At 58.8% G+C, this 41,206-nt stretch carries 40 protein-coding genes (1 of these 40 running past the window's edge); 22 read left to right on the top strand and 18 right to left on the bottom strand.

The window, feature by feature from the left end; genetic code table 11:
• From ACQR1Y_RS32770 to ACQR1Y_RS32740, 7 genes are all read left to right on the top strand, one after another.
• Positions 1-521 (top strand): hypothetical protein (locus ACQR1Y_RS32770; protein ID WP_434879706.1); only part of this gene is annotated, 521 nt, incomplete at its 5' end.
• Positions 522-596: 75 nt separating this feature from the next.
• The gene (locus ACQR1Y_RS32765) at positions 597-1,046 is read left to right on the top strand and encodes an FkbM family methyltransferase (protein ID WP_434879705.1); all 450 of its coding nucleotides are present in this window, start codon (positions 597-599) and stop codon (positions 1,044-1,046) included.
• Positions 955-1,341, top strand: a complete 387-nt coding sequence (locus ACQR1Y_RS32760) for an FkbM family methyltransferase (protein WP_434879713.1) — start codon at positions 955-957, stop codon at positions 1,339-1,341. The genes ACQR1Y_RS32765 and ACQR1Y_RS32760 overlap by 92 nt, the downstream gene beginning before the upstream one ends.
• Before the next feature lie 400 nt (positions 1,342-1,741).
• Complete coding sequence (locus ACQR1Y_RS32755) at positions 1,742-1,981, top strand: hypothetical protein (RefSeq protein ID WP_434879704.1); 240 nt, start codon at positions 1,742-1,744, stop codon at positions 1,979-1,981.
• 67 nt (positions 1,982-2,048) lie between these two features.
• On the top strand, positions 2,049-2,960 hold the full coding sequence (locus tag ACQR1Y_RS32750; protein ID WP_434879703.1) for an acyltransferase family protein: 912 nt from the start codon (positions 2,049-2,051) through the stop codon (positions 2,958-2,960).
• A 118-nt stretch (positions 2,961-3,078) separates the two neighbouring features.
• The gene (locus ACQR1Y_RS32745) at positions 3,079-4,197 is read left to right on the top strand and encodes an acyltransferase family protein (RefSeq protein ID WP_434879702.1); all 1,119 of its coding nucleotides are present in this window, start codon (positions 3,079-3,081) and stop codon (positions 4,195-4,197) included.
• A gap of 392 nt (positions 4,198-4,589) precedes the next feature.
• On the top strand, positions 4,590-5,012 hold the full coding sequence (locus ACQR1Y_RS32740; protein WP_434879712.1) for a BA14K family protein: 423 nt from the start codon (positions 4,590-4,592) through the stop codon (positions 5,010-5,012).
• A gap of 43 nt (positions 5,013-5,055) precedes the next feature.
• Here the strand turns inward: ACQR1Y_RS32740 and ACQR1Y_RS32735 are convergent, their stop codons facing one another.
• Positions 5,056-5,340 (bottom strand): hypothetical protein, encoded by a 285-nt coding sequence (locus ACQR1Y_RS32735; protein WP_434879701.1) that lies wholly within the window; start codon positions 5,338-5,340, stop codon positions 5,056-5,058.
• 183 nt (positions 5,341-5,523) lie between these two features.
• On the bottom strand, positions 5,524-6,600 hold the full coding sequence (locus ACQR1Y_RS32730) for a glycosyltransferase 61 family protein (protein ID WP_434879700.1): 1,077 nt from the start codon (positions 6,598-6,600) through the stop codon (positions 5,524-5,526).
• A gap of 308 nt (positions 6,601-6,908) precedes the next feature.
• Here ACQR1Y_RS32730 and ACQR1Y_RS32725 point away from each other — a divergent pair, with 308 nt between their 5' ends.
• The 3 genes from ACQR1Y_RS32725 to ACQR1Y_RS32715 all read left to right on the top strand — a co-directional run bounded on the left by ACQR1Y_RS32725 (position 6,909) and on the right by ACQR1Y_RS32715 (position 11,893).
• Positions 6,909-7,148, top strand: coding sequence for a hypothetical protein (locus ACQR1Y_RS32725; protein ID WP_434879699.1), 240 nt, complete (start codon positions 6,909-6,911; stop codon positions 7,146-7,148).
• An 85-nt stretch (positions 7,149-7,233) separates the two neighbouring features.
• Positions 7,234-8,742, top strand: a complete 1,509-nt coding sequence (locus ACQR1Y_RS32720; protein WP_434879698.1) for a hypothetical protein — start codon at positions 7,234-7,236, stop codon at positions 8,740-8,742.
• 55 nt (positions 8,743-8,797) lie between these two features.
• Positions 8,798-11,893, top strand: a complete 3,096-nt coding sequence (locus ACQR1Y_RS32715; RefSeq protein WP_434879697.1) for a hypothetical protein — start codon at positions 8,798-8,800, stop codon at positions 11,891-11,893.
• Positions 11,894-11,935: 42 nt separating this feature from the next.
• Here the strand turns inward: ACQR1Y_RS32715 and ACQR1Y_RS32710 are convergent, their stop codons facing one another.
• Positions 11,936-12,466, bottom strand: coding sequence for a class I SAM-dependent methyltransferase (locus tag ACQR1Y_RS32710; RefSeq protein WP_434879696.1), 531 nt, complete (start codon positions 12,464-12,466; stop codon positions 11,936-11,938).
• A 463-nt stretch (positions 12,467-12,929) separates the two neighbouring features.
• On the opposite strand from ACQR1Y_RS32710, the gene ACQR1Y_RS32705 reads away from it, so the two are divergent.
• Together ACQR1Y_RS32705 and ACQR1Y_RS32700 are read left to right on the top strand one after the other, a co-directional pair.
• Entirely contained in the window at positions 12,930-14,306 is a 1,377-nt protein-coding gene (locus ACQR1Y_RS32705; protein WP_434879695.1) for an oligosaccharide flippase family protein, read from the top strand.
• Between the two features lie 29 nt (positions 14,307-14,335).
• Positions 14,336-15,358, top strand: a complete 1,023-nt coding sequence (locus ACQR1Y_RS32700; protein ID WP_434879694.1) for a glycosyltransferase family 4 protein — start codon at positions 14,336-14,338, stop codon at positions 15,356-15,358.
• A 25-nt stretch (positions 15,359-15,383) separates the two neighbouring features.
• Here ACQR1Y_RS32700 and ACQR1Y_RS32695 read toward each other — a convergent pair whose 3' ends face one another.
• On the bottom strand, positions 15,384-16,100 hold the full coding sequence (locus ACQR1Y_RS32695; RefSeq protein ID WP_434879693.1) for a glycosyltransferase: 717 nt from the start codon (positions 16,098-16,100) through the stop codon (positions 15,384-15,386).
• Positions 16,101-16,814: 714 nt separating this feature from the next.
• Between ACQR1Y_RS32695 and ACQR1Y_RS32690 the strand changes: the two genes are divergently transcribed.
• Together ACQR1Y_RS32690 and ACQR1Y_RS32685 are read left to right on the top strand one after the other, a co-directional pair.
• Positions 16,815-17,684 carry a glycosyltransferase 61 family protein gene (locus ACQR1Y_RS32690; RefSeq protein WP_434879711.1) on the top strand — a complete coding sequence of 290 codons (870 nt, stop codon included), beginning with the start codon at positions 16,815-16,817 and terminating at the stop codon, positions 17,682-17,684.
• A 133-nt stretch (positions 17,685-17,817) separates the two neighbouring features.
• On the top strand, positions 17,818-18,756 hold the full coding sequence (locus ACQR1Y_RS32685; RefSeq protein WP_434879692.1) for a hypothetical protein: 939 nt from the start codon (positions 17,818-17,820) through the stop codon (positions 18,754-18,756).
• On the opposite strand, the gene ACQR1Y_RS32680 is transcribed toward ACQR1Y_RS32685, so the two are convergent.
• From ACQR1Y_RS32680 to ACQR1Y_RS32645, 8 genes are all read right to left on the bottom strand, one after another.
• The gene (locus ACQR1Y_RS32680; protein ID WP_434879691.1) at positions 18,746-19,618 is read right to left on the bottom strand and encodes a beta-1,6-N-acetylglucosaminyltransferase; all 873 of its coding nucleotides are present in this window, start codon (positions 19,616-19,618) and stop codon (positions 18,746-18,748) included. The two genes, ACQR1Y_RS32685 and ACQR1Y_RS32680, sit on opposite strands and share 11 nt — an antisense overlap.
• A gap of 132 nt (positions 19,619-19,750) precedes the next feature.
• A complete protein-coding gene (locus ACQR1Y_RS32675; protein ID WP_434879690.1) occupies positions 19,751-20,830 on the bottom strand; it encodes a glycosyltransferase 61 family protein in 1,080 nt (359 codons plus the stop codon).
• A 60-nt stretch (positions 20,831-20,890) separates the two neighbouring features.
• A complete protein-coding gene (locus tag ACQR1Y_RS32670) occupies positions 20,891-22,090 on the bottom strand; it encodes a glycosyltransferase (protein ID WP_434879689.1) in 1,200 nt (399 codons plus the stop codon).
• Between the two features lie 108 nt (positions 22,091-22,198).
• Positions 22,199-23,425, bottom strand: coding sequence for a glycosyltransferase (locus ACQR1Y_RS32665; protein WP_434879688.1), 1,227 nt, complete (start codon positions 23,423-23,425; stop codon positions 22,199-22,201).
• Position 23,426: 1 nt separating this feature from the next.
• Positions 23,427-24,413 (bottom strand): glycosyltransferase, encoded by a 987-nt coding sequence (locus ACQR1Y_RS32660; RefSeq protein ID WP_434879687.1) that lies wholly within the window; start codon positions 24,411-24,413, stop codon positions 23,427-23,429.
• Positions 24,406-24,927, bottom strand: a complete 522-nt coding sequence (locus ACQR1Y_RS32655; protein WP_434879686.1) for a serine O-acetyltransferase — start codon at positions 24,925-24,927, stop codon at positions 24,406-24,408. The genes ACQR1Y_RS32660 and ACQR1Y_RS32655 overlap by 8 nt, the downstream gene beginning before the upstream one ends.
• Before the next feature lie 20 nt (positions 24,928-24,947).
• On the bottom strand, positions 24,948-25,898 hold the full coding sequence (locus ACQR1Y_RS32650; RefSeq protein ID WP_434879710.1) for a glycosyltransferase family 2 protein: 951 nt from the start codon (positions 25,896-25,898) through the stop codon (positions 24,948-24,950).
• 56 nt (positions 25,899-25,954) lie between these two features.
• Complete coding sequence (locus ACQR1Y_RS32645) at positions 25,955-26,515, bottom strand: serine acetyltransferase (protein WP_434879685.1); 561 nt, start codon at positions 26,513-26,515, stop codon at positions 25,955-25,957.
• A gap of 211 nt (positions 26,516-26,726) precedes the next feature.
• Here ACQR1Y_RS32645 and ACQR1Y_RS32640 point away from each other — a divergent pair, with 211 nt between their 5' ends.
• The 3 genes from ACQR1Y_RS32640 (at position 26,727) to ACQR1Y_RS32630 (ending at position 31,699) form a co-directional block, all read left to right on the top strand.
• The gene (locus ACQR1Y_RS32640; protein WP_434879684.1) at positions 26,727-27,920 is read left to right on the top strand and encodes a glycosyltransferase family 2 protein; all 1,194 of its coding nucleotides are present in this window, start codon (positions 26,727-26,729) and stop codon (positions 27,918-27,920) included.
• A 136-nt stretch (positions 27,921-28,056) separates the two neighbouring features.
• The gene (locus ACQR1Y_RS32635) at positions 28,057-29,289 is read left to right on the top strand and encodes a WecB/TagA/CpsF family glycosyltransferase (RefSeq protein ID WP_434879683.1); all 1,233 of its coding nucleotides are present in this window, start codon (positions 28,057-28,059) and stop codon (positions 29,287-29,289) included.
• Positions 29,290-29,320: 31 nt separating this feature from the next.
• Positions 29,321-31,699 carry a tetratricopeptide repeat protein gene (locus ACQR1Y_RS32630; RefSeq protein WP_434879682.1) on the top strand — a complete coding sequence of 793 codons (2,379 nt, stop codon included), beginning with the start codon at positions 29,321-29,323 and terminating at the stop codon, positions 31,697-31,699.
• Between the two features lie 7 nt (positions 31,700-31,706).
• Here the strand turns inward: ACQR1Y_RS32630 and ACQR1Y_RS32625 are convergent, their stop codons facing one another.
• The 3 genes from ACQR1Y_RS32625 to ACQR1Y_RS32615 all read right to left on the bottom strand — a co-directional run bounded on the left by ACQR1Y_RS32625 (position 31,707) and on the right by ACQR1Y_RS32615 (position 34,571).
• Positions 31,707-32,861 (bottom strand): hypothetical protein, encoded by a 1,155-nt coding sequence (locus tag ACQR1Y_RS32625; RefSeq protein ID WP_434879681.1) that lies wholly within the window; start codon positions 32,859-32,861, stop codon positions 31,707-31,709.
• A 107-nt stretch (positions 32,862-32,968) separates the two neighbouring features.
• Positions 32,969-33,580, bottom strand: coding sequence for a polysaccharide biosynthesis/export family protein (locus ACQR1Y_RS32620; protein ID WP_434879680.1), 612 nt, complete (start codon positions 33,578-33,580; stop codon positions 32,969-32,971).
• 145 nt (positions 33,581-33,725) lie between these two features.
• Complete coding sequence (locus ACQR1Y_RS32615; protein ID WP_434879679.1) at positions 33,726-34,571, bottom strand: ExeA family protein; 846 nt, start codon at positions 34,569-34,571, stop codon at positions 33,726-33,728.
• A 195-nt stretch (positions 34,572-34,766) separates the two neighbouring features.
• Here ACQR1Y_RS32615 and ACQR1Y_RS32610 point away from each other — a divergent pair, with 195 nt between their 5' ends.
• Positions 34,767-36,077: a sugar transporter gene (locus ACQR1Y_RS32610; RefSeq protein ID WP_434879678.1), complete on the top strand. Its 1,311-nt coding sequence runs from the start codon at positions 34,767-34,769 to the stop codon at positions 36,075-36,077.
• Positions 36,078-36,090: 13 nt separating this feature from the next.
• The gene (locus ACQR1Y_RS32605; RefSeq protein ID WP_434879677.1) at positions 36,091-36,915 is read left to right on the top strand and encodes a CpsD/CapB family tyrosine-protein kinase; all 825 of its coding nucleotides are present in this window, start codon (positions 36,091-36,093) and stop codon (positions 36,913-36,915) included.
• Between the two features lie 12 nt (positions 36,916-36,927).
• Here ACQR1Y_RS32605 and ACQR1Y_RS32600 read toward each other — a convergent pair whose 3' ends face one another.
• Both ACQR1Y_RS32600 and epsI read right to left on the bottom strand, forming a co-directional pair.
• Positions 36,928-37,623 carry a S1 family peptidase gene (locus tag ACQR1Y_RS32600; protein WP_434879676.1) on the bottom strand — a complete coding sequence of 232 codons (696 nt, stop codon included), beginning with the start codon at positions 37,621-37,623 and terminating at the stop codon, positions 36,928-36,930.
• Between the two features lie 8 nt (positions 37,624-37,631).
• Complete coding sequence (gene epsI / locus ACQR1Y_RS32595) at positions 37,632-38,324, bottom strand: exosortase-associated protein EpsI, V-type (RefSeq protein WP_434879675.1); 693 nt, start codon at positions 38,322-38,324, stop codon at positions 37,632-37,634.
• A gap of 234 nt (positions 38,325-38,558) precedes the next feature.
• Between epsI and ACQR1Y_RS32590 the strand changes: the two genes are divergently transcribed.
• The 3 genes from ACQR1Y_RS32590 to xrt all read left to right on the top strand — a co-directional run bounded on the left by ACQR1Y_RS32590 (position 38,559) and on the right by xrt (position 40,713).
• On the top strand, positions 38,559-39,437 hold the full coding sequence (locus tag ACQR1Y_RS32590; RefSeq protein WP_434879674.1) for a hypothetical protein: 879 nt from the start codon (positions 38,559-38,561) through the stop codon (positions 39,435-39,437).
• Between the two features lie 61 nt (positions 39,438-39,498).
• Positions 39,499-39,723, top strand: a complete 225-nt coding sequence (locus tag ACQR1Y_RS32585) for an XrtV sorting system accessory protein (protein WP_434879673.1) — start codon at positions 39,499-39,501, stop codon at positions 39,721-39,723.
• Positions 39,724-39,828: 105 nt separating this feature from the next.
• A complete protein-coding gene (gene xrt / locus ACQR1Y_RS32580; protein WP_434879672.1) occupies positions 39,829-40,713 on the top strand; it encodes an exosortase in 885 nt (294 codons plus the stop codon).
• Between the two features lie 42 nt (positions 40,714-40,755).
• Here the strand turns inward: xrt and ACQR1Y_RS32575 are convergent, their stop codons facing one another.
• Positions 40,756-41,206: the end of a glycosyltransferase family 4 protein gene (locus ACQR1Y_RS32575; protein ID WP_434879671.1), read on the bottom strand. It continues 791 nt past the right edge of the window; 451 of the gene's 1,242 nt are visible here — the last part of the coding sequence; its start codon lies beyond the right edge, outside the window; it ends in the stop codon at positions 40,756-40,758.

Genomic DNA, 41,206 nt, shown 5'->3' with positions numbered 1-41,206 from the left:
GCTTCCGCTTCATCTGTCCGTCCTTCGTCAGGCCGGACTCTAAATCCTTCTGGAGGAAATTCTTAGGGGCAGATCAGACCCGCCCGGGCTTGCTTGGCGGGCCGCCATTCGCTGCACCAAAAAAGGGAGCCTCCTCTCTGATGAAAGAAGGGGAGCTGCGACAAATTCAGGACGAGGGATGGGTACGGGCCGATGCGACCTATCAACAAGTGGACAAGCTGCCGCCAGAAGCGGCTCAGAATAGTAATATGCTCATCGATGGCGACCAACCGCTCGTCGTCGAAGACCTCTCCAACCTTTCGTCAGATGGAAGGGTCTCCCTGATCTCGATCAAGACGAACGTTTGCCGGGGTCGTTGGGTATTAATATACCGGAGAGCGTCATTGAGATGGTGGTTCATTGCTACTCTGGTTGTGTGCGCCGTCTCAAGAAACTCGCGATTTTATCGCCGTCTCTTAGCTGCAGGACAATCCAACGATCAAGCTTCGGTAGGGTGTTGTCTGGTTGTCGTTTCCAAGTAGGTTAGGTGGTGGTGCCACCGTTGGTCTGAGTGCGATCGTAGGATAGCCTGCCCTCTATTCAGATGGTGATATAACATGGCGCGGTTTGACTCATACAAGTCTGCAGTCAGAAACCTCGGAATGCTTTCAGCCGTAAACTGGTTTGTTCAAAAGAAGCTCAGTTCTGAAGTCCTGAAACTTACTTCTAAGTGTTCTAGCCATCCGCTTTTTGCTCGTCGTGGTACGAGCGATCTTTGGGTTTTTAATCAGATCTTCGTTCAGCGCGAATATAGATGTTTGGACAATCTAACTAATCCGTCACTGATAGTCGATCTGGGTGCAAACGTTGGTTATTCATCTGCCTATTTTCTGTCCCATTTTCCTAAATCCTATGTCATAGCAGTTGAACCTGATCCGGCTAACTTCGAGATTCTTCGGCGTAACCTTCGGCCATATAGCGGTCGGTATAAGGCCGTCCAAGCGGCCGTATGGCCACGCAAAGAGGGGGGTGGCTTTCGAGGGCAGTTCAATGCGGCGAGGATCTGAGTGGGCTAGAAGGATAGCGCGCAGCGAACAGTCTGAAAGTGTCGAAGTTGTCACTCTTCTGGAGATTCTAGGGCATAGTGGCCACGATCGCATCTCCCTTCTTAAGGTCGACATCGAAGGGTCGGAGATCGAATTGTTTGGCTCAGGTTCCGAAGATTGGATAGATCGTGTGGACAATCTCGTGATCGAGCTCCATGGAGATGTTGCTAAAGACGTGTTCTATTCCGCAATCGAGGGGAGAGGATATTTTATCACTCATTGTGATGAGCTGACTGTTTGTCGGTCTCCTCGATAATTTGTACGTCTTGTTCTGTTTCGTGCGCCCGACGAAGGCGTTCTGGGGGGCAGCTCGACCGGAGCAGTGAAGCGCCAGCCGATCGCGCTGTCGTTGCGACAAGCCGGCATCGCGTTGCTGGTGAGTTCGATTCCTGTCCGCGACGATAGAGTCCTGTTGCCTCACTGCAGCTTCAGCTGACTCAAAGTTGCGCGCCCCGCGCCGTCCTGAAGTCAAGCTGCCGGCCATCGCGCCCAGACACTCCCGCGCGAAGCGGTCAACGACGTTCGGGGTGCGGCGGCATCACCGGCATGCGAACTGATCGGACACCAGCTCGAGCAACTAAGGCGCATGCGGCCTCGCTTGCTCTGGATCGGCACCCAGGACCGCGGTAGCGCAGATCGTCCGATCCGCCCGACGATTGAGCGAGCTGGCCGTTCCGACAGCCCAGCTTGGCTTCCAGATGCGCCGCCGCGTTGAGCATCTGTTCAGCCAGGAGCCTCCCCGGCCTGGCATTCTCGTCCTCTGCTGCCTTGAGCTGTTTGGCTTCGGGACGTCAAGGCTGGAGAGCTGGAACGTTGTTACCAAAAGTCATGCGCTGCTAAATCTCCTCGACGAGGAGAAGCCGGGGGCAATGAAAAGCCCAAAGATCTGCCAGTGATGGAAATCAATTTGTCAAGCGCTTTTTGGGCTGGAGGCCCAGCTGGTCGGAGGTGTAGCCTTCTGACGTGGGCGGGAAACTAAAGCTATTGGAGTTTGGGCGCGGTATTGCGGCGTTTGCCGTCGTGATTTGTCATGTCCACTGGTACTTGATCGAAACGCCGGACTATATCCATTTTCTTTGGCCCTGGGGCTCTTGGGCGGTGGACTTCTTCTTTGTCCTAAGTTGGTTCATCATCTACCACGTCAATGGACACGAACTCGGATCCGGCAAGCCGCTCGTCTTCTTGAGGCGTCGCTTCTATCGGATTGTTCCCACTTATTGGCTGATCCTCACCGGTGCGCTGCTGATCCGGCAGTTCCTCGGGAACCCATCACATGTCTTGCATCTCACACCAATGTACCTGCTGACAAACTATCTTTTGCTACCAAGTTCAAATCTACTGATCAATCCAGCTTGGTCCTTACGGCACGAACTGCTATTTTATGCCGTTTTCTCGATCGCGATATACAGCTTGCGGATCGGGATTCTTCTCGCCGTTGTCTGGCTTGCGGCAATCATATCATCCCGGCTTCTTTCCTACGGAGGTGAACTGCCGCTCGATGTGATCACGAATTCAAGAAATCTGTATTTTGGAATGGGCATGTGCATCGCAATTCTTGTAAGTCGTCTCAACTTGGCGAGCTTGTTGAAGGGCGGGCCACCACTATCGATATGGCTGGGTCAGATCTCCTATTCACTTTATCTCTGCCACATCCCTTCATTTCTCATTGTCCATGGCATCCTCAAGCGTACCGCTCCGCAGCTGGAATGGTATTGGGTTGCAACGCTCGGGATTGCATTCAGCGTCATCGTCGCAGTTCTGATATCGTCCATGTTCGAATCGAAATTCCTTCGATGGGCCAATGGACGGGCCCGTCGCCGGCCTCTCGTGGCTTCATCGTCTCCGACGCGAGGTGCGGGGGCGGATTCGTTCTGAAGCGGCTCGCGCGACGAGTCCGCCCCGATTGCGCCGATGCCCTGGAGCGTGCTGCGGATGGAGCTTGGCGCGCACGGTTAGGGAAACTCCCTGCTATTGTTTTTGATCGATCGTTTTCTTGAGCCTGTCTTCATTTCAGAATGGCGAGGGTATGAGGGTGGAGCGCAGGAGAATCGAGTATCTTGACGGGTTGCGAGGCATAGCGATTCTGGCGGTCGTGGTGTTTCACGGCTACGTGGCCTTCCCGGATGCCTTGCCGTTCGGGGCCAGGTATGAAGTCATTCCAATCCGATTAGGCTGGCAGGGCGTCCAGCTGTTTTTCTTGATCTCTGGCTTCGTCATCTTGATGAGCCTAGAGACGTGCAAGGATCTCATTTCGTTTCTAGTGCGGCGCTGGCTGCGGCTATTTCCTGCGATGTTGATCGGCTCATTGCTGATCTTGGGATTTGAGAGTTTCGTTGGTGCTGGGCCGAACACCCCAAAAACGTGGATCAACCTTGTTCCGGGCCTGACGTTCCTCAACCCGGCTCTCATCCACGCGCTGACGGGCCTCAGTATTGATGGGATGGAAGGATCGTTCTGGTCATTGTACGTTGAGGTCGTATTCTACGTTATCTTCGCCATGGCGTACTTCGCTGGGGGGCGAGCGATCGCTTTATTTTTCATCTTTTCGATATTCGTCTGCTCGCTGGCCCTGCGATTAGTGTTTGGTCTGGATCTTAACTCTCTTCCCAGTCGAGTTGCGGCCGCTGCCGATTGGATCGGCTTCATCCATTTCGGTTGGTTTACAGCCGGTGCGCTGTTCTACATCTTCTACAGAGACAGGCGGCGAATTGTACTTGTTCTCGCATTGGGCGTAGGAATGATCTCCGCAGTAACGGTGCGATTTGCGGTTGCAGAGAGAGTGGGTCTCTGCTTGGTCGTCCTATTGTTCGCGGCGGCGGTCTGCATACCGATCTGGCAGAGAGTTCTGTCGTCACGGTTACTACTGTTCTTTGGCTTCATTAGCTATCCGTGGTACCTGATCCATTATCCGTTCATCCGAGCTCTGCTTCCATCCTTGGCGTTTCACGCTCCGTTTCTGCCTTCGGTTCTTTTGCCAGTCGTGCCGATTGCTTGTGGTGCGCTGGCGTCCTGGTTGATCGCGAAATACGGAGAGCCCATGATGCGGCGGGCGATACGGTGCGTGGGCGGCCCGGAAGGTGGCCAAAAAGCCGCCGGAGCGATGCAGCCCTGACCACGCCTTCGCAGACCAAGGGACATCGGCGTCATGCGCCACGCTGCAAGAGTCCGCGAAGCAGTCGCAGACGAAAATGAGCTTGCAGGAAACGCAATAGCCGTGAAAAAAAGCTTCTACGCCGCTTATGCCCGGCAGCTTTCAAAATCGGCCTGCCGCGATAGTTTCGCCACAAATACCGTGTTTTCGATGCTGTCGATTTGGTCGACTTCCGGCTCAAAAGTATCGTGTGGGGCACTGACTTGTCTTTCAACAGGCAGATTTTCGTCGGATTATCATGTCAGCTGCTCCTGCTGGTCTCGGGCGCTGCGGCGGCTCAGACGACCGGCGTGATCAAATCAACGGCTGGTGCAGTGGAGACCGCGCCCGACCAGCCGCCGCCGGGAGGGTGTATGCCAATCGGGATCACCGCGGCGGGCGATGTCGTCTTTCCCTTCGCCTGTAAGGATCTCATCGACCTTCATCGCGGAAAGAAAGAGCAGACATCCGCCGCAACTGAGGCGGGGAGGGCTCCCGCTGCCCACGACGGGTCTGCCGAAGGCGCGGCGGATGCAGTAAAGACAACGGGGACTGTGGCCGCCCAAGCGCGGCCGCAGGCCTCCGGAGGAGGCGAAAGCAGGACGAATGACGGCGCTTCAGGACAGCCCCAGCCGCTTGCGCAGGAGAAAGATCCATCCGGCGAGAAGCGCACCGAGCCAAAAGTTTCGCGTTCCAGTCCCGGCGATCCCGTGGGCTGCACATCGTTCCGAAGCTATGACCCGAAGACCGAGAGTTACCGGGATTTCGGTGGCCGCCGGCGGCCGTGCCGATCATAGGTTGGACCAGACGGGCCTAGGCCGTCAGGTCGGCGCATGACGTTCAATAGCGAACGGAAATGATGGTCTGTGCCACCGGCACCACGGGGGCCTCCGACCAGACGCAGGTCGGCGTCGGACCGAACCTGTAATAGTGCTTGTGGAAGAAAGGCCGCCAGTCTGGCGCGGGATAGATAAAGGGCAGTGGCCTCGGAGCCACGTTGCAGACGCCCGGCTCATGGGCAATTGCGATTATCCGCCGATGCCGCGCATCCGCCGGACCTGCTGTGACGAAAAGCGCCACAGCCGCGGCCGAAAGCACCAAAGACTCTGTGAAGCGAAACCCCATCTGCGTCTCCTGTGCAATCTTTTCGTCGCCACGGCCGGAATAGCCGTCCCATTCCGGTCTGACCTGCCCGTCCGGTTGACGCGGCAGCGCTGCCCGAGCGTTTGGTTGACGAATATCCTGCGAAACCGCCGTTTCGACAAGAGACCTCGGACTTCCGATATTAACACGGTTTTGCCCGGGTCGTTACGGGACGCGGGTTTCAATGCGACCAAGCATGAGATCGAGCGTCCGCATGATATCCGAGGGTGAAAACAGATACCCGCCCTCCGCCGTTTTTCCCACGACGAAACCAAACCAGACGCCTGCGGCTTCGGTCCAGCCGCGGTGAAAGGCCAGGAAGCGGTCGGGGGGCTGCAGCAGCAACAGGCCGCTGTCTTCGGGCATCGAGAAGATGCCGTGACTGACGTGACTTCCCTCGATCGAAACCACGATCTTTGCCCGTGACAGAGCCGCATGGATCTGCGGGAGGCTCATCATCTCCAGGTCGATCACGACAAAGCCGTTCTGCGTCAATCTTGCGACGATCTCGTCCTCATTGTGGATCAGACGGCGTCTGCCGGTTTTGCCGCGCTTGAGGTAGATCAAGAGATCTCGTTTGGAGGGTGTGTTGTTCCGTGCCCGCTGCCTCAGCGAGCGTGTCAGTGATCGCCGAAGGCTATTCTGATGAATCCCCCAGTAGAAATCCTGATAGAGCGTGAGGTCTTTCACCACGGCGCGGCTGGTGAGCGAATAGGCTTGGCGCAGATGCGCCGCGTAGAAATCGCGGTGCTCCGAATAGATGGGCAGCGGAAAGCAGAGCGGCTCGCCGAGCTCCTGGGCGAGCTCGTATTGGAGACTATCGTCGGCCAACCAATGGCCGAAATACCGCCCGGCAAGATGAGACGAAGCGAGGCCAGCTCGTGCCACTCGCCGAACCTCGCGGTCGTGGAAATGCGGGCGTGCCGCGATGAAGGCCTTGAAGCTCCCGCGATAGACGGAGCCATCGACGAGGACGGTGTCCGCGATGCGATACGCGATGGTGGGGCTCGTCTTAAGACTGTCCGCAACGGCGGCGGCGAGCTCAAGGGCGACTGTCGTGCCGTCGGAGGTGCCTGTGACGGCATCGGCCTGTCCCGGGAGCACGATGGCGGGTCTCGCCCGAATTGTCTCTCCCGAGCACAGGACGTCCCGGCGATGGGCAGCTTGATCCAGCCTGATGCCGCCGAAAAGGCTGCGCTGGAGGTAGTTGACATAGGGAACGAAACGGACCGGAACGACCAAAAGACACCGCAGTCTGAATGAAGCAAGGCGACAACTGCTATATGAAAGCGCTCCGGATCGGAATAGCCGCATTCAACAAGAATAACCTGCAACAAACGCGGTCGGAACTCCTGCGTCGCATTGGTTTTTACCGCTGAAAGTCGTTTTTGCGGATTTTCTCCATTTCGGGTGGTGCTGATGTGGCGTTCCACTGAGGCTCGGCAGCCTCAGTTCGCGCGCGGAGCATGGGATGTGGAGCTCTCGCAGAACGGGTAGCCAGCCCCGCCCAAGATGCGGTATTGAGTGGCTTGGTTCGGTCGGAGGATGACATGAGGTTGAGAGCAATCGGTCTCGCAGCGGCGCTGGTTGCAGCCGTGGTGACGACCGCAGCCGGCGCGGCTGTGAAGAGTCCCTGGCGCTTGGCCGAGAGCGGGAATGCCTGTCTCATCAATTGCGCCAGCCAGACCGATGCCTGCAAGCGTGTTTGCCCGACCTCCTATAGCGGCCCCTGCCTCAGCGCTTGCGACAACCAGGCTCAGTTCTGCCAGCAGTCCTGCCAGCGCAAATAGGTCCGGCGATCCGGGCCTGCCGTCGGAGCTGACGTCATAAGTACCGCCGGATCTTCGTTATCCTTGGGGCCAGGCGAACGTCGCGATGCCGAATTCATTCGCCTATGTCACGCTGCTGATCTGGCCGGTCGTCGCCATCGTGCTCTATGCCACGCGGCCGCCGGTGCAGGCGACGTTGTGGACGATGCTGGGAGCGGAGCTTCTGCTTCCAGTCGGGACCTTCTTCAAGATCCCGATGCTCCCGCAATTCGACAAGTTCTCGATTCCGAGCCTATGCGCGCTCGCCGGCTGCATGTTGGCCACGAACCGCGCCGTCAGGCTGTGGCGGAGCTTCGGCCTGGTTGAGGTCTTGATGCTTGTCTTCTTGTTCAGCCCGGTGGTGACGTCGCTGCTGAACAACGATCCGATCTATGTCGGCCGCTCGGTCATTCCCGGCGTCGGCCTGTATGACGGCTTCTCCGCCGCCTTGGCTCAGTTCATCGCCCTGATCCCATTCCTGATCGGGCGGGAGTTCCTGCGGCGAATGGAGGATGTGCAGGCGGTGTTTGTGGCGCTGGTCATTGCGGGCCTCGGCTATTCGCTGCTGCTGCTGTTCGAGATCCGCATGAGCCCGCAGCTCCATTTCTGGTTTTACGGCTACTATCCGAGCGACTTCATCCAGCAGATACGCGACGGCGGCAGCTTCCGGCCGATGGTGTTCATGGGCCACGGCCTGATCGCTGGCTTCTTCGCGATGTCAGTGACGGTCGCGGCGGCCGTGCTGTGGCGGGCCAAGGTGGTGGTGGTGCGCTCCGCGCCGGCGGGCGCCATCACCTTCTATCTCGGCTTCGTCCTGGTGCTTTGCAAATCCGGCGCCGCCCTTGTGTATGGCGCCGTGCTGGTTCCCCTGGTGCGATGGACACAGCCGCGCCTGCAGGCCAAGGTCGCCGTCATCCTGGTCGCGCTGGCCCTGACCTATCCGGCGATGCGGATTGCGGGCGTGTTCCCGACCAATATGCTGTTCGACGTAGCGTCAAGCATCAATCAGGATCGCGCCTTTTCGCTGAAATTCCGGTTCGACCAGGAAGAGCAGTTGCTCCAGCATGCAGCGGATCGACTTGTCTTCGGGTGGGGACGGTTCGGGCGAAACCGAATCCACCTCGAGACGTGGGAAGGACTCGCAGGTGACGCCAGCGTCACCGATGGCCGCTGGATCATCACGCTGGGGCAGTTTGGTCTGATCGGCTTCATCGCCGAGTTCGGGCTGCTCGGCGCGCCGGTCTTCTTTGCCTTGCGTGCGCTGCGCAGGGCCGACTCATTTCGAGATGCAGTGCTGCTGGCCGGTCTGGCTCTGCTGACCGCGGTCAACGTCGTCGAACTGCTGCCGAACTCGACGCTCAGTCCTTGGTCTTGGCTAATAATTGGAACGTTGCTCGGAGCCTCGGAGGCCTGTGCGGCCAAGGTGCAACAGCGGAAGCCGCAAGCGGCGCCGCCTGTTGAGTTGCCTGTGATGGCAGAGGTGAGTGGACAGGTCGTCTTTCCTGACGTGCCAAATCGCAATCGTGATCGGGTCCGCCACATGCCCGCACGGCCCCGCAACCGTCCCGTCGGTTGACGAGGTTAGCAAATCAGATTGGGTGTGATCGATTTTTGATAAAGGATTAATAGCGATGCTTGACCGTCGTCAGTTGCTGTCGGGGGCTGGTGCCCTCGCATTGACCGAATTCCTTCCGTCCGCGGCATCAGCCGCGAATGCGGACTCTGGACGGATCGTCATCAATGCTGTCGCCGGCTACGCGAACCTAGCCAAAGGATTCAGCTTCTCTCCTGATCCGGGGAACCAGGACGCGAATGGCTACCCATTGCGAACGCCCGCACGCAGCCTGGCAGCCAACCCTTCGATGCCCGAGGGGTATTTCGGCGATTTCGTCTGGAAATTTCGTGGACGCGGTTCGATGCAGTTTTCGCCTGGCGCACTGATCCGCAGTGGCGGCCAGAACATCGTTGGTGTTAGCGGTAATACGGGCGAGACGAACTACAACACGACGATCCTTGACAAGACCAATCCAAGGGTCGTCCTGACCTTCGGAGCGAACATTCTCAACATGTCGCCGTCGCCGGTCGAGAACGGCGCCGGCGGCCGGCGCGTGCGCCTGACGTTCAAGCCCGGCTTTGCAAATTCGGCGAGCCCCGTGATCAAGGTCCAGGCGCTGGCTGGGCGCGGCCAAGCCGCCGCCGCCGGCATCTGGAAATGCGTGCGGATCGAGCCAAATAGCTTGGATCTAGTCGCCAATGCGCTCACGGGGGAGCCGGCGGCCTGGGATCCGAACGATCCCTATCGCGGACCGGGCGGTGAAGCGATCTGGCAGGCGACCAACATCGCCGTCTACGTCCTGGCCCAGGGCACGTTTTCGGGATTCAGCAATCTCGTGTTCTGCAAGGCCGAGAACGAGACCCTGGTCGATTCCGGGGCGCTTGTGGATCCGGTCCTGGTACAGCAGATGCGTCATCTCCGGCCATCCTGGCTGCGGTTCATGGACCTCATGGGGGTACAAGCCAGCTACGAGAACGAGTTCGCGCAACGCGTCCCGGCTACGAGCTTGTTCTATCCTGGGTCTGTAGGGAGGTTCGTACCTGAATATTGGGTCGGCAGCATCAAGCGGGGGACCGATGATGCCTACATGTGTGGCAGCCGGACGGGACCATCTGCTGGACGATACCGTGATAACGAGGTCGTTCAAGGGACTCTCGACTTGCCCAACACAGGGATCAATCCGACGTTGAATGTCGACGGCCGAGGCCCGAAGTACATTTATGCGTTCGGCGCGCAGTGCCGGATATTGCGGTTTTCCGGTGCCGTTCCTTCGTCTGGTAGCAAGCTAGTCTTTCGCTTCTCCGCTCCCTGGCTCAATGGCGGAACTCCATATGATGCTGCGTATGTCGTCGGATCGGGCAAGCGCTATTCGGACACGACTTTCATAGGGCTCAGAGCAAATCTGATGGATCTCTTCAGCTCTGACGCCGTCCTCAAGGGGAAAGTTAGCGTCTGGAATTCTGGAGATCTGAGTTTTTTTCCGATCACGCCGCAAGCGGGAGGTGTTTCGATCGACTATGTGTCGGGTCCGACTGGTACGTTCTGCCGCATCGGCAGATTCGACCCTTACGGTCTCGCGGCGGGCCAGAACAGAATTCGCATGCGCTTCGGCGGAAATGTTTCAAATGCCGAAATCCTGTCGTTGACTTTCAGCCGAGCCGATTTGCCAGGTGGCGCATATACCCTATCGTACGAGCTCAGGATCGGCTCCGACAAGACGCTCCAGGCTTTGTGCACGAGCCTCCACCAGGCGATCAACAGCGACGCCGTTTTGAAGCAGGCCGGAATCTCCGCTTTTCCGCACGGTCTGCCGCCCAACACGTTGGACATCCAGCAGGCCGACACCTGGGTCGGCGAGGGCTTGTCGCTGTCGCTGCGGAGCACCGGTGCGGTGTCGGCGACCTTCGGCGAGGGAGGCGCCACGGGAACCTTCATCTACAGCTATCTGCTCGACGGCTGGATCTGGCGCCCTGGTGGCCTGCTTCAATCCATTCCCTTCGAATATATGGTGGAGTTGTGTAATGCCACCGGCGCCGGCTGTTGGATCAATTGGCCGATCAACACCAATGCGCAGTTCATCACCGACGTCACCAGTTACTTCCGGGACAATCTCAAGCCAGAGGTGAAGTTTGGCACCGAGGTCGGCAACGAAATGTGGAACTTCGGCCAATCGCCATGGGGGAGGGCGATGTCAAAGGGCTTCTGTCTGGGTTTCGCGTCTGGGGGCAACAATCCGAACTACAGCATCACCGCGCTGCGGACGAAGCAGTATGGCGATCTCACTATCGCTGCTTGGAGCGTAAAGCGACCCCGCGCCCAGCTCTATCTCTTCAATCAGTCGGCGACCTGGGATCTCGGCAACACCAACATGTTCCAGTTCAAAGGTGGCAGTCTCGATGCGGCAGCGAACCGGATCTATGCCGCACATGGCGGACTGGGGGGCGGCCCCGCTCCGTCCTACAACGCGGCGCCAAACCGGCCGATCGATATTTGTGATGCCATCGGCGTTGCGCCATATTGGGGATCGCCCTGGCTTGCGGGTGATGTGAACTACATCAAGGGGGCGGCTTCCGAAAACGCGCCGTTGTTACAGGCCGCAAAAGACCACGCCACTGGCAATGTCGGGGCGGCCTATACGGCGTTATCGGCCCAGATCTATGGAGTGGTCAAACGAAGCACGCCGGGCGCCGGTGGTATCACCTTCGAGCACTACAAGACGAAGGTCTATCCGCAAATTGAGCAGATTGCAGCGTCATTCGATGCTGGCCGATCGCGCAAGATGGCTGTCTTTCACTATGAAGGCGGTCCGCAATTCGGTGTCGGCAATATCAACAACGGCACCAATGATCCTCTCACTGACGTTCCGGGCCTCGCGGCAAGGATTAAATCGCTCGGCTGGAGCGTCTCGATATACACGGTGAGTGGCCGGGACGACGCAACTGAAATGGCGTCGCAGATCGTTGATATGGTCTATCGCTACAAATTCAGTCCGCAATACAAGGCCCTGTACAAACAAGGATTTGCCGACGTGGTGGCTGCACATCCCGGCCGCGAGGCGGCAGGGGCGCAATACGGCTACGAGAGGTCACAATGGGGGCTGTTCCCGCGCGGCTATGGTGCCGAGCATTATTCGAGCTATGACGCCATCCATGAGTTCAACAGCGGAACTTGACGCCGCGTTATGCCGGCACCACACGCGCCATGGCCGTGCGGATCATAGCCACGGTCGGTCGTAAAGCGTCGTTCGGATTCGTCCGCCGAACTCTTCGACATCGCAGAGCACGCGAATGTTGTCGGCCTTCAGATTGAAGGGCGGCTCCGTCAAGACGAGGCCAGATCCGAAGTTGACGCGATGATCCGGCCCGGCTGCCTTGTCAAGGTTAGGCACGAAATCTCTAAAGCCGGGGATATGCTCGGTCACGACCGCGAAACGATAGTTACATAACTTGGGTAGGATCTGCGAGACTTGACGGTTGCTGAGATGCTGAAGGACCTGCCTGATCAGCACGACATCGCCCGGCGGCAACTCGTCGGTGACGGCATCACGCACGAGGAATTCAACGTTGGGATGCTTGCGTCGGTTCTGAGCGATGACAAAGTCGACCACATCGCAACCGATGTATCGTCCAGCGCAATCCACAAGCTGACTGCCGACGTGAAAGTCGCCGCAGCCGACGTCAACGACCGAGGGGCTGCCTAGCTCGCACAGGAATGCGCTCACGGCTTGAGTATAGGGATCGACCACGCGAGGATTGCGACTTCCGCTGCCGGAGTAAGGACCAGTCGAAAGACGGCCACCCCAGAGCTTCCTTCGATATATTTCGGAGAAGATGCTGCGGGAGTCATCTTCAGTGACGGCCGATCCAATTACGTTCGCGTGCGGAAACAGCCTTTGCAGCATTCTGCGGCCAATAGATTTAATGAGCGATTCAGGTTGGTAAAGCTTCACAGCCGGTAGAACACCCCGATGTTTTACACTTTTGATATTCTCGTCATCCTAGGGCAAAGTTCTCGGTTTTGCAAAGTCAGCTCGAGAAAGATGCATCATCGTGCGTGATTTTGGCGGCGCTAGAGTAGGGATTTGCTCCCGCCTGTTGCCGGCAAGTGCTTGATGGAGGGCAGTAACATGCTATGCAGGCAGGCTTCAGGAGGACGGATCTCGTTCGCGCCTCGACTTCCCCGATAACCGGCCTGCCGGAAGGTAAATAATGGCGTTTCTAGCAGCGGGCCACCCGCAGTCCTTGAAGGCCCGCGTGCTTCGCGCAGGAAGCTGGACGCTATTCGGGTATGGTGCCGCGCTCGTCATGAGGTTGTTCGGTAACCTCATCATGGCTCGTCTGCTTGCTCCAGACGCATTTGGCATCATGGCGATCGCAACCACGATCAATGTTCTCGTTGGATTGTTCAGTGACCTCGGTATTCGACAGTCGATCATACAGAGTAGTCGCGGCCAGAACGAGGTTTTTGTCAACACAGCTTGGACGGTCCAGGTCTTAAGGGGGCTATGGATCTGGATCGCCTGCATGGCGGTCGCTGCCGGCCTTTACTCCGCACGCTTGATGGGGCTGATGCCACCGGACAGCGTCTATAGTGATCCGTTGCTGCCGGCGATCATCGCCGTTGGGTCGTTCTCCTCGGTGATCCTCGGCCTGCATTCGATGAAGCTGCACCTTCTGGGCCGAAACCTTGATCTCAGTCGGATTACTCTGATCGAATTGATCCAGATGGTCGTAAGCTATGCCATCGCGATCGGTGTCGGCTGGCTTACCCATTCTGTCTGGTCATTCATCATCAACGGCCTGGTCGGTTCTGTCGTTTACACGGTGCTGACCCATGTCTGGCTCACCGGGCATCGGGATCGGTTCTGTTGGAATCGCGACGCGCTAGCGGAAATTCTGCGATTCGGCAGATGGGTCTTCATCTCGTCGATCATCGGTGTGCTCGCGATGAATGGCGACAGGCTGATGCTCGGCGCATGGATTACGGCAACGACCTTGGGGTTCTATTCGATTGCGTCGGGTCTGAGTTCTATGGTGGACGGCATCGCCGGTCGCTTCTTTTCAAATGTATCGCTTCCCGCTCTCGGAGAGATCGCACGCGAACGGCCTCAACACTTCTCTAAGCGCTACCTGCAAATGCGTTGGGGGGCAGATGCCGTCTATGTTGCTGCGGCGGGCTTTCTGTTCGCGACAGGCGAAAAGATTGTTTCTGTTCTCTACGACCCGCGCTATCTGCCTGCGGGCGAGATGCTTCAAATCCTCTCATTCAGTCTGCTATTCTCTCGCTTTGGACTCGCTCAGAATGCGTACGTAGCGCTCGGAAAGCCAAACTATATCGCTGCCCTCAACGCAGTGCGAGTGATCTCGCTCTTCACGCTGGTTCCTGTCATGTATTTCGTGTTCGATGTGAAGGGCGCATTGATTGGGCTCGCCACATATCTGGCTCCAACTCTACCGCTGATCTTCTGGTTCAATCGCAAGCACGGCTTGAACAATCTTGTTGTCGAGATAGGTTCCCTCGCCATTTGGCCGTGCGGGTGGCTGGCCGGTCAGCTTGTTCTTGGGTTGTTGTCGATCGTGCGGTGATCGCAAGCTTCAAGCGGAGAGGGGCCGCCATGTCCAATACGACTGTTGTTTGCTGCGCCGAGATGACCGATCCGAGTTGGACGTGGATCGCATCGCATTTTCCCGGCGTCGGGCCGAAGTTTGTGTTTGCCATATGTCGACGAAGAAGGATCGATAGCTACGTCAGAGCAGTGAACCTCAGTCGGGTATTGGGAGCTCTCGATGGCGTGATGAAAGCAAAACGGGTCAAGGCGGATGTATTGGTGACGCACGGTCCGGCTTTGGCTGCGTGGTGTGCGTTGTTCTCCTGGCTGTTGAGATCGAGATCTATAGTTCTAGCGCATAGTTTCAATTTTGCGAGTGTTCCGCGAGGGCTGAAGCGAGTTGTTTTCCGAACACTGTTGGCGCGAGTCGACGGGTTTGTCGTGTTTTCCAACGTCGAGAGAGAGATCTATTCGGAAGCTTTCGATATTCCGATCGAGCGTTTTGATTTTGTTCATTGGGGGATGGCGCCCCCCGCGACAACTCCTGCGACTATTCCTGCGGAAGATTATGGATATGTTGCTGCAATCGGCGGAAATGGTCGTGACTATCAAGCTCTGGTGGAGGCCGCGAATGTTCTACCGGACATCAAGTTTGTCTTGGTTGTTAGGCCGGAAAATCTCGATGGCCTGAAGCTGCCCGCGAACGTGTTTGCTCGCGTCGACATTGGCTTCGGTGAAGCGATGGAGATCTTGCGGCTAGCCCGCTTTATGGTTCTTCCACTGAACCCGGGTGAGGTGCCGTGCGGTCATATTACACTTGTCGCGGCTATGCACCTCGGAAAGGCGATCATTGCAACAAGCTCGCCTGGGGTGTCCGATTACGTCCAAAACGAAAAGAATGCGATCAGCGTCAAGGCCGGTGCTGTCGACGAGCTTGCGGACGCAATTAGGCGCCTATGGGCTGACAACGCGTCGTGCCAACGGCTTGGCGAAAGAGGGCGATTGTTCGCGGCGGCGAATTGTACAGAGGCTGGAGTGGCCAGGCAGTTTCGGTCGTTTCTTGCAAGTCGCGGTTTTCTCGACCGGTGAAGATGCTTGCGTTTTTCTGCAGCGTCTATCGTCCCAGTCGAAGGCGGCCCGCGATGCCGATTGGCGGAAGCCCTAGCAGCGATCTCAAGTATGGCGCCCACCGAAGGCCGTCGTAATTGCATATGACTGTGTCGGTAGCTCCCCTTATCTTGTTGGACGGCAGAGCATCTCTGGCGTATTTGTAGGAGAGAAAATCATTGAAGCGCAGAATGTCTTCCCGTTTGCTCTGTTCGAGCATCTGCGCATAAACTCTCTGGGCGAGTTGCGGGCGAAATATGAGGCCCGACGTGTCCAGTTCGCCAACTTGTAGCGAATGAATTGATGCCCCCTTTGGAGGGATAATTGTCGAGTGTCGTCGAACGCCGACAATCAGCAGTTCCGGCATATTGGCCTTTTCGATCTCTCTTGCGATCTGGCCAAGTGCATCCTTCTTGTAGGCATTATCGTCGTCCCAAAACACGACGTAGTCAGATTCGATCCCGCTGTTGGCGAGGTACGTCAGGCCGGCGAGTCGAGGGGTTGCGCCGCAGTCGTTGGCTCGCGAGCTCGTTTCTAGATAAGAAACTCGACCGTCGCGGGTCGTATATCGATGGACGAGCGACCGTATCTCCGCGTTGGGTCCGTCGTGGACGACGAGCAGCCGCCAACCTTCGTAAGCCTGCCGAACCGTGCGACTAAGGTGACGGCTGAGAAGGGTCGGACGATTGAATGTCGGGGTTATGATGGTGAAGGTTATGGTCATCTGTGGTTGCCGCCCGGCGGGGCAATTGGACGATCTGGTGTCAGCGCTAGCGTTGAGGACGGTATACACGAGGGACAGTGAGTTCTGCAAATTGCAGCGCGTTCGCGTGTTTTGGATGGAGTCCACCGTTTAAGACTATTTGAGCAGCGTTCGACCTTTTGCTAAATGTATGGTTGGGACACTATGAATCTTGGTCGTCCGACGTTGTGGGGGATCCGAGGTTGTGCGGTGGACTATGGTTGGACCCGCTATTGAGCGGAGCGGCCCTCGGGTAGTTTGAGTGCCGTCTTCTAACGCCGTGCAGAATGTAAAACGATCCATTGTGCTTGCGTTCGAGCAGGCCTTCTGAGTGCAAGTGTCAACCGCTGTTGCGGCAGAATGCGATAAATTCAATTTTTGGCGGAGGTGTTCATTGTGGGTGCCAGCCTTTTGTCGAGAGCGACAGCCGCATCTTTTCGGTACTATATCAAGAGAGCGTGGCATGGCCCGCAGCCCCCGCTGGCGGCCCTCGCTAGCAGATCAATTCAGATTTGCCAGGGAGAGAGATTGCAGGCCGTCAGACCATTCTTTCGCGAAGAACACGTCAAGCGTATTTCCGATGGTCCATGGCACACCGCGCAGCGGCTCCGAAACGAGCTAACGACTCAACGGGAACTAGAGTTGCGTCCACTCGTTTTGCACGAATTTCGTGACGCATTCTTGGTCGATGGCTCTATGTATATTGGCTCGCGGGCGCGGATCGAGCTTCGTTCCGGACTAGAACGACGCATGTTTGCCAGAAGGCTGAGTGTGCTGCCGCTCTCTCCTCACCATGAGTTCGCCGCGGCGACGTTGGGGTCTGGAGTGGCAGGGTCAACATGGTTTGGTCACTGGCTCGTTGACGAGTTTCCACTTCAGATGATGGCGAGCCGAATGGGCCCCATCGTTTCACATATGCGACCGGATCATAGAGACGAGCCTGCGTATCGGAGGATCGCAGATGTCGAAGCACCAGAAAGGGTCGGAACAGCATGGATAGAAAGGCTTCGGGTCATTGACGAGTTCGCACAGAATGCGAGCAAGTTCCGAAGATATGCAGCCATCCGACGTCGCTTTTTAGATTGCGAAGAATCGCAGCGGCGCGTTTTTATAAGTCGAGGAAACTGGGGAAGTCCAAGGACTATTGCTAACGAGGCGGAGATTAAGGAGAGACTCCGGTCGGAGGGATTCTCGATCTTGGACATTTCGATCTCTTCTTTCGAGGATATTCGATCCGTCTTGAGCGGAGCGAATCTGGTCGTCAGTGTTGAGGGATCGCACCTCACGCACGCGCTTTTTATGATGGCGCCGTACGGGAATATGATCATCTTAAATCCGCCGGACCGAACATTGACGGTATTGGCAGATTTGGCACCGCTTTTTGGGCTATTCGCAGCTATGTTTGTTGGCAATCCGGCAGGGCGTGGAGCATTTTCGGTGAGCGAGGACGAGTTACTATCGTTCATCGATGCCGCGGTGGCAGACCACAACGTCCGCAGGCTGGAATTGACTAGGTTCTTAGAAGCCGTCGGGCGTATTCCAGTTGCGCTTAGTGAGTTTGCGTGATCTGAAAAGCGCTTGAAAGATTTTGCCGTTCCGAGGTGTCATGCGAGTGTTGCCGAATGCAGCTGCGAATGATATGCGTGCAGCAGCGCAATCGATAGGCGGTGTTGGAGAGCCACGCCCCCGCCGGTTGTTCATGGTGCTGTCGCCTCGGTCGCTGCCCTATGCGCGGTTGGCGCTACGCAGCCTGCTGCGCAACGCCGTGGAGCCGTTCACGCTGACGCTCATCACCGACGGGCCGGACGATGTGCGTCAGCTCCAGGATGAGCTCGATGGCCTGCGCGCCGATCCCGTGCCGCAATTGCGGGCGGCGGCGATTTATGGCGAGGCCGATCTCGCCGATCTGGAGGAGGAGCGGTTCGGCCGCCGTCCGGCGCTGCGGCGGTTCCGCCATGGCCATCCCTGCTGGCGCAAGATCACCGATCCCCTGCTGCTGAGCGCGCCCGGTGACGAGATGGTCGTGCTCGATCCCGATCTGTATTTTCCTAATCGTTTCAGCTTCGAGCCGACCGTCGACCGCGGTGTGATGTTGATGTGGCAGCGTCCATCATGCCTGCTGCCGGACGAGGTGGTCACGACCGCGATCGCGGCCGGCGTTCCCCTGGCGCATCACACTGACATCGGTGTCGCGCAATGGCGGCAGCCGATTGATCTGGATTGGCTGAACTGGCTGATCGAGACGCTCGAGGCGCCCAGCCTGCCGCGCCACATGCACATCGAATCCATCGTCTGGGCCGCCATCGCGATGAAGATCGGCGGCGGCTATCTCGATCCCGGTCAATGGGTCTGCTGGCATCGCACGCAATATAAGCGCCTGCTCCGGCGCTTCGGCATCCCCGGCGCATCGGTCCTGCAGCGCGAGCGGTTCTCCGGGATCAAATGCTTTCACGCCGGCGGCGAGGCGAAGTGGTGGCTTGTCGACGCGCAGAAAATGGGCCTGCTCGACCGCAACGAGACCGCCACGGATCCAGCGCCGCTGCTGCCGTTTGAACTGCTGCATCCGTGGCAATTCCGCATGCTGAAGGCGCGGCGCAGCTGGCTGAGACGACTCGGCTATTACGATCTCATGGGGTGACCGCGATCTCGCGGTCGATCAGGTCGAGCAGCGCGAGACTGCGCTCGTCGAATTTGCGTGCGAACAACTTGGGTGAGGCCCGCAAGCGCTCGGCATCGTCCATGTCCAGCGTGCGCGGATAGAGCGGATTTGGATTTTCCCAATCGGCATAGCGCAGATCATCGCTGATGATCCTGTCGCGGAATGGCGAGTTCGACAGCAGGCTCTGGAAGAACGATTCGTCGGGAATGAACACCGTCTTGAAATAGCGGACATAGGCGGGGTTCTGCCGGACGAAGCCGTCGATATAGACGATACAGTCTCTGGTCAGGCACCACCACATCGAGCCGCCATGAGGCCGAAACCCGAGCGGAAAGCGCCGCCGCCATTTGATCTGGACGTGCCGGCTGCGGAACGACAACGTCCAATAGAGCACGCGGTTGAGGGCGTTGTGAGCGCCTTTCGCCCGGGTCCACCGATTGGGCTCGTCGGCGGCGAAGGATTCGATGAATTCGACCTCGGGATGCGCATCGAGCTGCGCGCGGATCCGGCGTTGAGACTTGATCGGGTAGTCTTGGCCGGACAGCAGGAAGGCCCGATCGAAAGCCAGATCCCGAGCGACCGCCTCGCGCATGCAGCTCAGCGTTGCCGCCACGATGCCGAAGCGGCCCCAATAGCAGCGGTGGCGATTGGTGCAGAGAAAGACCTGGCTGGGCAGCCGCTCGGAGAAGGTCCGGAGTTCCTGATACACTTCGGCCGCCGAGCGCTTGTCGACATGAATCACGAAGACGTTGTGATCGTCGCGCAGGCGCTCGATGAGGCGAATAACCTGTCGCGGCGCCTTGTGGCAAACGATGAAGAAGGCGAGCTGCGTCGGCGCCATGCTTTTGTGGCCGTTACAGGAGAGGTGCAGTCACACGGGCGTCGTGGGCAAGAGATCCGTCCACAAGGTTCCATTCATATGGTATTCTGTGGTCTTGTGGAACCTATCGACTGCGATCGAAGCAGTTCAGGGTTAAATTCGCTGCTGGCGTGCCATCAGGTCTGCCGTTTGCAGGATCTCGTCACCAGAAAAGCGATAGCCCACCGGCGACGCTAGTCCCACCACAAAGCCGGTTTGAACTCGGTTTCTTGCGGCCCAGTGACGATGAACGGCGGTAAAGCGATCGGAAGGCTCCAGAACGAGCAGCCCGCACCCTGGATCCAGCGTGTAGCAGCAATGTGCAATCTGGCTGCCCTCCATGGAAACGACGATCTTGGCGCGGAGGAGAGTGCGAAGGATGAAGTCGATGTCATCAGTGGCGATGTCGATGACCTCGAAATCACTTTTGACAAGCAGGTCGAGCAGGCGATCTTCTTCAAAGATCGTTCTCGCGACGCCGGTGTCCCCACGTCTTAGATAGACGAGCTTGTCTCTCATTTCTGGTCCGGAATATCTGGATCTGATCAGTTGAGAGAGGATGCTGTACCGCTTGGCCTTCAAGCTGTTCTGGCCGAAGTCTTGATAGATGATCAGGTCGTCGACGATCGCTCGGTCGATAGGGTTCCAGGTCTGGCCAAACAAAGTGGCGTAGTGCGGCTTGTGAGTCCACGCCGGCGTCGTGAAGTTGATAATTGCGCCGGTCTCCCGGGCGAGGAGATATTGCAGGCAATCGTCGCGAAGCCAGTGGCCAAAGTATCGGTGTCCAACCGCGGTCGACGCGAGGCCTGCCGTCTTGAGATGAGGCACGGCGCCGCTGTGGTTTCGTTCGATCTTATCTGCAATGAAGTGGCGAAAGTTTCTCGAGTAGATCGACCCGTCAAGCACCGCTGCATCCTTGACGTGATAGGCGATTGTCGCGGCGTGTGTGTATGTCGGCGCAAGCATGCTTTCGATCTCGTCCGCAAGGGGACGATGCTCCGTGCCTGAGGTTACTCTCTCCAATTGGTTGGGAAGAAAGATGGTCGGAGGGTTGTCGGCGGTTTCCTCAGCACAGAGCAGCTCGCGTTCAGTCGCGACCGACTCAAGGGATCCCGGGCCGCGGACGATTCGCTCAGCCAATCGAAGGTAGGGAGAAAGCCGAAGTTTTGCTGATTCTCTACTGGAAATACGCATCTAAACGTCGCTCTGAAGGGAGTAAGCCGCAGCGACTTATCTGATAAGATTGACCTATAATCAAAGCCGATCACGGATGCTATGATTGTATCGGTCGGAGAGTAAGTTGTGAGCCCTGAGCCATTGGACCTTGGCGGGCGTATCCTCCAGCCAGGCTGCGACAAAAGCGCTCATGGTGACCGGCAGTTGAATTCGTGTCCAGGCCTCCTCGGAGCGTGCCGAGAGCGTCTGATAGAGAACAGGATCGTCCAGCACTTTGACAATCGACGCGGCCAAATGGTTCAAATCGCCAGCCTTGAAGATCACTGCGCTCTCGCCTTCCGCGAGCGCAGTGCGAAACATTGGATGGTCTGATGCGACGATCGGCGTACGGGCGGAGAGCGCCTCATAGATTGTCAGCGGCAGCCCTTCCGGATAGTCGTGACGCGACGGAATGACGACGAGGTCAGCCTCCTGCATCAGCCGCGGAACGTCCTCATTGGCGACGACGCCGAGGAATCTGACCACGTCCAGGATACCCAAGGAGCGTGCCAGCGCGGCCATGCTGCCGTCGCCATCGCGTCCTGCCAACGACAGTGAGACCGGGTAGCCCTGGCCTCGAAGCATCGCGGTTGCGTTCAATAGATCCCCGACGCCTTTCGCATGCGACAGGCTGCCGACGTAGAATATCTTGCCTTCACGATTACCCGCGAGGCTGCGCGAGGGATAATCCGACGGCCGATGCGCCGGTGGCCAGTCCCACGGCACGATCTTGTCGGCATGCACGCCAATACCCGCAAGCGAAAGGCAGGCGCTGATCCCGTGATTGCCGACCCATTCGATCAGCGGATGGTTGAGCTGACGCGCCAGCAGGCGATGGCGAATGGCCGCGCGCAGACCGCCGGCATTGAAGGAGTCCGCCAGCGGCACGATCGTTCGGATCCGGTTTCCGATGGCCCATCGCAGCACGGGCGCCAGGGGTGAGTTGACGGAGAGACGGTTCGGGCTCGTGTTGGCGATGAACGGCACCAGCGATGCGGGATCGAAACCCGGTCGCAAGCCCGCGCCGATCGCCCGAACGCCGTTGGCAAGCATCGTATCGTAGGTGGTGTCACTGACGGCGCAGATCACCGCGACCTGTTCGAGCTGCTTGACCAGAGATCCGACGAAATCCACCGAATGGCGCTGCGCATAATATGTTTCCTTTCCACCCGCTGAGAGCCGCTCGAAAGCCTCCCGATAATCTCCGGCATATTGAACGATCGTGAATCGCAAGCTCATTCGTGCAAATCTCTCAGGATCCCGGTTCAAATGCTCAATCGTTGTCGCCGTCGCGAGAGCTGCAGGCAGCGCTCTGCTGCCCAAAGCCGGCCCAATCGTTACGCGGCATCAGCTGTCTTGGAAAGAACGCGTATCCGGGCCGCCGGCCTCGAACAGTCGTTTGAGCTCTCTCGCTGAGGTCTCGACCTTGTGCTGCGCGCTCACTTGGGCGAAGGCCGCTTGTCCCATTGCCTGCAGCTCTGCCGGAGCGCTGTCGAGGCACCGGCGCATCGCCGAAGCAAGCGCTGCAGCATCACCGGAAGCGACAAGCCAGCCCTGCTCCTGGTCCCTCACGAGTTCAGGAATTCCAGCGACGAAAGTCGAGATGACGGGACGGCGCAAGGCCATGGCCTCCATGATCACGACCGGCAGACCTTCCGCAAAGCTCGGCAGGACTAGCGCGCGGCCGCGCAAGAGGTGTGATCGTACCTCAGACGAGGTGGCCCATCCGGTGATGCGGATGCGGTCGGTAAGCCCGTGCCTGTCGATAAGCGCCGTGATCTCCTGGCGGAGCTCACCATCGCCAACAAGCGTCAAGGTGAAGTCGACGCCCGCCTCGGCAAGTCGCCGTGCGGCCTCGACGAGGATGAGCTGACCCTTCTGCTCGCAGAGCCGGCCTACGCAAACCAGGTTGCGGCTGTCGCCATATGCGGACTCCGTTTCAAAGTCCTTCTGCTCCAGACCGCAGCGGACCACCCGAATCTTGCTCCAATGCGCGTGCTCCACCAGCCGGAATAACTGGCTGCGGCCGAAGGAACTGATCGCGACGACAAAGGCGGCGTGGCGGATCTTCTCCGCGAGCCTCAGAAGCGGTGCCTTGTCGAATTCCTCTGGGCCATGCACTGTAAAGCTGAACGGCGGACCGCCCAGCGCGTGCACCAGCATCGCTACTTCGACGGAATTGGTGCCGAAATGGGCATGAATATGTGCGACGCCGGCCTGGCGCAGCCACTGAAAGATCAGGCAAGCCTCGGCCAGATAGATCAGGTGATAGGGCAGGGGTCGTTCGGCGCGCCAGGCCATGCGGAACGCGAGCCGCAATGCTCGCGCGAACGCACGCGGCCGTGTAAGCGCCGCTGAGGCCGCCGCCACACCGATCGCGAGGGCGCCCGCTTTCAGGACATAGCGAGTTCGCGCGCGTTCCGCGAAATCTGCCTCATCGACCAGGCCATCATTCCAGCCGCGAATGGAGATACGGGTAACCTCCAGCCCCTCACGCTCCAATGCCAGGATTTCCCTGCGGATGAAGCTGTGACTCACCTTCGGATACTGGTTCACGAGATAGGCAATGCGCATGTCACTTGTACTCGATCAGCCGACCAGGACGGCTCAGGAATCGGTTGCGCAAGAAAAGCAGCTGCCCCCAGGCCTCCGGAAATCGCGATAGCTGCTCGAAGAAGGCGAGCTGCAGCCGAGTGCGCCATGTCCCGGACATACTCCGACTTCGGCGAAGAATCTGGGCAGGGTAGATCAGCAGCATCAGCAGCGCCCATGGACCGACCACCAGGCTGCCGGCGATCACGACCGCCGGAATGAGGATTGCCCAGATCAAGGCTCTGCGCGTTTCCCAGACCCAATGCCGTTCGTCGGTCTTGCCGTGCAAATCAGCGCCCTGGGCGAAAGCATAGCCGCTGCGGGCCTGGCGCCGCCACCATTGCGCGAAGCGATGCATGGCGGCGTCATGCAGTGTCATCTCGTGATCGAGACGCCAGACCTTCCAGCCCCCGGCGCGCAGCCGAACGCAGAGCTCCGGCTCCTCGCCGGCAATTAGATCATCCCGATAGCCGCCCACGGCCTCCAACGCATCAACCCGCATCATGACGTCGCCGCCGCAGGCCTTGGCCTCGCCCACCGGCGTATCCCATTCGCGGTCGCACATCAGATTGTAGACCGAACGATCCGGAAAGCGCTCCCGGCGGCGCCCGAATGTGGCGCACACCTGCGGATGATCGATGAGATAAGTGATCGCGACGGCTGGCCAGTCATGCTGCAGCTCGCAGTCGCCATCGACGAACTGAACGAAATCGAGGTCGGGCGCAACCCTGCGCAATCGCTGCATTCCGGCATTCCGTGCGCGTGCTGCCGTGAACGGCAGGCTCATGTCAAGTGCGACAACGTCGATCCCGGTCTGCTCGGCCCAGGTCACAGAGCCGTCCGTAGAGCCCGAATCGACATAGACGATACGGGCGGCGCTACTGATGGAGTTCAGGCATCGCTTCAGCCGCTCTCCTTCATTGCGGCCGATTGCCACGACACCGAACGCGCGAGGAGCACGGTCAGTCATTTGAGGAGGATTGTGTTCGGCGCGGCTTGACGATGGCAGGCACGCCGACCGCGATGGAGTCGTCAGGCACGTCGGAAATCACCACGGCATTGGCGCCGATGACGACGTTGTTCCCGATGTGAATGGGCCCGAGCAGCTTCGCGCCCGCACCGATGTCGACGTTGTCGCCGATGACCGGCGCCGCCTTCTCCTCCACACGGCGGAGACCGATCGTGACGCCATTCCTGATCCGGCAGTTGTCGCCAATGCGCGTATAGCCGCTCACAATGATCCCGCCAAAATGATCGATGACAAAGTTGCGGCCAATCTCGACTTCGCAAGGCAGCTCGATGCCGGTGATGACCTGCATCAGCTTGAAACTTATCTTGTAGAGCGCTGAAAAGAACTTTCGCAGCAAAGCGGGGCGTACCCCGTACCGCCAGCGGCCAAATCGATAGACCAGCATCACCCAAAATCCTTGCGCGCCCCAATCGTGGTCATAGGCTCGCAGGTCCTGTCTGATATTATCGAACATGCAAAGATCGTCTCTCGCGCTTACCGCGTTGGTCTTGTCGCCCAGCCGGTTGGGCCGAGCAGGGAAACGGCAAGCTTCAGTTTCTGAAGTTGAGTGTTTCGCAAGCGACCTTGCACGGGACGGACCACATCCTTCACAAGCTCAAGCGCGGCGCCACAGCCGGTGAGAGCGAGATAGGTCAGCAATCCACTGAGGCCATGGTGTTTACGGAAATACAACATTTCGCTTTCGATCTGCAGCCGCGCAATTTGCCGTCCTGAGGTGGTGAGCTTGTCGTCCGCCCCTGCGCTCTCGCCGCCGATGTGAATGACAGTTGCTTCACCGAAATAGGTGACGCGCCATTCCGCTTGGCGGATCCGTCGACAATGATCGACCTCTTCGTAGTACACGAAGAAGAGGGGGTCGAAGAGGCCGACTTGCTCAATTGCCGATTTCCGCATCAGGTAGAAGCAGCCGGGGACCCAGTCGCAAGATCGCGTCCCGACATGGTCCCAATCCATATCATCGACCATTTGCACTCGAGGGAAGAACCGTCCAAGTCCGTTCTCCGCAAGAAAGACATTCCATGGCGTCGGGAAGTATCGGCAGGATGGTTGGAGCGCCCCGCTCTCACTGACCAGGCGGACGCCGAGCACGCCGCACTGAGGATGTTCGTCCATATAGGCGACTGTCTTCGTCAGCGTATCATCGGCAACGAAGGCGTCAGTATTGAGCAGGAGAATGTAGCGGCCGCGGATGCGTGGCAGGGCCTGATTGTTGGCGCGTCCAAAGCCGACATTGGTTGTATTGGCAATCAACTCGACATCAGGATATCCATGCCTTAAGATCGCGACCGAATTGTCCCGCGAGGCATTGTCCACGACAATGGTCTGCATGGAGAGCGTCTGTCTTGCGGCGAACAAGGCGGCGAAGACGCGCTCTAAAAGGTGCTCGGTATTGTAGTTCACGAGAACCACCGTAACGTCACACATATCGGGACTAGCCGAAGCAGGTTCGCTCGCGATTGTACCCGTGTTCGATATGACGTTCACGGCGCGCGCTCGCCCTGAGATGACCTGCTCTGGTTGATGCCAAACGCCGTGGAACCGGCTTCGACATCCTTGGTGATGACCGCATTGGCGCCAATCCGCGCATGCGAGCCGACGCAGACCGGCCCCAGGATCTTGGCACCAGCACCGACATCGACATGGTCGCCGATCCTAGGTAGTGCGCTGCCGCCCTCCACCGAGCCGATCGTGACTTGCTGAAACAATAAACAGTTGTTTCCGATCCGGGCCCCGGGATGGACGACAATCCCGTTCGGGTGCGGAATCAGGAGGCCCCCTCCGATGCTGCAATTGAGCGGGATATCTGCCGCCGTGACAACGCTCCAGAACCGGTGGCGAAGAACCAGAACCTTGCAGCAGATTGCAGCGAGCGGGCCGCGGCGGCTCTGCCAATATTGATATCTGCGCACGGCGAGCAGCAGTTTACGGCCGGGGTCCCAGAACCTCAGCGGTCGTTCGCGCGACCAGTCGGCGATGGCGGATCCGTCTTGGCCGGTCAAATGGTCGAGCCTCCTGTGCAGCTCATCCGATGGCACCAGCATCGCCTTCGAGGATCTTTCTGTCTGAGCGCGGTCTCGGCGGAGAAACACGTTTCCACTTTCCTGGACCATGCTTTATGAACAATTGCTCTGGCTTACCGTCTGGTAGTCTTCTCGACAAGCCGTGATCGGCCGTCGCAGATGGATCGCGGGGAGCTCTGCCCTGATGTTTTCTAGTTGATCCCGCCGGCGCGGGCATGCTTCGGATCGGACAATGAGTTGGATTTTCTTTCCATTCGAGGTGCTGGCCATTGCATTGGCCTGGTCCGTTCTCGTGTTGTTCGTGGAAATCTTGGCCGCGTATTTTGACAGGAAGCAGCCTGTGCCGATAGGCAGTGAGCGTCCTCGCGTGGTCGTGCTCATCCCCGCTCACAATGAGAGCCAGGGCATCGTGCCCACCATCGCCGATATCCGTTCGCAGCTCGGATCGGGTGATCGCCTGCTGGTCGTGGCGGACAATTGCAGCGACGACACGGCCGAGGTCGCTCTCGCTCATGGAGCTGAGGTGATCCGTCGGGATGATGCGCGCAACCGGGGCAAGGGTTTTGCACTCGACTTTGGCCTTCGCAGCCTGGCTGTTGATGATCCAGAGGTCGTCATTGTCATCGATGCCGATTGCAGGGTCGGCAGCCGGGCCATCGAAATGCTCGCCACCGTTTGCGCCGTCACCCAAAGGCCCGCCCAGGCTCTGTATCTGATGTCGGCACCGGCAGGCGCGTCTGTCAATCATCAGATTGCCGAGTTCGCTTGGCGCATCAAGAACGATCTGCGCCCGCGCGGTCTGCGCGCCCTCGGCCTTCCATGCCAGTTGATGGGAAGCGGCATGGCCTTTCCGCGCCTCGCGCTGGAAAACGTCAATATCGCGTCAGGGCACCTGACGGAAGATCTCGAACTGGGGCTCCTGCTGGCGTCCACGGGCCACGCGCCCCTGTTTTGTCCTGCCGCGCAAGTCAAAAGCGTATTTCCGTTGACGGCAGCCGCCTCGCGATCTCAGCGGCAGCGTTGGGAGCATGGTCATCTCGCGATCCTGATCACCCGGGTTTGCCCGCTGATAGGCAAGGCGCTGCTCGAGCGTAACCTCAACCTCTTGACCTTGAGCCTCGACGCGGCTGTGCCGCCGACTGTTCTTCTCGCCCTGCTGACGATCATGGCCGCTCTAACCAATGTGGCCGCGGCCTTGTTGGGAGCCGGTCTCCTGGGAATCCTAGTGGGATTTGGAACTCTGGTCGGCCTATGCGCTGCAATTATGCTGGCCTGGAACGTGCGCGGTCGCGATCTCATCACGACGAGCAGCCTACGTGCGATCGGGCCTTATCTCGCAGCCAAGGCAGGAATATACATCCGGGCGTTTGCGCGGGAGAAGATCTGGATCAGGACCACCCGAGGCGGTGGAGTAGATGATTTATAAAAATCAGAAATATCGGTTTCAGCCTTTCCGTGCTAAATTTGGCTTTTTAAAGGCGCTTGTATGTGAATTTTGCTTGACCGGCCGTGCTCGTTGTCGTTTTGTCCTGACGATATTCAACTGATAGAAAGCAGTTCCTTTGCAGGCCGGGCATTTAGCAGCACAATTCGACGGCTGTATCGCATCGGACGATCTGGCTCGCGAAGTCTACGGGATCCTGGGAATTCCAATTGACGCGGTCGGACTCGACGAGGTGGCTCACCGCATCGGTGCTGCCCTGCAGAGGAACGAGCCGTACCTTGTATCGACCCCCAATCTGAACTTCCTTGTGACGGCGCAGACGGACGTGGCCTTTCGCGAGTCCCTTCTGATGAGCGATCTGTGCCCCGTCGATGGCGTTCCGATCGTATGGATATCACGTCTCACAGGCCTTCCGATCAAGGGGCGTGTTGCTGGTTCGGATATTTTTGATCGATTGAAGATTGGTCCACAGGGATCGGTGAAGGTCTTTTTGTTCGGCGGGCCGCACGGCGTGGCCGAAACCGCTGGCCGCGTGCTGAATAGCCAGTCGAGCGCGGTTTCCTGTGTCGGCTCACTTTTTCCAGGTTTTGGCTCGGTCGATGAGATGAGCAGTGATGCGATCATGGAAGCCGTAAACGCCTCCGAGGCGCGGTTCCTGGTTGCTTCGCTTGGAGCGCAGAAGGGGCAGTCCTGGTTGATGGCCAACCATCATCGCTTACGGGTTCCTGTTCGCTCCCATCTGGGGGCCGCAATCAACTTTCAGGCGGGGCTTCTCAAGCGGGCACCCCTTTTCGTTCGCAAGTCTGGATTCGAGTGGTTGTGGCGCATCAAGGAGGAGCCGTACCTCTGGCGTCGCTATCTGCATGATGGGGCCGTTCTGGCGCGGCTGATGTTAACCCGAGCGCTGCCGCTTGCCTTGGCAGCGCTGCTGCGCAGGGTTCTGGGGAAACGACAAGCCTGTCTTTCGGTCGTCATGTCCCAGGCGAGCGATCAGGCAAATGTTGTCGCACTGCAGGGTGACGCAGTCGCCGAGACCGTCAAGGAGGCCGTGCCCATCCTGCGCGCCGCGATCGGACAAGGCACCGAGCTGACAATTGATTGTGCCCGACTGCGATCAATCGACGCGCGCTTTGTCGGGCTGCTCTTGATGGTGCGGAAATCGATATTGCAAAAGCAAGGCCGGCTGATTTTAGCCAACAGCTCGCGGCGAATTCGGCGCGCGCTCAGGCTCCACGGTTTCGGTTTTCTGCTGGACTCTGACGCGCACCATGCAGTAGCGAAGGCCCGTCTACTGCCGCCGGAGGCCAACGAGCATGTCGCATCGCCGGCCAATTTTCAGGTAAGTCGGTAGCGTCGTCTGTTTCGGCCAGAGGGTTGTGTTGATGGTCTGCGTACTTGGCATTCGGCGTGTCGGCTGCGTCGTCGCAGCCCTGCTCGTTGCGACGCTGACCGGCTGCGGGTCGCCGGAGAAGCGCTCGCAGGACTATTATGAACGCGGCATCGCACTGCTTGAAAAGAATGACGATCTGAACGCGCGCGTGGCGCTCTCGACCTCCCTTACGTTCAACAGCAACCGTTTGGATGCGCTCCGCGCCCTTGCCGGAATTAACGAGCGATTGAAGGATACCGCTGGCCTCTTCCAGGTGTTGCGGCGGATCGTCGAGCTAGACCCGAAAGACTTCAATGCACGGATCCGGCTGACTAGGATTCTATTCGCCAACAACAGTAACGACGCCGCTCTGAAACTTCTGGATGCCGCAAGTGCGGAGGACAAGGGGCGTGCCGATTATCACGCGCTCCGTGCGGCCATCCTGTTCAAGGCCGGTGATCCGAACAGCGCGGTCCGGGAAGCGGAGCAGACAATCCGCCTTGAGCCGGGGAATTTCGATGCGCTGCTGGTGCTTGCCAGCGCCCAGGTCGCGCGTGGTGAGGCTGACGCGGCCTTGCAGTTGATCGGTCAATTGCCTCCTGCGTCGCAAGATGATCCGCGCGTTCTTGCCCTGAAGGTGGTCGTCTACGGCAGGAAGCGTGACCTTGCGCAAACCGAAGTCACATTGAAGAAGCTGGTCAGCTTCAAGCCTGAATTCCGTGAGCAGCTCGTCAACCTCTATGTCGAAGAGCGCCGGCTCGACGAGGCGGAAAAGGAGCTCCGGTCTGCTGTCGCCGCCAGTCCGGCGGATGTTGCGACCAACCTTCGCCTGGTGCGTTTTCTTGCTAGCTTCCGCAGTCCGGCAGCGGCTCGGGAGCAGCTTGAAGGCCGCATCAAAGCCGCAACTGATGCCTTTCCATACCAGATGGCACTTGCCGATCTGGACTATGTACAAGGCAATCTGGATCAGGCAGCGAGCCTGCTCGACTCCGTGATCAAAACCTCTTCCCCCGAACGGGCCATCTCGGCCAAGAACAAGCTGGCCCAGGTCTACGTCAGGCGCCGCAACCCGGAGATGGCGAATAAGCTGGTCTCCGAGGTGCTGGAGAAAGACCGCCGCAACACCGGTGCGCTGAAATTGCGTGCCGCCATGCGCCTGGATGGGGGGCAGGTCGATGGAGCAATCGCGGATTTGCGCGAGGCTCTCAACAACGAACCCAAATCTCCCGAATTGCTGTTGATGTTCGGCGCTGCCTTTGAGCGTAGCGGTAAGACGGAGCTTGCTGCGCGCCAATATGCCGATGCGGCGAAATATTCGAACTTTGCACCCGCCTTCGTGCTGCCCTACGCGACGTTTCTTCAGGGCCTCCCGGACCTCGCACAGGCCGAAAACGTTCTGCTGGAGGCGATTGCCAGGAACCCGCGGGGCATGTCTCTCCTCCAGGCCTTGGCTCAGGTTCGCATCGCACGCAAGAATTGGACCGGGGCCTTGGCGGTTGCGGATGTGATGCGCAGCGCCGACGACAATGCAGGGCTTGCTGATCAGGTCCGAGCTGCAGCACTGGCGGGCCAGAACAAGCAGGACGCCAGTGTTGCTTCGCTTGAAGCGGCGCACGTGGCGGCTCCGGATGCGTTTCGTCCCGCAGCTTTGCTCGTTGCCGCCTATTTGCGCTCCGGCCGGCCGGAAAAGGCAGAGGTGCTGCTGGCCGACGTTCTCAAGCGTCGCCCGGACGATTCGGGGCTACTGCTTTTGATGGGGCAGACGCAGTCCGCTAAAGGCAGGACCGACGAAGCCAAGGCGCTGTTCAAACGGGTGATCGCCCAGGAGCCCAAAAACGAGGCCGGCTATCGCTTGCTCTCTGAACTGTACGTCAATGAGAAGAGCTTCAACGAGGCCTCCGGTATCTTGAAGGATGGGTTGAGGGAAATTCCCGACAATTTGAACCTTCGGCTTGGCCAAGCTGGCTTGGCCTTGTCGCGTGGCGACAATGATGCGGCGATGACGGCTTATGAAGCAGTCCTGAAGGATGATCCGAATGCGCTTCTTGCGGTCAACAATCTGGCCAGCCTGCTGCTGGACGAGAGAACCGACAAAGCGAGCCTTGACCGCGCCTTCCAGTTGGCTGAGCAGCTGAAAAGCTCAGATCTGCCGCAGTTTCAGGATACCTACGCCTGGGCGCAGATGAAGCGCGGGAATACCGCCGAAGCGATCAAGCTGCTTGAAGGTGTCATCGCGCGGGTACCGGGGTTCTCGGCCGCGCGCTATCATCTGGCGCAGGGGTACTTGTCTACGGGCCGTGCCACGCAGGCCAATGAGCAGCTCAAGCTGGCGTTGGCCTCGGAGCCCGACGGGACGCCCCTCAAGGACAAGATTCGCGCGGCAATCAAATAGGCCGGGATCAATTGTCGAGTGGAATGATCGTCGCGGTCTTCGCCACAGTGACCATCACGCTGTTGGAGCTCGCCGCTCCGCCATTGCTCAGCGGCAGGCCCGTCAACGGATCAAGCAGCACGTTCCCGGCCGTGGCCGTCCGGTGAAGATAGCGATAGGTGAACGACGCATTCCAATCCCGGGCGATTTGATAGGCGTAAGAGACGCTGCCCGACATGAAATCGTTGGTCGCTCCAGATGATGTCTGGCGGGAGACATCGCCTGCTACCGAAATGCTTGACCGCGCATTGATCGCTTGAGTCACGCCTGCGCGCAGTGTGGTTCGCTTGGTCAACGCGCCGGTGATCGCCGGCGATGTGGTCTGCGCCGCGAGGACGTTCAGGGTGGTATTCTTGGTGATCCGGTAAATCGCATGCGCGTTGGCAACGAAGCCAACCGAGGATCCGCCGGTCACGGTCGGCCGTAGCGAGCTTCCAAGCGGGAACGCGGGCGTGCCGGCATCCGCTGTCGCGTAAACCGCACCGGCATTTAACCCGTACGAAAATACCGGAGAGAACGAGGATTCAAACCCAGCCGTGCTCGTCACCAGCACGATGTTGGATCGCGGCGTAGAGTCGTAGTTCAGCCACTGCGCCCGGGAAGACACCGAGACTGTGGTCATCGGATCAACGCGGTGACTCCAGCTCGCCGACGCGCTTGAATCTGTAAACTGCGTCCCGCTGCTTGCGGGATCATAGGCCGTCAGTGCCGATCCGAGCGAAAACGACACCGTGTCGAGCGCCGAAAGGCTCCGCTGGATACCGCCACTCACCGCCGTCCGGTTGACGTCGCCATGAACCGTGGTCGGCAGGCCAAGATCGCCCAGAACGGCCACGACGGCGCTGGAGCGTCGAAAGCTGCCATCAAGGAAGTTCTTATCGCCCGGCACCTTGCCCGAAGTCACATAGCGCGCGGTGACGCCGACCCAGTCGGATTCGGTCTGCGTGGTGCCGTTGGTCCCGCCCCAATACTTTCGGTACCCCACGTCGCTGTCGACGGTTAGGCGTGAGGTCGGAGTCACCGCAACCGCATTCGCGGTGACGGTGGTGTAGGAGCCGAAGGTGCCGCCTGCCAGCATGTTACGCATGAACAGGTTGTCGTTGAACTCGACGGTCTCACTCATGGTCGAACTCAGCGACCAATCCCAGGCGAGAGCTGGGCAGGGCAGCAGCCCCACGCAAGCCGCAACGATAGGCGTAACCCGTTTCACCCGCGCGACCCCGATCATGGTCATTCCAAGAAGCCGCGTTCCGGTACGATGATCACGTCCCCAGCTTGAAGCGCGATATTGGCCTCCGGAGTTCCGCCCGCCTCGTAGCTCTTGTAATCGAACGAAAAGATCACCTCATTGGCGCCGCTGCCGCGGCGCACTTGAATCCGGCGCCGGGCGGCAAATGGTCCAAGCCCTCCGGCGAGCGACAGCGCCTGCACCAATGTGGTGGCCTGCCGAATAGCATAGGGGCCTGGCCGGAGAACCTCACCCGTAATGAAAATCTTGGGCTTCAGGTCCTCTTCGGGCGTATCGGGCTTGGCGGCATTGGTGAGTGCCACCGTCACCTCAAGCTCGCCGGCGTCCTTGTAATTGCGTTGCAGCCTGCTCTTGAGCACCCTTTCGAGGCGTTGGGGGGTCAATCCGCTCACCGTGATGTGACCCGCCAGCGGAAATGCAATCTGCCCGTTAGGATCGACGATCACAGTGCGGTCGAATTTCGGATCCTGCAGCACGGTGATTGACAAGGTGTCGCCCGGCTTGAGCGTAACCGGCGTCACGTCGGAACTCTGGGCAAAGCTCGCGCTCGCCCAAATCAGCACAATTCCGATCCATGCAATCAGTTTACGCATCTTCCGCTCAGTATGCCCGTGCAGACGCAAAGCAATTTTGTGTCAATTCCGCGCCCACTATGGATAGCGAGGCCTCAAGGCGCAAGCCTGAACAGCCTCCGGCAGCGCTGTCGTTGGGCGGTAATCTTTATGAAAAACATCGTTTTTACTTGTACTTAGCGATTTTGGAGGGTTTGTGAAGTGGCAAAATGCTGAACTGTTGCTTATCTGCAATAACGTCTTCGACGACGTCGCCCGAAATGACGTCGATGCCGTTCGCATATCCGTACACCAGCGCAGTGTCACAAAGGATGTTGATGGTCCGCGGGACGCCGCCGCTGGCGTCCGCGATCTTTGCCGCCGCGTCGAGCGTGAACATGATCCGGTCGGATCCGGCCTCGGTCACCCGGAACGCAATGTAATTTGCGACTTCGCTCGGGCTGAGCGGCTGAAGATGAAAATCGGACGAGATCCGCTGGGCGAACTGGTGCAGCTGGGGATTAAGCAGCAGGTCGCGCAATTGCGGCTGGCCCACGATGATCAGGTGCAGGATCTGATGCTTGTCAACATTGATGTTGGAAAGCATCCGCAGGTGCTCGAGCGCGTCCAGCCCGAGATTCTGCGCTTCGTCGATGATCAGGATGGCCCGCCGACGCCCGGTGTACTGCCGGTAGAGAAACTCCTGCAGCCTCTTGAACAGCGTCGGATAATCGCCATCGAAGGGCTGTCCAAACGACATCAGGATCCACTGCAGCAGCTCATGCCGGCCCTGCGGCGAATTGGATATCAGCCCCATTGTCACGTTGGTGCTGAGCTTCTTCAGGAGATGCCGAAGCAGCGTGGTCTTGCCGCATCCGATTCCTCCCGTGATGACGGTAAAGCCGGCGTTGTTCGTCACACCGAATTCGAGCATGGTGTAGGCCATGCGATGCATGTTGCCCCAGTAGATCAGGTCGGGGTCTGGCAGGATCGTAAAGGGCTTCTCGCGAAACCCGTAATACGCCTCGTACATCGCTGTTCCCTGAAAGGCTGCGCCGTCTTAGATCATCCCTCTTCGCCATCCTTGGCGCCAAGTGATCATGCGGTAATACAGCTTAACAAACTTATTGTGGTTCGGCAGCGCAATGGTCTAAATGTCATCCACTTTTCCATATCTAAATGGTACATTATTTGCAACCGCGCCACTCACCCGTAGGGCCTGATTCGCTTGCCGACGCTTCAGAAGGTTAACTACGAGGACGACGCCGAGACGGGGGACGATCGCCAGAGCAATCTTCTCAGGCCGACCTTCTATTGGGAGATCTTGAAGCGCCGCTTCTTGTATCTTGTGCTGCCGTTAATCGTGATCGTCTCTGCCGGTGCTGCCGTTGCGTGGGTCTTGCCGCCAACTTACCTTTCGGAAGGCAAGATTCTGGTCCAGTCGCAGCTGATCCCGACCGAGCTGGTGCGGCCGACCGTGACCAGCGCCGCTCAGGAGCGTATTCAGGTCATCGAGCAACGTCTGATGACCCGCGACAATCTGATCGCGATCGTCGATAAGTTCCAGCTGTTCCAGGCGCAACGAAACCTGATGTCACCGACGCAGCTCGTCGATTTGGTGAAAGCCAAGACCTCGATCACCGTCATCAATCAAACTCTCTCTTTCTCCCGCCGCACTGAAAACCCCACCATTGTTTTCACAGTGGGATACGAGGATTCGAACCCCAGCCTGGCTGCAGGCGTCGCCAACGAATTGGTGACCCGAATCCTGAATGAGGATATTCGCGACCGCACCAGCCGTGCGTCGGATACGACCAAATTCCTTGGCCGCGAGGTCGAGCGTCTCCAGGCGGAGAGCGCTGCTCTTGAGGCGAAGATCGCCCAGGCGAAGGAAAGTCAGGGCGTCACCAGCGCGGGAGCCACCGATCCCGTGGCTCAGATGAAATCCGAATATGCGCAGAAAGGCGCGATCTATTCGGACAAGCATCCGCTGATGAAAGCTCTTAAGCGTCAGATTGAAGCTGCCGAAAAAGCGGCCGGTCCCACGATCTCCAACGGCGGGACGCTGGATGCGCTGCAGTCGCAGCGCGAGGCGATTCAGAAGAACCTGGAAAATGCCAGTGCCAAATTTGCCACGGCCCAGTTGGGCGAGGCGTTGGAGAAGAACCAGCAGTCGGAAAAATTTGAAGTCCTGGAACAGCCCGCGGTCCCCCAGGAGCCGATCCGTCCCAACCGTCGAAAGATCCTCGGCCTCAGTCTGTTGCTGGGCTTGGGCGTTGGAGGTGGCCTGACCTTGCTCTTGGAAATGATGGACAAGACGATTCGACGGACCGCGGACATTTATGGTGTGTTTGACAGCCACTTCGTCGTGGCGCTGCCCTACATTGTAACCAAGGGCGAAGTCCTACGGAGCAAGCGACGGACCTGGCTGTTGATCGCCGCGGGCATCGGATTGGTGGTCTTCGTTTCTTTGCTCGCCATTGTGCTGCTGCCATGGGACTTGATGATCGCCAAGGCCCGCGTCGGATTGTTTCGGTAACGGGAGAGAGATTTTGGATCCGATAAGGCAGGCGCTTGAGCGAGCCAGGTCGGCGCGTCTGAACGCGAAGGAAGCTTCGTTCGATCCATTCACGCCCGAAGCCTCGGCGGGCGGTGACGCCGCCTACCGCGATGTCAGGCTCAACGCTGCACATCTGGAATCCAAGCGGATTGTCGCTCACGATCCGATGCTGGAAAGCGGTCGCTATTATGACATGCTGCGCACTCAGGTGCTGCAGGCGATGGACGACCAGGGCTGGCAGATCCTCGCCATCACCTCACCGACCGCGGGCTGCGGCAAGACAGTGACCGCATGCAATCTGGCCATGAGCATCGCGCGTTTGCCGGAGCGTTCCGTGCTGCTCATCGATCTGGACATGATGAAGCCGAAGGTTGCTGACTATCTCGGCATTGAAGCCAAGAACGGAATCCTGAGCGTGCTGCAGGTGCGAGCCGGACTTAGCAGCACCATCATCCGCACCTCCATTCAGGCAAACGAAATGCTCGTTCTGCCGGGTGAAATCTGCAGGTCTGGATCGGCCGAGTGGATGGCGTCACAGGCGATGACCGCGTTCGTCGAGACGTTGAAGAGGGATTTCAGGTCTCACGTCATCATTCTCGACCTGCCTCCCGTTCTGATTGGGGATGATGTGCTTGCGATCTTGCCCTGGCTGGAGTCGATTCTGCTTGTCACAGCGGTGGGGACGTCGACGCTTCCCGACATCAAGGAATGCTATAAACACCTGAAGTCGGCGCCGATCGTTCGCGTCCTGGTCAATAAGGTCTCGGAACGCTCAGAGAGCTACTATGGCTACGGCTACCACTATGGTCCAAAGTGAGCACTCGACGGTCTAGGGATCCAAAAGGCCTGCAGGAAGGAAGGCGGCGATCTTGGCTGCCGGGACGAAATACTTCGCGATGTCGAAAATGGCAGGCTGCTGACCGCTGCCTTTTGCCGGCGGAATCACCTGAGAAATCTTACGACTCACGATGCCGAGGAGACACTGGGTCTCTGCGTCGAAGACGCCGGATCCTGAATTGCCGGTGCTCGCGACGTCCTTGATGAGCGTGTCGAATTTGCGCGCGTCCAGCGGGACCCAGACCGGCGAGAGGATTTCGGTAGCGACGACCTGCTCGGGGCTGACGCTCATGACCCGTTCGCCCGGTACCGGAGGAAATGCGCACAGGGCGATGCGTAGCGCCTTGGTCTCCGGCGGCACTTCGTGATCGTCAATTGAAAGCAGCGTCAGATCGGACGTTTCGAACGGTTCCTGCTTTACAATCTTGGCCGGCAGTTGCTTGCCGGCGATCGAAACCCGCGACGCCGGATGCCACCTGCCGACCACGTGCGAGGCCGTCAAAACTAGGCCCCGTCCAAGGTAGATGCCGCTGCCGAGCCGGACCTGCTCAGGCGAATTGACGGCCACCGCGAACGGCGACAAGGATTTCGGGCGATCAGCCGCCTTGACCGTGGAGCAACTCAGGCTGAAGACCAATGAGAGGCACCACCCGAAATGTCCGATCTTGCGGGAGGTGACGAAGATCATCGCACGGCTCAGGAAGCCCCGACAAAGAACTTCTCGTTGTTGGGTCCAATGGCCGTGATGAGATCTTGAATGAATCGTGCCTGCAGCCGGTAGGCAGCATCTTCGGAGATGCCGACGGTGGACACACGAAACAGTGCCCCGTCCGGAATGAGCCCCATTAGACCGTACTTCATGCGGGCAAGCTGCCGGTCGAAAACCCCCGTCACAACGTTGTTGCCGATGCGGATCCAGTAGGTTACCGGCTCGAAGCGTCCCTCTTTGGTCGCTGTGACGCGGCTCAGCGGCAGGGGATTGGCTTCGGCGCGGTACGAGACAGAGCCAACCCGCTTCTCGGTCACGCGAAAGCCGGCGGCGCCGTAGCAGACCTCGGGAAGGTGTGCCTTGAGGCGATAATCCTGCGCCGGTCCGTAGGCGACCAGCAGCATGACGATATTGCCAGCCCGGTCCATGTATCCTCGTCCGACCTCTTGGCTGTAGATCTTGACCGAGGCGTCCTCGACGAAACCAGAGGGATCCGGCGTAACTAGGCCGACATTCGGGACCAGCGTCCACTCGCCGAATTTGGTCGGAATGACCTTCTCGAGATTAGGCACGCTTGAGGCATTGGCCATCAGTTCCCGCGGCCGCAGCGTCTCTGCCAGCAGTGCCGAACCCAGAATCGCAAGCGCCGCAAGGATAGCCTGAACCGGATTGACTTTCATCGCGGAGCCTCGGATACGAACTCGCAGGCCGTACAGCCGGACTGCGGCCGGATATCACCATAAGAGGCCATTTTTCTCAAGCGCGGCCAAGGCCCTCGACGCGAGCCGGAGATAGCGATACGAGCGGTTCCGGTGCCATGCTGAGATGAAGGCAGCGGCCGGGCGGTGCGGCAGAACGACCGACCGGCCAACTCGACCTGCGATAAAGGCCATTTTTCGTTTCGGAGCTATTTGATGAGCGTATTCAGGCTCGCACGTCCATGTCGGATTGCTGCATCGATCGTGCTATGCAGCGTCGGTTTGATTGGATGCAGCAAAAAGGTCGAGGAGAAGGCCGAGGCGGCCAAGAGCCAGATCGTCGCCCGTCTCGGTGAGGATGTTGTGACCACGCAAGAGCTCGACAATGAGCTTCGCATCGCTCAGGTACCGACGGACAAGCGTAAGGATCCTGCGGTGGTCAAGCAGGTGCTCGGAGAGCTGGTCTCGCGGAAATATCTTGTGCGCCAGGCTCTGGACGCAAAGCTCGATCGCGAGCCGACCGTTCTGCTCGATCTTCTGCGCGCGCGAGAAACTGTTCTCGCCAAGGCTGCTGCTTCGCGGGATGTCGCCAAGAAGAGCTCGGCGATTGTCGGGAGCGATGTCGAGCTCTATATCAACAACAATCCAATGAAGTTCGCCAACCGTCAGGTTGCCAGGATCGAGCAGATCGTGGTGCCCACAAATGCTGCCTCGCAGGAAGTGTTTGATGCAGCCCGCGAGATGAAGTCGCTCGACGAGGTAGTTCAGAAGCTTACGGCGCTCGGAATTGCCCATTCCCGCTCGACAGGGACGTTGAGCAGCGCAGATATTCCGGCAGATGTCTTTGACCGCATACGGACGCAGCAAGCGGATGATGTCTTCCTGCTTCGCGGCCAACCCAACAGCCTGTTCTTTAAAGTCAACTCGGTGGAGACGAGGCCATTGGAGGGAGAAGCGGCAGCTCGCCAGGCGCGTCAAGCCATGCAGCTCGATCTGGCGAGGTCGGAGGCAAGTCTAGCGTCAATCGAGGCAGTATTGGCCGCCAAGTACGAGGGCGAATACGCCGAAATCATGAAGATGCAGGCCCCCCAATGATCTAAAATTCCCCCGAGTCCGACAAAATCTGAGGCTCTGCCCGTCAGGGGTCGTGGCAACCATGAACGAACCGTTCGATATCCTGACTGTGTTCTGCTTTTTGGCAATGGCGATCGCGTTCTTTGTCTGGTCGGACCGGGAGCCGCGCACCCTGCTGCGGCTGGTGCTCAGCGCTATCGCCTTCGCAGGCGCGAACCAATTGGGTAACAATGGCTGGACGCTGTTTGCGCTTCTGCTGATCGGAGCCGGAGCAGTCCATGCGATTCTCACGCTCCGCGCCGACTGACGGCTAAACGTCGCGCGGCGTCGAAAACCGCGCCTCCGTCGTGCCATTGCACAGTTTTTCGCCCGATGGTACGCCTTGGCCCTTTGGTAAGAGATTTCAGGCGTGATGACCTCATTCGATACCAGCGCAGCGTCCTGGGCACCTGCGTCACGACGTTGGCTTTGGCCCGCTGTGGTCGCCGTCGCGTTCGCAGTCGCGTATACGCCCACCTTCATCACCCTGGCCGAGGGGCCGTGGCGAACAGAGCAGGAGGGGCACGGCCCTCTGATCATAGCCGCTTCGGCGTGGCTCGCTTGGCGCTCACGCCAGCTGATCTGGGATATCCAGCTCCGTCCGGCGCCTTTACCGGGCTGGGTCGCTCTGCTTTCAGGGCTCTGCGTGTTGGTTCTGGCGCGAAATCAGGACGTCTGGTTTCTCGAAGTCCTCTCCGAGCTCCCGGTGATCGCCGGTATCGTATTGTTGCTGGCTGGTTGGCGACTGTTGCGGATTCTGGCCTTCCCGATTGGATTTTTGATCTTCTCGGCACCCGCGCCCGGCTGGATGGTGGACGCTGCCACGATCCCGCTGAAGGTCTTCATATCGGACTCGGTCACCCAGCTGCTCTACACCGCCGGCTATCCGATCGCGCAGAACGGCGTAGTCATATTGATTGGGCCCTATCAGCTGCTCGTTCAGGATGCTTGCTCGGGTCTGAACTCCATCTTCGTTCTCTCGGCTCTGGGAGCATTCTACGTCTACGCGTTCCGGTGGGACGAAAAGATCCGAGCTTTCGCGCTTCTGCTCCTGATCATACCCATCACCGTGTTAGCCAATTTTCTGCGAGTCACCTCGCTGGTGCTGATTGCCTATTATGGCGGCGTCGACAAGATGGAAGGACCGCTTCACGATCTGACGGGAGTTCTGCTCTTCGTCGTCGCTGTGGTCCTGATGTTCCTCTCGGACGGCGTACTCAGCCTTCTGCTCAGGGTGTTCCGCCGGCAACGGTCGTGACGGCATATGCCACTGGCGCAGCCACGCTGCGATCGCGTAAAGCTAGCGTTTGATGGCTTGACCTGCAGCGGACCGATACACTTCCAGGATCTGATTGATCTTTCGGTCCCAATCGAACTGCGCACGTGCGCGTTCGTAACCTGCTTCACCAAGGCGGTTGCGCAGCGGAGCCGACAATGCGAGTTCGCGCATGGCCGCGGCAAAGCCGTCGATCAAAGCTTCGCGAGACTCCGGCTTGACCAATATCCCGCAACTCGAGTCGAGATAGTCAACGGGCCCTCCCCAATCTGTCGCGATCACGGGCAGACCCATCGCCATCGCTTCCAAAACCACCGCCCCGCCGCACTCGAAGAGACTAGGTAAGACGAGTGCGGATGATGCGCGCATGCGCTCCGCACATGCCTCCTGGGACAGCCAGCCGGAAAACATCACTTGCGATCCGACACCCTCGCGTTCGGCGAGTGCCTCCCAATCTTTGCGCATCGGGCCGTCT

The sequence above is a fragment of the Bradyrhizobium sp. HKCCYLRH3099 genome (assembly GCF_051167855.1).
In the GTDB taxonomy this organism is placed as follows: Bacteria; Pseudomonadota; Alphaproteobacteria; order Rhizobiales; family Xanthobacteraceae; genus Bradyrhizobium.
This window is presented reverse-complemented; position numbering and strand designations above follow the sequence as displayed.

Coding starts and splice junctions, on each gene's coding strand:
- ACQR1Y_RS32765 (WP_434879705.1), top strand. CDS start 597: ATGGCGCGGTTTGACTCATACAAGTCTGCAGTCAGAAACCTCGGAATG.
- ACQR1Y_RS32740 (WP_434879712.1), top strand. CDS start 4,590: ATGCCAATCGGGATCACCGCGGCGGGCGATGTCGTCTTTCCCTTCGCC.
- ACQR1Y_RS32735 (WP_434879701.1), bottom strand. CDS start 5,340: ATGGGGTTTCGCTTCACAGAGTCTTTGGTGCTTTCGGCCGCGGCTGTG.
- ACQR1Y_RS32725 (WP_434879699.1), top strand. CDS start 6,909: ATGAGGTTGAGAGCAATCGGTCTCGCAGCGGCGCTGGTTGCAGCCGTG.
- ACQR1Y_RS32720 (WP_434879698.1), top strand. CDS start 7,234: ATGCCGAATTCATTCGCCTATGTCACGCTGCTGATCTGGCCGGTCGTC.
- ACQR1Y_RS32715 (WP_434879697.1), top strand. CDS start 8,798: ATGCTTGACCGTCGTCAGTTGCTGTCGGGGGCTGGTGCCCTCGCATTG.
- ACQR1Y_RS32705 (WP_434879695.1), top strand. CDS start 12,930: ATGGCGTTTCTAGCAGCGGGCCACCCGCAGTCCTTGAAGGCCCGCGTG.
- ACQR1Y_RS32700 (WP_434879694.1), top strand. CDS start 14,336: ATGTCCAATACGACTGTTGTTTGCTGCGCCGAGATGACCGATCCGAGT.
- ACQR1Y_RS32695 (WP_434879693.1), bottom strand. CDS start 16,100: ATGACCATAACCTTCACCATCATAACCCCGACATTCAATCGTCCGACC.
- ACQR1Y_RS32690 (WP_434879711.1), top strand. CDS start 16,815: ATGTATATTGGCTCGCGGGCGCGGATCGAGCTTCGTTCCGGACTAGAA.
- ACQR1Y_RS32685 (WP_434879692.1), top strand. CDS start 17,818: ATGGTGCTGTCGCCTCGGTCGCTGCCCTATGCGCGGTTGGCGCTACGC.
- ACQR1Y_RS32680 (WP_434879691.1), bottom strand. CDS start 19,618: ATGGCGCCGACGCAGCTCGCCTTCTTCATCGTTTGCCACAAGGCGCCG.
- ACQR1Y_RS32675 (WP_434879690.1), bottom strand. CDS start 20,830: ATGCGTATTTCCAGTAGAGAATCAGCAAAACTTCGGCTTTCTCCCTAC.
- ACQR1Y_RS32670 (WP_434879689.1), bottom strand. CDS start 22,090: ATGAGCTTGCGATTCACGATCGTTCAATATGCCGGAGATTATCGGGAG.
- ACQR1Y_RS32665 (WP_434879688.1), bottom strand. CDS start 23,425: ATGCGCATTGCCTATCTCGTGAACCAGTATCCGAAGGTGAGTCACAGC.
- ACQR1Y_RS32660 (WP_434879687.1), bottom strand. CDS start 24,413: ATGACTGACCGTGCTCCTCGCGCGTTCGGTGTCGTGGCAATCGGCCGC.
- ACQR1Y_RS32655 (WP_434879686.1), bottom strand. CDS start 24,927: ATGTTCGATAATATCAGACAGGACCTGCGAGCCTATGACCACGATTGG.
- ACQR1Y_RS32650 (WP_434879710.1), bottom strand. CDS start 25,898: ATGTGTGACGTTACGGTGGTTCTCGTGAACTACAATACCGAGCACCTT.
- ACQR1Y_RS32645 (WP_434879685.1), bottom strand. CDS start 26,515: ATGCTGGTGCCATCGGATGAGCTGCACAGGAGGCTCGACCATTTGACC.
- ACQR1Y_RS32640 (WP_434879684.1), top strand. CDS start 26,727: ATGAGTTGGATTTTCTTTCCATTCGAGGTGCTGGCCATTGCATTGGCC.
- ACQR1Y_RS32630 (WP_434879682.1), top strand. CDS start 29,321: ATGGTCTGCGTACTTGGCATTCGGCGTGTCGGCTGCGTCGTCGCAGCC.
- ACQR1Y_RS32625 (WP_434879681.1), bottom strand. CDS start 32,861: ATGAGTGAGACCGTCGAGTTCAACGACAACCTGTTCATGCGTAACATG.
- ACQR1Y_RS32620 (WP_434879680.1), bottom strand. CDS start 33,580: ATGCGTAAACTGATTGCATGGATCGGAATTGTGCTGATTTGGGCGAGC.
- ACQR1Y_RS32615 (WP_434879679.1), bottom strand. CDS start 34,571: ATGTACGAGGCGTATTACGGGTTTCGCGAGAAGCCCTTTACGATCCTG.
- ACQR1Y_RS32600 (WP_434879676.1), bottom strand. CDS start 37,623: ATGATCTTCGTCACCTCCCGCAAGATCGGACATTTCGGGTGGTGCCTC.
- epsI (WP_434879675.1), bottom strand. CDS start 38,324: ATGAAAGTCAATCCGGTTCAGGCTATCCTTGCGGCGCTTGCGATTCTG.
- ACQR1Y_RS32590 (WP_434879674.1), top strand. CDS start 38,559: ATGAGCGTATTCAGGCTCGCACGTCCATGTCGGATTGCTGCATCGATC.
- ACQR1Y_RS32585 (WP_434879673.1), top strand. CDS start 39,499: ATGAACGAACCGTTCGATATCCTGACTGTGTTCTGCTTTTTGGCAATG.
- xrt (WP_434879672.1), top strand. CDS start 39,829: ATGACCTCATTCGATACCAGCGCAGCGTCCTGGGCACCTGCGTCACGA.